47 protein-coding genes (2 of these 47 running past the window's edge) are annotated in these 57671 nt (G+C 65.3%); 27 read left to right on the forward strand and 20 right to left on the reverse strand.

Going from position 1 to position 57671, the window contains the following annotated elements:
* Positions 1-88, forward strand: partial view of a hypothetical protein gene (locus BLV45_RS27645; RefSeq protein ID WP_176954229.1) — the 3' portion only. The gene continues 53 nt to the left of window position 1, outside the view; 88 of the gene's 141 nt are visible here — the last part of the coding sequence; the start codon falls outside the window, past its left edge; it ends in the stop codon at positions 86-88.
* Positions 89-146: 58 nt separating this feature from the next.
* On the opposite strand, the gene BLV45_RS22435 is transcribed toward BLV45_RS27645, so the two are convergent.
* Entirely contained in the window at positions 147-323 is a 177-nt protein-coding gene (locus tag BLV45_RS22435; RefSeq protein WP_090536662.1) for a DUF3563 family protein, read from the reverse strand.
* A 108-nt stretch (positions 324-431) separates the two neighbouring features.
* Entirely contained in the window at positions 432-1598 is a 1167-nt protein-coding gene (locus BLV45_RS22440; RefSeq protein ID WP_090536663.1) for an extracellular catalytic domain type 1 short-chain-length polyhydroxyalkanoate depolymerase, read from the reverse strand.
* Between the two features lie 308 nt (positions 1599-1906).
* Between BLV45_RS22440 and BLV45_RS22445 the strand changes: the two genes are divergently transcribed.
* The 4 genes from BLV45_RS22445 (at position 1907) to BLV45_RS22460 (ending at position 4913) form a co-directional block, all read left to right on the forward strand.
* Positions 1907-2605 carry a phosphatase PAP2 family protein gene (locus tag BLV45_RS22445; protein WP_090536666.1) on the forward strand — a complete coding sequence of 233 codons (699 nt, stop codon included), beginning with the start codon at positions 1907-1909 and terminating at the stop codon, positions 2603-2605.
* A 127-nt stretch (positions 2606-2732) separates the two neighbouring features.
* Positions 2733-3509 carry a molybdate ABC transporter substrate-binding protein gene (gene modA, locus BLV45_RS22450; RefSeq protein WP_090536668.1) on the forward strand — a complete coding sequence of 259 codons (777 nt, stop codon included), beginning with the start codon at positions 2733-2735 and terminating at the stop codon, positions 3507-3509.
* A gap of 26 nt (positions 3510-3535) precedes the next feature.
* On the forward strand, positions 3536-4210 hold the full coding sequence (gene modB / locus BLV45_RS22455) for a molybdate ABC transporter permease subunit (RefSeq protein WP_090536671.1): 675 nt from the start codon (positions 3536-3538) through the stop codon (positions 4208-4210).
* Between the two features lies 1 nt (position 4211).
* A complete protein-coding gene (locus tag BLV45_RS22460; protein WP_090536673.1) occupies positions 4212-4913 on the forward strand; it encodes an ATP-binding cassette domain-containing protein in 702 nt (233 codons plus the stop codon).
* Between the two features lie 38 nt (positions 4914-4951).
* Here the strand turns inward: BLV45_RS22460 and BLV45_RS22465 are convergent, their stop codons facing one another.
* Positions 4952-5791: a TOBE domain-containing protein gene (locus BLV45_RS22465; RefSeq protein ID WP_090536675.1), complete on the reverse strand. Its 840-nt coding sequence runs from the start codon at positions 5789-5791 to the stop codon at positions 4952-4954.
* A gap of 186 nt (positions 5792-5977) precedes the next feature.
* Between BLV45_RS22465 and BLV45_RS22470 the strand changes: the two genes are divergently transcribed.
* The gene (locus BLV45_RS22470) at positions 5978-6637 is read left to right on the forward strand and encodes a transglycosylase SLT domain-containing protein (RefSeq protein ID WP_090536677.1); all 660 of its coding nucleotides are present in this window, start codon (positions 5978-5980) and stop codon (positions 6635-6637) included.
* Positions 6638-6657: 20 nt separating this feature from the next.
* Here BLV45_RS22470 and BLV45_RS22475 read toward each other — a convergent pair whose 3' ends face one another.
* The gene (locus BLV45_RS22475) at positions 6658-7041 is read right to left on the reverse strand and encodes a tautomerase family protein (RefSeq protein ID WP_090536678.1); all 384 of its coding nucleotides are present in this window, start codon (positions 7039-7041) and stop codon (positions 6658-6660) included.
* A gap of 102 nt (positions 7042-7143) precedes the next feature.
* Between BLV45_RS22475 and BLV45_RS22480 the strand changes: the two genes are divergently transcribed.
* From BLV45_RS22480 to BLV45_RS22490, 3 genes are all read left to right on the forward strand, one after another.
* Positions 7144-7995, forward strand: coding sequence for a LysR family transcriptional regulator (locus BLV45_RS22480; RefSeq protein WP_090536680.1), 852 nt, complete (start codon positions 7144-7146; stop codon positions 7993-7995).
* Between the two features lie 74 nt (positions 7996-8069).
* The gene (locus BLV45_RS22485; RefSeq protein ID WP_407671050.1) at positions 8070-8507 is read left to right on the forward strand and encodes an MbcA/ParS/Xre antitoxin family protein; all 438 of its coding nucleotides are present in this window, start codon (positions 8070-8072) and stop codon (positions 8505-8507) included.
* A complete protein-coding gene (locus tag BLV45_RS22490; RefSeq protein ID WP_090536829.1) occupies positions 8504-9205 on the forward strand; it encodes an RES family NAD+ phosphorylase in 702 nt (233 codons plus the stop codon). Before BLV45_RS22485 ends, BLV45_RS22490 begins: the two co-directional genes overlap by 4 nt.
* Positions 9206-9250: 45 nt before the next feature.
* Here BLV45_RS22490 and BLV45_RS22495 read toward each other — a convergent pair whose 3' ends face one another.
* From BLV45_RS22495 to BLV45_RS22510, 4 genes are all read right to left on the reverse strand, one after another.
* On the reverse strand, positions 9251-9988 hold the full coding sequence (locus tag BLV45_RS22495) for a metallophosphoesterase (protein WP_090536682.1): 738 nt from the start codon (positions 9986-9988) through the stop codon (positions 9251-9253).
* A 132-nt stretch (positions 9989-10120) separates the two neighbouring features.
* Complete coding sequence (locus tag BLV45_RS22500; RefSeq protein ID WP_090536684.1) at positions 10121-11566, reverse strand: cytochrome c; 1446 nt, start codon at positions 11564-11566, stop codon at positions 10121-10123.
* A gap of 23 nt (positions 11567-11589) precedes the next feature.
* Positions 11590-13191 carry a GMC family oxidoreductase gene (locus BLV45_RS22505; RefSeq protein WP_090536686.1) on the reverse strand — a complete coding sequence of 534 codons (1602 nt, stop codon included), beginning with the start codon at positions 13189-13191 and terminating at the stop codon, positions 11590-11592.
* 157 nt (positions 13192-13348) lie between these two features.
* Positions 13349-13942, reverse strand: coding sequence for a sugar dehydrogenase complex small subunit (locus BLV45_RS22510; protein ID WP_090536688.1), 594 nt, complete (start codon positions 13940-13942; stop codon positions 13349-13351).
* A gap of 382 nt (positions 13943-14324) precedes the next feature.
* Here BLV45_RS22510 and BLV45_RS22515 point away from each other — a divergent pair, with 382 nt between their 5' ends.
* The 12 genes from BLV45_RS22515 to BLV45_RS22570 all read left to right on the forward strand — a co-directional run bounded on the left by BLV45_RS22515 (position 14325) and on the right by BLV45_RS22570 (position 36111).
* On the forward strand, positions 14325-14981 hold the full coding sequence (locus BLV45_RS22515; RefSeq protein ID WP_090536690.1) for a DUF1345 domain-containing protein: 657 nt from the start codon (positions 14325-14327) through the stop codon (positions 14979-14981).
* 391 nt (positions 14982-15372) lie between these two features.
* Positions 15373-18816 carry a maltotransferase domain-containing protein gene (locus tag BLV45_RS22520; RefSeq protein ID WP_090536692.1) on the forward strand — a complete coding sequence of 1148 codons (3444 nt, stop codon included), beginning with the start codon at positions 15373-15375 and terminating at the stop codon, positions 18814-18816.
* Entirely contained in the window at positions 18813-22271 is a 3459-nt protein-coding gene (gene treS / locus BLV45_RS22525) for a maltose alpha-D-glucosyltransferase (RefSeq protein ID WP_090536694.1), read from the forward strand. Before BLV45_RS22520 ends, treS begins: the two co-directional genes overlap by 4 nt.
* The gene (gene glgB, locus BLV45_RS22530; RefSeq protein WP_090536696.1) at positions 22264-24474 is read left to right on the forward strand and encodes a 1,4-alpha-glucan branching protein GlgB; all 2211 of its coding nucleotides are present in this window, start codon (positions 22264-22266) and stop codon (positions 24472-24474) included. The genes treS and glgB overlap by 8 nt, the downstream gene beginning before the upstream one ends.
* 96 nt (positions 24475-24570) lie before the next feature.
* The gene (gene glgX / locus BLV45_RS22535) at positions 24571-26772 is read left to right on the forward strand and encodes a glycogen debranching protein GlgX (RefSeq protein ID WP_090536697.1); all 2202 of its coding nucleotides are present in this window, start codon (positions 24571-24573) and stop codon (positions 26770-26772) included.
* A 90-nt stretch (positions 26773-26862) separates the two neighbouring features.
* Positions 26863-28791: a malto-oligosyltrehalose trehalohydrolase gene (gene treZ, locus BLV45_RS22540; protein WP_090536699.1), complete on the forward strand. Its 1929-nt coding sequence runs from the start codon at positions 26863-26865 to the stop codon at positions 28789-28791.
* On the forward strand, positions 28788-30980 hold the full coding sequence (gene malQ, locus BLV45_RS22545) for a 4-alpha-glucanotransferase (protein ID WP_090536701.1): 2193 nt from the start codon (positions 28788-28790) through the stop codon (positions 30978-30980). The genes treZ and malQ overlap by 4 nt, the downstream gene beginning before the upstream one ends.
* Positions 30977-33823 carry a malto-oligosyltrehalose synthase gene (treY, locus tag BLV45_RS22550; protein WP_090536703.1) on the forward strand — a complete coding sequence of 949 codons (2847 nt, stop codon included), beginning with the start codon at positions 30977-30979 and terminating at the stop codon, positions 33821-33823. Before malQ ends, treY begins: the two co-directional genes overlap by 4 nt.
* Before the next feature lie 86 nt (positions 33824-33909).
* The gene (locus tag BLV45_RS22555) at positions 33910-34338 is read left to right on the forward strand and encodes a TOBE domain-containing protein (RefSeq protein ID WP_090536705.1); all 429 of its coding nucleotides are present in this window, start codon (positions 33910-33912) and stop codon (positions 34336-34338) included.
* Positions 34339-34534: 196 nt separating this feature from the next.
* Positions 34535-35053 (forward strand): molybdopterin-dependent oxidoreductase, encoded by a 519-nt coding sequence (locus BLV45_RS22560; protein ID WP_407671051.1) that lies wholly within the window; start codon positions 34535-34537, stop codon positions 35051-35053.
* A 51-nt stretch (positions 35054-35104) separates the two neighbouring features.
* A complete protein-coding gene (locus tag BLV45_RS22565) occupies positions 35105-35686 on the forward strand; it encodes a nitrogen fixation protein NifQ (RefSeq protein ID WP_090536707.1) in 582 nt (193 codons plus the stop codon).
* A 101-nt stretch (positions 35687-35787) separates the two neighbouring features.
* The gene (locus tag BLV45_RS22570; protein ID WP_090536709.1) at positions 35788-36111 is read left to right on the forward strand and encodes a winged helix-turn-helix domain-containing protein; all 324 of its coding nucleotides are present in this window, start codon (positions 35788-35790) and stop codon (positions 36109-36111) included.
* Positions 36112-36146: 35 nt separating this feature from the next.
* On the opposite strand, the gene BLV45_RS22575 is transcribed toward BLV45_RS22570, so the two are convergent.
* Both BLV45_RS22575 and BLV45_RS22580 read right to left on the reverse strand, forming a co-directional pair.
* Positions 36147-37484, reverse strand: a complete 1338-nt coding sequence (locus tag BLV45_RS22575) for a DUF2325 domain-containing protein (protein ID WP_090536711.1) — start codon at positions 37482-37484, stop codon at positions 36147-36149.
* A 159-nt stretch (positions 37485-37643) separates the two neighbouring features.
* Positions 37644-38132 carry a hypothetical protein gene (locus BLV45_RS22580; protein WP_090536713.1) on the reverse strand — a complete coding sequence of 163 codons (489 nt, stop codon included), beginning with the start codon at positions 38130-38132 and terminating at the stop codon, positions 37644-37646.
* A 455-nt stretch (positions 38133-38587) separates the two neighbouring features.
* Between BLV45_RS22580 and BLV45_RS22585 the strand changes: the two genes are divergently transcribed.
* From BLV45_RS22585 to BLV45_RS22600, 4 genes are all read left to right on the forward strand, one after another.
* Positions 38588-40549 (forward strand): amylo-alpha-1,6-glucosidase, encoded by a 1962-nt coding sequence (locus BLV45_RS22585; protein WP_090536715.1) that lies wholly within the window; start codon positions 38588-38590, stop codon positions 40547-40549.
* Positions 40550-40616: 67 nt separating this feature from the next.
* Positions 40617-43361: an MGH1-like glycoside hydrolase domain-containing protein gene (locus tag BLV45_RS22590; RefSeq protein ID WP_090536717.1), complete on the forward strand. Its 2745-nt coding sequence runs from the start codon at positions 40617-40619 to the stop codon at positions 43359-43361.
* Between the two features lie 119 nt (positions 43362-43480).
* A complete protein-coding gene (zwf, locus tag BLV45_RS22595) occupies positions 43481-45115 on the forward strand; it encodes a glucose-6-phosphate dehydrogenase (RefSeq protein WP_090536718.1) in 1635 nt (544 codons plus the stop codon).
* A gap of 43 nt (positions 45116-45158) precedes the next feature.
* Positions 45159-45959 (forward strand): ROK family protein, encoded by an 801-nt coding sequence (locus tag BLV45_RS22600; RefSeq protein WP_090536721.1) that lies wholly within the window; start codon positions 45159-45161, stop codon positions 45957-45959.
* A gap of 33 nt (positions 45960-45992) precedes the next feature.
* On the opposite strand, the gene BLV45_RS22605 is transcribed toward BLV45_RS22600, so the two are convergent.
* Entirely contained in the window at positions 45993-47354 is a 1362-nt protein-coding gene (locus BLV45_RS22605) for a hemolysin family protein (RefSeq protein WP_090536723.1), read from the reverse strand.
* 88 nt (positions 47355-47442) lie between these two features.
* A complete protein-coding gene (locus BLV45_RS22610; RefSeq protein WP_090536725.1) occupies positions 47443-48222 on the reverse strand; it encodes a sensor histidine kinase in 780 nt (259 codons plus the stop codon).
* A gap of 182 nt (positions 48223-48404) precedes the next feature.
* Between BLV45_RS22610 and BLV45_RS22615 the strand changes: the two genes are divergently transcribed.
* Together BLV45_RS22615 and BLV45_RS22620 are read left to right on the forward strand one after the other, a co-directional pair.
* Positions 48405-48746, forward strand: coding sequence for an FKBP-type peptidyl-prolyl cis-trans isomerase (locus tag BLV45_RS22615; RefSeq protein WP_090536727.1), 342 nt, complete (start codon positions 48405-48407; stop codon positions 48744-48746).
* Between the two features lie 20 nt (positions 48747-48766).
* Entirely contained in the window at positions 48767-49567 is an 801-nt protein-coding gene (locus tag BLV45_RS22620) for a helix-turn-helix domain-containing protein (protein WP_090536729.1), read from the forward strand.
* A gap of 87 nt (positions 49568-49654) precedes the next feature.
* Here BLV45_RS22620 and BLV45_RS22625 read toward each other — a convergent pair whose 3' ends face one another.
* From BLV45_RS22625 to BLV45_RS22660, 8 genes are all read right to left on the reverse strand, one after another.
* Positions 49655-50845: an O-succinylhomoserine sulfhydrylase gene (locus BLV45_RS22625; protein WP_090536732.1), complete on the reverse strand. Its 1191-nt coding sequence runs from the start codon at positions 50843-50845 to the stop codon at positions 49655-49657.
* A 285-nt stretch (positions 50846-51130) separates the two neighbouring features.
* Entirely contained in the window at positions 51131-52678 is a 1548-nt protein-coding gene (purF, locus tag BLV45_RS22630; protein ID WP_090536734.1) for an amidophosphoribosyltransferase, read from the reverse strand.
* Between the two features lie 113 nt (positions 52679-52791).
* Entirely contained in the window at positions 52792-53286 is a 495-nt protein-coding gene (locus BLV45_RS22635; RefSeq protein WP_090536736.1) for a CvpA family protein, read from the reverse strand.
* 7 nt (positions 53287-53293) lie between these two features.
* Positions 53294-54193 (reverse strand): SPOR domain-containing protein, encoded by a 900-nt coding sequence (locus tag BLV45_RS22640; RefSeq protein WP_090536738.1) that lies wholly within the window; start codon positions 54191-54193, stop codon positions 53294-53296.
* A 28-nt stretch (positions 54194-54221) separates the two neighbouring features.
* Complete coding sequence (gene folC, locus BLV45_RS22645) at positions 54222-55532, reverse strand: bifunctional tetrahydrofolate synthase/dihydrofolate synthase (protein WP_090536740.1); 1311 nt, start codon at positions 55530-55532, stop codon at positions 54222-54224.
* 148 nt (positions 55533-55680) lie between these two features.
* On the reverse strand, positions 55681-56553 hold the full coding sequence (gene accD / locus BLV45_RS22650) for an acetyl-CoA carboxylase, carboxyltransferase subunit beta (protein WP_090536742.1): 873 nt from the start codon (positions 56551-56553) through the stop codon (positions 55681-55683).
* 81 nt (positions 56554-56634) lie between these two features.
* Entirely contained in the window at positions 56635-57450 is an 816-nt protein-coding gene (gene trpA / locus BLV45_RS22655) for a tryptophan synthase subunit alpha (protein WP_090536746.1), read from the reverse strand.
* A gap of 71 nt (positions 57451-57521) precedes the next feature.
* Positions 57522-57671, reverse strand: partial view of a DNA-methyltransferase gene (locus tag BLV45_RS22660; RefSeq protein WP_090536748.1) — the final stretch only. Its footprint extends 786 nt past the window's final position; only the last 150 of its 936 coding nucleotides appear in the window; its start codon lies off the right edge, out of view; it ends in the stop codon at positions 57522-57524.

The following is a 57671-nucleotide window of genomic DNA, read 5'->3' on the forward strand; positions in this document are numbered from 1 at the left end:
GAGCGTGACGTTGGGGAAAAACGATTCGTCACTGGCGGTCGATCATGCCGAAGCGCGTCAGTCCACGCTGGCCCGCTTCGGAAAGTGACCTGATACTGCAGCAAAGCTCTACTACAAAGGCACGAAGCCTGGCACTGAAATAAAGCTTAGTGCTGGCTCATCCACGACGGCTGACGGCGAGCCGCTTCGCGATCCAGCTTGCGCATGCGGAATTCGAGGTCGTGCAGATCGGTGGCTTCGGAGAGGTATTGGTCGCCGTATTCCTTGGCGATCTGGTCGGGCGATTTCGTCAGGAACAGGAAAAGGCGGGTCAGCAGATACATGGTCAACTCCTAAAAATGATCAAGGGTTTTTACCTAGTGGATAACACCTATTATAGGGAAAACCCTGATCATCCGCCATGTTTACCTGATGCGACCGTTGGACGCGCGCTACGCCTGTCGTGCAGCCGCCGCGGGCAAGGGCGCGCGAGCCGGTGCGGCTTCGGCTACGCGGCGCTGATAGCGGAAGAATTCCCACAGCAACGCACACGCATTCGGCCCTTTTGACGAGTGGAACGGTACGGCGTCGTCACCGCCACTCCACGCGTGTCCGAGGTCCTGCACGCGACACAGGCGCACCACGCGCCGGCCACCCTTGATGTAGTCGCGCGTCATGACACCGTCTTTCCGCTCCTCACGCACCTCGCCGACGCGCAGTTCGCCGCTCGCGTCGAGCAAGTCGTTCAGGCGCGCGAATTGAACCGCGAGCTGCTCGGCATTTTCCGGCGCCACGACGTGATCGGAATCGCCGTGAACGATGATCGCCGGCATGCCAGGATAGGCTCCGACATCGACGGCGGCGTCGACGAGCATAACCGGATTCTGGCGGGCTCCGCGTCGCATCACATCCATCGCGATGATGCCCGAGCGCGCTTCGCCCATTGCCGGACCGGAGTGCAGACCGACCGCGGCGAAGCGCTCGGGATAAAGGAGCGCCAGCAGCGAGGCGAGCCCGGCGCCGGCCGACATACCCGCCACATACACACGCTCCCCATCGAACTGGTGGGTCGTCACCAGCGCATCCACGAGCGAGACCACCGCGCGGGCCTCCGCGCCGCCCGCCTGCTCGCTGGCGTCGTACCAGTGCCAGCAGCGATGGGCGTGAACATGCTTCGACTGCTCCGGATAGACGACCGCAAAGCCGAAGCGATCGGCAAGCAGGTTCATGCGCGTGCCTTCGGCGAATTCGTCGATCGACTGTTTGCAGCCGTGCAGCATCACGACGAGCGGCAGGCCCTCGAGCGCGCGACCCGGCGGAACATACAGGCCGTACGACAGATGATTGACGAGACGCCCCGGCGCCACCGGCGCGGAATGAAATGCGCGCGTCCAGTCGCCGCCCGCCCATGCGGCGGCGCGCGGCCGCACCCGCGATTCACGGGCGCCGGCGCGCGGCAGGTCGCGGGTTTTGGTGGTGCGCAGTTTCGCGGACGGTTTCGCGATCGGGCGCGCAGGTCTTGCTGCACTGCGTTTGAGCGATTCGCGGGTTTGCTTCGTTTGTGCGGCGATCAGCCGCTTGAGACCGCCCATCCAGAGTTTCGACAGACTTTTTGCCATCGGATCAACCTCGTAAAAAGGGACCGTTTCAGGCCAGAATGAGTGGGATGTTGTGCAACGCACAATAACACCAATCCCCGTAGCATGCTGAAAGATGCTGAGAGCCGGCCCACTCCGCCCTGGCCATCTGCCGGTTGCGAGCGTCGGTATGCCGCGACCACGTCACCCTCACTCACTTTATACTTGCAGCTGTCGGACCGCGCGCTTAAGGCCGTCCGGTGTCGCCCGTCTGTTCGGCAACACACGCTCCCCGCTTCTTCACGCTCACTTTTTGCCGGATTCGCTGCGCTCACCCCGCAGCAGTTGCCATGCCTGATCTGCCTCTTCGTCTGTGGTACTCGATTACCAGCCTCGGTGGCGCCGGCCTCACGCTGCCGCTCGCGATCGCCATCGCGCTGTGGCTGGCGGTCGGCTACACGTGGCGCCTGGCGGCGTTGTGGCTCGGGTTGCTCGGCGCGGCGATCGGCGTCGTCACGCTCACCAAGCTCGCGTTCCTCGGCTGGGGCGTCGGCGTGCGCGCGCTGGATTTCACCGGCGTCAGTGGACACGCCATGCTCTCGACGGCCGTCTATCCCGTCGCCCTCTTCCTGATGCTGCTGCCCGCGCGCGGATCGATCCGCCTCGCCGGCGTGCTGCTCGGGCTCGCCGCCGGCATCGCGGTCGGACTTTCCCGTGTGGTGCTCGTCGCGCATTCGCCTTCGGAGGCCATCACGGGCTGTCTCGTCGGCGCGGGTGCGGCGCTGCTGTTCGTGCGCGCCGCCTGGCACGCGCGCCCGGGTCAGCTATCAGCGGCCGCGGTGGCGCTCAGCCTCGTCGCGCTGACGGTCAGCCTGCATGACGTCCGCGTGCCGACACAGCGCTGGGTCACCCACATCGCGCTCAAGGTATCCGGTCATGAGCGGCCGTTCGTGCGCGCCCGCTGGAAGGCGGGCCACCACCACCCGCCCGCGCCGGTTTCGCGTACGCACGACACCTCGCTTTCTCCGCCAGCCGCAACCGACGCGTAATCCCCATCGACGTTCTGCGTGGCGTATGTGGCCGCCGATATCTTCAGCATCCACACCGTTATAGCCGTAGCTATATTACGATAGCGTTTTTCAACGCTCTTCCGGCTCGCACCGGACCTCTGAACCCATGTCGATTTCCCTTCGCCGTCTGCTGAAGCACGCGCTTGTCACCGCGAGCGCCGTTTCCATCGCGATCTGCGCCAACGCACGTGCCGACGAGCTGGTCGTCTCGGCGGCGGCCAGTTTGACGAACGCGTTCAAGGCCGTCGGCGAGGCGTTCGAGAAGCAGCATCCGGGCACGAAAGTGCTGATGAATTTCGGCGCGTCCGATGTGTTGATGCAGCAGATCGTGAAGGGCGCGCCCGCCGACGTGTTCGCCTCGGCGGACCAGAAAGCGATGGACAAGGCCGTCGAACAGAAGGTCGTGGTGCCGTCGACGCGCCAGGATTTCGCGGCGAATTCACTCGTGCTGATCCTGCCGTCGGACAGCAAATTCGCGCCCGCGAACCTGCGCGACCTCACGGCCGCCAACGTCAAACGCATCGCGTACGGCGATCCGGCTTCGGTGCCGGTCGGCCGCTATACCGAGGGCGCGCTGAAGTCCGCCGGTGTGTGGGACGCCATCAGCGCGAAGGGCGTGCTTGCCGCAAACGTGCGTCAGAGCCTCGATTACGTCGCGCGCGGCGAAGTCGACGCCGGCTTCGTATTCGGCACCGACGCCGCGATCATGCCCGATCGCGTCAAGGTAGCGCTGACCGTGCCGACGCAGACGCCCGTCACGTATCCGGTCGCGCTCGTCGAAGGCAGCCATCACGCGGCCGATGCGCGGGCGTTCATCGCGTACGTGCTGTCGCGGGATGGCCAGGCCGTGCTCGCGAAGTACGGCTTCAAGCCCGCCCACTGATCCAGACGCCGACGTTCACCCACGTCATGGAACAGGCCTGGATTCCGCTTCTGCTCTCGCTGAAAGTCGCGGGCTGGGCGACCGCGCTCAACCTCGTGTTCGGCGTCGCGGCCGGCCTCGCGCTGGCGCGCTGGCGCTCGGCCGCGCGCGACGTCGTCGATTCGCTGCTGACGCTGCCGCTCGTGCTGCCGCCCACCGTGCTCGGCTACTACCTGCTCGTCGTACTGGGCCGGCGCGGCACGATCGGCGGCTGGCTCGACAGCCTCGGCATCCGGCTCGTGTTCACGTGGCAAGGCGCGGTGATCGCGTCGATGATCGTCGCGTTTCCGCTCGTGCTGAAGTCGGCGCGCGCGGCGTTCGAATCGGTCGATCCGCAACTCGAACGCGCCGCGCGCACGCTCGGCGTGAGCGAAGCCGCGATCTTCTTTCGCGTGACGCTGCCGCTTGCCACGCGCGGCATTCTTGCCGGCACGCTGCTCGCGTTCGCCCGCGCGCTCGGCGAATTCGGCGCGACGCTGATGGTTGCGGGCAATCTGCCCGGCCGCACGCAGACGCTTTCCGTCGCTGTCTACTCAGCCGTGCAGGCTGGCGACGACAGCACCGCGAATTTTCTCGTGCTGGTGACATCGGTGACGTGCGTCGTGATCCTGCTGCTCGCGGGCCGGCTCGTGCCGCAGCACTCGCTTTTGACCTCGCGCTGACATGACGCTCTCAGTCGACATCCGCAAGACTTTCGTGACCGCCGAGCGCCGGTTCACGCTCGACGTCTCGTTCGCGACGACAAACCAGCGGGTCGTGCTGTTCGGCCCGTCGGGCGCGGGAAAGAGCCTCACGCTGCAGGCGATCGCGGGCCTTCAGCGTCCCGACGAAGGCGCGATCGTCCTCGACGGCGAGCCGCTTTTCGACGGCGCGCGCGGCGTCGACCTGAAGCCGCAGTCACGCAAGGTGGCCTATCTGTTTCAGGATTACGCGCTGTTCCCGCATCTGAACGTGCGCCAGAACATCGCGTTCGGGCTGCATTCCGGCTGGCTCAACCCGCGGGCGCGCGTCCATCATCCGGAAGTCGATTACTGGCTGAAGGCGCTCGATCTGACCGGCGTCGCGGGCAATCATCCGGTGCATCTTTCGGGCGGGCAGAAGCAGCGCGTCGCGCTGGCGCGCGCGCTGGTGTCGAACCCGCAACTGCTGCTGCTCGACGAGCCGTTTTCCGCGCTCGATTACGCGCTGCGCCAACGCATGCGCGCCGAACTGTCGGATCTGCAGACCCGCCTCGACATTCCGATGCTGCTGATCACGCACGATCCCGATGACGTCGCCGCGTTCGGCGACCAGGTCGTGCATGTGGTGGACGGCCGGATTCAACCGCACACGGCCTTCACCGGCTACGCCCGCACGGTTTATTGACTTGACGACGTGCCGGGTTCCGCACCGCGGCTCGCCGGCTAGTCGCTGACGCCGAGAATCACGCTCGAAGCCTTGAACGCCGCAATCGCCGGCGCGCCTTCGACGAGACCTAGCGCGTCGGCGCTCCCGTTCGTGATCACCGCCGTCACGACGACGCCGCCCTGCAGTGCCAGCGACACTTCCGCGTTGACCGCGCCGCGCTTCACCGCCGTGACCGTGCCGCGCAACTGGTTGCGCGCCGAGATTGGCACAGGATCGTCGCCACCCTCGTCGACGATCAGCATGACCCACGAGGCCTTGATCAGCGCGAACGCGGCCGCGCCGACGTCAAGCCCGAGCGTCTCGGTGCTTTCATGCGTGAGAATCGCGACGACCGTCTGGCCGCCGGGCAGCACGAGCGACACCTCGTCGTTCACCGCGCCGCGCACGATCGCCGAAACGGTGCCGTACAGCTGGTTGCGCGCGCTCGTTTTCATGCCGATCCGGCCGATCAGCGACCAGTCGCTGGCGAAGTGTTCGATCGCCGCGCCTGCAAGTTCCAGAAACCGCCGGTGCTCGCTTTCGACGGCGCGAAACGTCTCGATCAGACGCAGCGCGCGCGGCGTAAGCGTCGTACCGCCTCCGCCCTTGCCGCCCGTCGCGCGCACGACGAGCGGCTCGCCGGCCAGGTTGTTCATCGTGTCGATGGCGTCCCACGCGGCCTTGTAGCTCATGCCGACGGCACGCGCGGCGCCCGTGATCGAACCGGTCTCGCGGATCGCCGCAAGCAGTGCGATCCGCGATGCGCCGCCGAGCGTCTGTTCGCCCGCCTGAAACCACACCGACCCGCCGAGTTCGAGCGGCCCGGGACGGGCACCGGATGGGTTTTTTTCAGTCATGGCTGGTTGCGGATAAGGAAAGTAACGCGCCGTGAAACGCGGATGTCCGATGGTACACGGCCATGCACCGCCTGCAACACGGCACCGGGACACAGCCATGCGGAGCGCTGGCGGCTTTCATCTGATCAATCTGGTACTTTTTGCCCTCGCCGCTATAATTCAGCCTTTCACGTCTTCCCCCGAAGCATGCGACGTCTCCTGCTCCTGATCCTCCTCTCAATCGGCCTCTTGCCCAGCGCGATGGCCGGGGAGAACGAACAGGCCGCCCAGATTTCCGCGTACCTCACGCAGAAGTTCGGTGTCGCGAGAGAAAAGGCCGAGCAGATTTCGGCTGCCGTCACATCCGCCGCATCGAAATACTCGCTGCCGCCCGCCCTGCTGCTCGCGATCATTTCGATCGAATCACGCTTCAAGGAAAAGGCAAAAGGCGCGAACGGCGCGACGGGCCTGATGCAGGTCGTGCCGGGCGCCCACAGGCGTCTGCTGAAAAACGTACACGATCTGACCGAGCCGACCACCAACATCGAGGTGGGTTCGGCCATCCTTTACGGATACATGCGGTCGGCTGGTGGCGACCTGGACGCCGCGCTGAAAAGCTACGGCGGCTCGAAGGCTTACGCGGAAAAGGTAAGCCTGCGCGCGAACGCGTTCGAGCAGGTCGTCGCGCGGCCCGACGACACGCAGGCGGACGTCGCCGGCGTCAGCGCATGCAACCTGCGCTGGACAAGCAACGGCCCGACACCCGTCGCCGGTTCCATGCCCTTCGCGGCGACCGCGGACAGCTGCGCTGCCGCCATCGCGCCGGCAAGGACAAGCCTCCTCAACGGCCTGATCCCCTCGCCCTGACGCCGGCACGCCGCGCGCCGTCAAAGCGCGTATTGCGCGACGCCGTTCCCAAACGACCAGTTCTCCTTCACCACTTCGACGAGATTGATGAACACGTCCTCTCGCCGCACGCCGGGCGACTCCGCCAGGTTATCGACGACCTGCCTGTAGAACGCCTTCTTCTGCTCGATCGTTCGGGTGTTGTTGAACGTGATCTGGACGATGACCAGATCGTCGCTGCGCTCGACGCCCAGATAGTGCCGGTCGAACACGAAATTGCCTTCGTCGTGTTCGGTGATCAGCATGAAGATGTCGTCCGGCGGCACCTTGCAATGTTCGATCAGCGCGCGCTGGATGCCCTCGGTGAGCGCCTTGCGATATTCGACGGGCTTGCCGGCGCGAAGCGAGATTCGGGTAAGCGGCATGATGGACTCCCACAAGAAAATGAAAAGTTCGAGTAGCCATCTTGCGCCGGCCGTCACATAATGAATAGATATCACTGAAGATATCAGTCATTTTCAATTGAAATGAAAGTACTCGACCTCGATGCAGTCCGGGCGTTCGTGCTGGTCGCCGATCTCGCCAGTTTCACGCGCGCCGCCGTTGCGCTCGATACCACCCAGTCGGCCGTCAGTCTCAAGCTGAAGCGACTGGAGGCGCACCTTGGCCGCCAGTTGCTGGACCGCACGCCGCGGCTCGTGCGGCTTTCCGGCGAGGGCAAGGCGTTTCTCGACGCCGCGCGCGCTCTGCTGCAGGCGCACGAGCGCGCGCTCGGCGCGCTTTCCGTCGAGCATCGCAAGCTCGCGATCGGTTTGAGCGAGCACGTCGCGGGCGCGAATCTGCCGGCGTTGCTTGGCCGGCTGAAGGCGCACGATCCGGGGCTCGTCGTCGAGCTGCATCTGGGCATGTCGGCGGCGCTGCTGGAGCAGTTCGACGAGCGGCGGTTCGACGCCGTCATCGTCCGCTACGAACCGGACGAAACGCCGCGCGAGGACGGCGAGCCGCTTTTCACCGAACCGGTCGTCTGGCTGGCGACGCCGGACTGGCTGCCGCGCATGCACGAGCCGCTGCCGCTCGCGCTGCTCGCGGCGCCCTGCGGCGTGCGCGCCGCGGCGTTACGCGCGCTCGACGACGCAGGCGTCGCGTGGCATGAGGCGTTTATCGGCGGCGGCGTGGCGGCCGTCGGCGCGGCGGCGGCGGCGGGCATCGCGGTGTCGCCGCTCGCGCGGCGCGTCGCCCCGCGCGGGCTCGTCGACGTCGGCTCGCGCCTCGGTCTGCCCGAACTGCCCGAGTCGCGGGTGACGCTGCATTCGCGGGTTCGCGACCCGCGCACGCTCGACACCGTGAGGCTGCTGGCAGGCGGCCTCGCGAGCGGGTAATCCGGCACGGGGTCTTGCATTAATCCATAAATGGACTATTATCAACTTATAGTTTATTTAAGGACTACATCATCATGCCCAGCGCCGTCCGTGCATCCTCTGTCGAGCAGCCCATTGCGCGCGCCGCCGGCGCGCCGTCGGTCACCGAAATGTCGGCGGCCGGCCTGCGTGCGTTTTTCAATATCGCCCGCGACTGGGACCTGAGCGCCGACGAGCAGATCGTCCTGCTGGGCTCGCCCGGCCGTTCGACGTTCTTCAAATGGAAGCAGGCGCCGCAAACGGCCAGGCTTGGCCGCGACACGCTCGAGCGGTTGTCGCTGCTGCTCGGCATTTACAAGGGCTTGCAGATCCTGTTGCCCCAGCCAGCCGCCGCCGACACCTGGATCCGGCGCCCGAACAGCGCGCCGCCGTTCGGCGGCGGGCGCGCGCTCGACCGCATGCTGGCCGGCAATATCAGCGACCTCGTCGCGGTGCGGCAGTATCTCGATGCAATGCGGGGCGGATGGGCGTGACTTCTCCGCACTGGCAGGACCGCTGGCGTGCGACGCCGCTCGACTGGTCGCCCGCATACCGGGTGATTCCCACGCGCTTTCCGGCGGTGAACCTGTTCGACCGCGTTGCGTCGCCGGACGATTTCGACGCGCTCTACGCGCTCGAAGCGATGACCAACGACCGCCTGCGCACCGAAGTCGGCGAACTCGATCTCGTGCCGCGCGAGGAACGGCGTTTCGGGCCGGGCTGGGGGCCGATCATGGCGGCGTTCACCCATCTGAATCCGCTCGGCAGCCGTTTTTCCGATGGCACGTACGGCGTGTTCTATTGCGCACGCTCGCGCGCCACGGCAATCGCGGAAACGCGCTATCACACCGGCAATTTCCTCGCGGCCACGAACGAGCCGCCGTTGCGGCAGCAGATGCGTCTCTACACGGTGATCGCGCACGGCAAAGTCGTCGATCTGCGCGGCGATTCAGCGCTGGACCCGGGCGTCCTGTCGCCCAGCGACTACTTCGCGGGGCAGGCGCTCGGACGCGCCGTGCGCGCCGCGGGTGCGTCGGGCATCGTGTATCCGTCGGTGCGGGATGCCGATGGCGAATGTCTCGCCGCGTTCAGAACGACGCTGCTGCGCGACTGCCATCACGCCGCGTATCTGGAATACAACTGGAATGGCAGCGCCGTGGATATGGTGTTCGAACTGAACCAGATCGGCTGACCGGTATCGTCGCCGCATCGGCGATGCCACGGCGTTGCAGAGCGCTCAGGGCAACGCCATCTCTGCCGCGCCCTGGGCGCGCGCCACGTCCACCGTCACGGACCAGCGCCGCGAGCGCCGCGCCTCGACGATCGACAGCTTGCCGCCGGGCCCGAACGCGCCGGTATCGACAAACACCTGCGAGCCGATCTGCTGCAACTCGCGCATCGGCGTGTGACCGCAATACGTGAGCGAAAGCCCGCGCTGACGCAGCGGGTCGCCGGTGCCCATCGCGAGTTCACGGCCCCACAGCAGTTTCTGGCGGACGTCCTCGGAGAAATCGCCGGCATCGAGGTCGTCATCGGTGCCGAAGAACTCGGCGTGCAGGATATTGAAACGCTCGGCGCCGCTGCCGATCACGCGCACGAGCGGCAAGGTCCGGAGCCGTTCCGCGTAGTGGCGCAGCTTCTCGTCGGGAAGCGCCGCGGCCCACGATCCGCCGATGCCATACCACCAGTGACGCCGCAGGCGCCCTTCGGCGACGGCGCACAACGTGTCTTCGTGATTGCCGAGCACGGCATGGAACCACGGTCTGTCGAGGAGCGCGAGCGCCTCTTCCGACTGCGCGCCGCGATCAACCAGATCGCCGACCGAAAACAGCCGGTCACACGCCGGATCGAACGCGATTTCGCGAAGCAGATAACGTAGCGCATCCACGCATCCGTGCAGGTCACCCACGATGAAATCGCGGCCTTTACGGTTGACGGGATGGTGCCAGACGTCGTTAAAGAGTACGGGGTCCATATCCCCATGATAGCGCCGCGCAAAAATAGCGTATGCGGGGTGTCTATCGTTTCCTGCGCGTACGTTGGCGAGGACCGTTGGCGCTTGCCGCGACGTCCGGTAAAGCCTGCCGGACGCCGCGGCAGGAAGCGGTCATTGTTGCGTCGCGCGCAGCTTCGCGACCTGATCGATCGACAGCGTCGACTGCGGATTGCCGAACTGCTTCGTCACATAGTTCGTAATCGCCGCAACCTGTTCGTCGGAGAGTTGCGAGGCGAACTCAGGCATCAACACGTCGGCGTCTTTGGTCTTACGCTCGACGCCGTGCAGGATCACCATCGCCAGATTGTTCGCGGGGCTCGCACCCACCGCGCTGTTGTGGATCAGCGCGGGATACGCACCGGGCGCGCTCGCGCCGACGCCCTGTCCGGTCCAGTTGTGACACGACGCGCAGTTCGCGACGAAAAGCTGCGCACCGTTCACGCCGCTGATCTTCGTGCCGCGCAGCGCCACGACGTCGTTCGCGGGCGCGCCCCACGCGTCGCGCGGCCGTGCGTCGCCACCGTTGATGGGCGGCACCGAGCGCAGGTAGATCGCGATCGAGCGCAGGTCTTCGGGCGTCAGATATTGCGTGCTGTCCGCCACCACTTCCGCCATCGGTCCGGCCGCGTTCGCGCGGCCATGCACGGCACCCGTCGACAGATAGCGCGCAATGTCCTCGTCGCTCCAGTTGCCGATGCCGCTGGTCTTGTGCGGTGTGATGTTGAACGCGTGCCAGCCGGCCTGCGTCGCGCCGGCAAAACGTTCACTCGTCTTCAGTCCCTGCGTGAAGTTGCGCGGCGTGTGGCATTCCTCGCAATGCGCGAGCCCTTCGACGAGATACGCGCCGCGGTTCCACTCCGGGCTCTGCTTCGGATCGGGAACGAAGCGCCCCTCGGTGAAGTTGAACATGTTCCAGAACACCATCAGCCAGCGCTGGTTGAACGGAAACTTCACGTCGTTGGCGGGCGGCGTGTAGTGAATCGGCGTGAGCGTATTCAGATACGCGCGTATGGCGAGCACGTCGCGTTCGGTGACCTTCGTGTATTCGGCGTACGGGAACGTCGGATAAAGCCGCTCGCCGCCCTTGCCAATGCCTTCCTGCATCGCCCTCAGAAAGTCGGCATCCGTCCAGCTGCCGATGCCGGTGTCTGGATCGGGCGTGATGTTCGGCGTGTAGAACGTGCCGAACGGCGTCGCGATCGGCAGGCCGCCCGCGAACGGACGGCTCTTGTCCGCCGTGTGACAGGCCACGCAGTCGCCCGCGCGCGCGAGGTACTCGCCGCGCTTCACGAGATCCGGCGCCGCGCTGCCCGCGCTGTTGCCCGTGCTGCTGTCCGCACTGTTGCCCCCGGCGTCCTGCGCGAACGCCGCGCTGATCGGCGACTCATCTTCGTGACGCACGTCCGGAGTATGCGACGCGTGCCACGCAAGATAGAGCGCGAAGAGCGAAAACGCGGCGGCCAGCGTCGCCATATACCGGCGGCGCCGGCGCTCGACGTGAATGTGCGACTGCGCGCCCGGCCCGGCCGGCTGCACGCTCGACGTTTTTTTCGTCATGGTGGCTCTCCGTCAGGTTGGGGTCAGAGTTCGCGCTTGAGCTTGTCGGCGATCCGCAGCGACAGCGCGGCGATCGTCAGCGTGCAGTTCACCGATGCCGCCGTCGGCATCACGCCGCTGCCCGCGATGAAGAGATTCGGATGATCATGCGTGCGGCAGTCAGCGTCGACGACCGAATCAGACGGATCGTGACCCATGATCGTCGTGCCCATGATGTGATTGTTCGGCGCGAAGGTGTCGTCGAAACTCACTTCCGTGCCGCCCAGAAGGCTCGCGATCTGCGCGTAAAGCTCGTGGGTATTCGCGGCGCTCTTTTTCACGTAATCGTTGATCGAGTAGTAGATTTCAGGCTGCGGAATGCCGAGCGAATCCTTGTGATCCGCCGAAGGCACGATGCGGTTCCGCGACTCGGCCAGATGTTCGTGGAAGCTGTTGATGTTCAGCGTGCGCGCTGCACGGTCGCGTATCTGGCGATCGAGTTCGGCGCCGGTCAGGCCTTTCCTGAGCAGATCGGCAGCCACGCTCATCGTCGCGACGCCGTTCGACAGATGCAGCTTTTTTGCCGCGTATTCCGAGCGAAACGCGCCGTCGCGGAAGTTGACGATCGACGTCATCTCCATCGGCCCTCGCCCCGGCCATAGCGGCTCGTTCGCGAGGAACGTGACGCCCGTGCCCGGATGGTCCATCAGGTTGCGGCCCACCTGGTCGGAGCTGTTGCCGACGCCCTTCGGGAACCGGCTGGAGGTCGACATCAGCATCAGCTTGGGCGTTTCGATGCCGTTCGCCGCGAGCACGAAGAGCTTGCCGGTCACGCGCGTGCTGTTGCCGTTGGGGTCCTTGTAATGCACCGCCGTGACAAGCCCCTTGTCGTCCGATTCGACCTTGTAGACGACCGCCTGCGGGATCAGCTTCGCGCCCGCCTGTTCGGCCTTGTCCGCGTGTACGACGCCGTTGTACATCGCCGCGATCGGACAGATCGGCATGCAGTTGTTGTTGCCGCAACAGGTTGGGCGTGCGTCGTACGGGCGGCTGTTGCGCGCCACCGGTTCGGGCACGACCTTGAAGCCCTGCGGATTCAGCAGGTCGGAAAAACGCTGGTCCATGTACGAGAGCGGCAACTGGCTCATCGGATAGGGCTTCGAGCGCGGCGACCCCAGATCGACCGAAGCGTCCGGACCGGACACGCCCAGTTGCACCTCGGCCGCGAGGTACCACGGCTCCAGCGCTTCGTACGGAACCGGCCAGTCGCGCCCGACGCCATACAACGTCTTCAACCTGAAGTCCGACGGCAGCAGACGCCAGGCCGCCGCCGCCCAGTGCCACGTCGTGCCGCCGACAAGCCGCAGATACTGCGAGTTATACGGATACTCGCCCTTCTGGATCAGATAGCCGTTCTCGGGGGAATACTCGGGATGCGGTGAATAGGGCGTCGAAGGATACGGCGTCGCGAAATCGGCCTTTGCCGGCGAGTTGCGGAAATTCTCGACGATCTGCCAGCGCGGAATGCGCGGCCCGGCTTCGAGCAGGATCACGGACGCGCCGGCCAGCGCCAGCTGATGCGCGACCAGACCACCCGCGACCCCCGAGCCGACCACGACCACGTCGGCGGAATGTGAATTTGCCATTGTTGCCCTCTTTGTCGTCCGGCGTTCGCATGTCGGCCGGCGTTGGCGCTTCAGCTGTCGATCAGGACGGCTCCCGAAAGCATCAGGCGCGCATCGCGCCGCCTGTGTGCCCTCTCTGTGACGCCAGCCGCGCTACGCCTCGCAGCCGGCGCGCCGCTCAGACATGCTCCGGTTTTTGTGTCCAGTAAAACGGTGCATCGAGGCAATACGACGGGATTGTGAGAACGTCCTTCACAGGATCGAACATCAGCGCGCGCTCGTATGCGACGACCTGCACATGCGGCGCATCGCCGACAAGACCGAGATACCACGCGCGCATGATCGCGCCGACGGCCTTCGCAAGCGGCGGCTGGTCCGCCTGCAGCGCCTGCGTGACCGTATCGGAGGGCACACCGCCGTGGCCCTGCAGCCATGTGTTGAGCGCGGCGACGTTCTGGGTGAACGCACTGTCCGACTTCTGCAGCGTGTCGTAGACACGACGTCCCAGCACCGGGTCGAAGCTCGACCGGCCGGTGAGACGCTGCGACAGGGCAAGGAAGGCATCGAGACCGCCGCCTTGAGGGGCATCGGGGGTATCAGCGAATGCGGGAGAAATGGCGGAGAGGCCGTATGGCGCGCCGGGACGGCCCGCCGTCGTGAAAGCGAGCGCGGCCGCGCCGGCGAACGCGCAGAGAACCAGTGCCCGGCGGCGAGCGGACTGCGGCGCCGTCACGTGCCGGGCGGATGTGTCGTTCTCGCGAACATCTGTCATGGGGGCTCCAGATGATGTTATTGGATCAGCCTGCAGGCCAGCGGCAACGCGATACGCACGTTGCGTACGCCACATACGTGACGTACGTGACATGCGTCACGTTAAGGCCGGCATGCGGGCTGTCTGCCCCAAACCTGGTCATCGCCGCTCGTGCGGTCTCTTGATGCGAAGGTGATGCCGGTAAAACACGCGCCTGCGGGCCTGACATCAGCCTTTCATCTGCAAAGGTACGGTGGGAAACCTGTGTTCGTTGCGACAGACTATAGCCAAAGTGCGCGCATTCGACAAATGCGGGCCAGACATCCCGGTAGAATCGGCGAGACTGTCCGAACCTGCGCACGCCCGGTCTGGCGAACGACGAGAACGCTTCTTCCACATAATCATGAATCCCTATCCGCAAGTGCTTCGCAACCGGCCGCGCATGGTCATCGCACTCGTCATCGGCGTGGTGGCCGCGCTGCTGCTGCCAGGCGCCATGCGTCCGATGGTGCGTGTGCTGTTCGGATGGGACGTCACCGTGTGGGCGTATCTCGCGTTTCTGTGGTTCCACATGGCGACCACGCAGCAGGCTCAGGTGCGCGAGTTCGCGGTGCGCGACGACGAGAATGCGGGCGTCGTGCTTTTCCTCGTCTGCCTCGCGACGGTCGCGAGCATCGCTGCCATCGTGCTCGAACTGGCCACGGTCAAGAGCTTCAAGGGCAGCACGGGCGCGCTGCACTCCGCGATCACCGGCGCGACGCTGATGGGCGCCTGGTTTCTGATCCCGACGATCTTCACGCTGCATTACACGCGCCTCTACTACGGCGACGACCAGAAAGAAACCCCGCTGGCGTTTCCCGATCACAGTCTCAAGCCCGACTACTGGGACTTCCTGTACTTCTCGTTCACGATCGCCGTCGCCTCGCAGACGGCCGACATCGCGCTGCGTTCGCGCCCGATGCGGCGCGCGGTGCTTGCGCAGTCGGTGCTGTCGTTCTACTTCAACGTCGCGGTACTCGGGTTGTGCGTGAACATCGCCGCCAGCCTGCTCGGTTCCTGATTCGCGAAGATTTCCCCGTGGCCGTGTAAAAGCCACGCGTCGACCGACCGATTTACACGCACGCCGCACGCCGCACGCCGCACGCTGCCCTGCCGCGCGGCAGACGTGCGACTGCCCGAGGCAGGCGGATTGTCCATGCACCCTGTCTGGCACAGCGCTTGCTGTACCCGTTCGGTCGATCCGGCCTGGCGCCGTTGTGTGTACCTTTGCGGCCCGGCTTCGCGATTCCATGCGGCGGCATGTCGATCTTTGCACTACATTGACCAGTACGCGCACGTGTCCCAGGCATCCGTCGGGCATCGCGCGGCATCCGGCTCTGGAAGCCCAACGAGCGATGTGATCGCACCGTACGTGCATCCACATCGCGGCAGGACCAAACTGGACACGACTGATGGAACCTCCTCACGCTTACGCGCCGCGGATCTATTTCCTTCATCCCCTCCTCGTCGGACCACTCGGGGCCTGGGCCGCACAGTTTGAACATGCAGCGTCGCTCGGCTTCGATCATGTGCTGATCGGCGCGCCGTTCCAGCCTGGCCGTGCGAACCACGGCCAGATCGTGGCCGACCACGACCGGCTGCACCCCGCATTCGACGCCCATCAGCCCGCCACCGTCGCGCTGCACGCGCTCGCCACCGCGGCGCGCGAGCACGGGCTGACGCTCCTGCTCGACATCGTGCCCGACCGCGTTGCCGCCGATGGCGCGCTGTTTCGCGATCACGCCGGCTGGTTTCATCCGTTCGAGCCCGAGGAGGCGCGACTCGATCCGCGCCACGGGCTGCGCGAAGACCACGTGGCATACGCGAATTTCACGAACCCCGAAGCATCGGGCCATCTGCTCGACTGGTGGACGCAGACGCTCTCGGCGCTCGCCGCGGCGGGCGTTGGCGGATTTCGCTTCGACTCCCCGCAGCATCTGCCTGCCGACGCGTGGCGACGGCTCGGCGAAGGCGTGCGCGCGCGCCATCCGCACGCGCGGTTTCTCGCCGCCACGCCCGGCCTCATCCGTGACGACATGATGAAACTGGCCGGCGCGGGCTTTGACAGTGTGTTCTCGTCGGTGCGCTGGTGGGATTTCCGCGCCCCGTGGCTCACCGAAGAACACACGACGCTCACGCGCGTCGCGCCGCCCATCGCGTTTCCCGAGGCGCCGTACGGCACGCGCCTCGTCGCCGACCTGCCCGACGTGCATGATGCAGGCGCCATCGAGCGCGCGTACCGGCGCGCGCTGAACGTGGCGGCGGCCGTCGGCACCGGCTGGCTCGTGCCGATGGGTTTCGAATACGGCATGGCGCTGCCGATGTCCCACACCCGCGGCAACGGAGCCGATTACGCGGCCGCGCGCCAGTCGGCACGCTTTGACCTGACGAAAGCGGTCACCCACGCGAACGCGCTCCAGCGCGATCTGAACACGCTCGGCACGTGTGGCGAACTGCGTGCGCTGAGCGGACCCGGCACGCCGGCGACGGTGCTGTTGCGCGGCAACCGCGCCGATCTGCGCGACGCGGACGAAGCGGTGCTCATCGTCGTCAATCCCGATCGCGACGTGCCGGTATGGGTCGATCCCGCGCGCTTCCTCGACGGCGTGCCGGGCGGCTTCACGCGTTTCGCGGCGCTCGACAGCGAATCCCCGGAAACCCCAGTGCACCCGCTGTCGTCCTTCACGCTGGCCCCTGGCGCATGCCGGCTCTTCAGCGCGCTCGCAGGCAAGCCCGTGGTCCTCGCGCCGCCCGTCGACAAGGCAAACAGCAGGCACAGCGGCCACAAGACAGTGATGGACGCCATCGCCGCGGCGCGCGTGGCGATCGAAAGCGTGACGCCTTCGATCGATGGCGGACGTTTCCCGGTCAAGCGCATCGTGGGCGAGCGCGTGGAAGTGCGCGCCGCCATCTTCGCCGAGGGTCACGACAGGATCGCCGCGGCCGTCATCTGGCGCGCCGCCGACGAAACCGTCTGGCACGAGGCGCCGATGTTTCCCGCGCAGCCTGCCGGCAACGATCTGTGGTCCGCGCACATTCCGCTCGACCGGATTGGCCGTCATGAATTCACGGTGACCGCATGGCGCGACGACTTCGCATCGCTGACCGAGCACATCCAGAAAAAGCTGAAGGCCGGCCAGACCGTCGAGCTCGAAATCGACGAAGCGAGCCATCTCTTCGCGCTCATCCTCGCCGAAGTGGAAACCGTTGAAGGCGCGGTTACCGAACCGCTCACGCACATCGTCCGCGCATTCGCGAAAGCCGACACAGCGGGCCGCCTCGCATTGCTGCTCGCGCCGGCCACCGCGAAAGCCGTCGCCACCGCGCGCCACCGGCCGTTCCTCACGCGCGACCCGGTGATCTACCGGATCGAGTCGGAACGTGCCGCCGCGCGCTTTGCAAGCTGGTACGAGATCTTCCCCCGCTCGATGAGCGACGACGTGAACCGCCACGGCACGTTCGCCGACGTCATCACGAAGCTGCCGCGCATGCGCGACATGGGCTTCAACGTGCTGTACTTCCCGCCGATCCATCCGATCGGCGTCACGAACCGCAAGGGGCGCAACAACACGCTGAACGCGCTCGAAGGCGACGTCGGCAGTCCGTATGCGATTGGCGGCAAGGAAGGCGGCCATACGGCCGTGCATCCCGAACTCGGCACGCTCGACGACTTCAAGTCCATGCTGGCCGCCGCGCGCGATCACGGCCTCGAAGTCGCACTCGACTTCGCGATTCAATGTTCGCCCGATCATCCGTGGCTGAAGGACCATCCGACGTGGTTCGCCTGGCGTCCCGACGGCACGCTGCGTTACGCGGAAAATCCGCCGAAGAAGTATCAGGACATCGTGAATCCGGACTTCTATGCGCACGACGCGAAGCCCGATCTGTGGATCGCGTTGCGCGACGTGATCCTGTTCTGGATCGACGCGGGCGTGCATATCTTTCGCGTCGACAACCCGCATACCAAGCCGCTGCCGTTCTGGGAATGGATGATCGCCGACGTGCGCGCGCGTCACCCCGACACGATCTTTCTCTCCGAAGCCTTCACGCGGCCGCGCATGATGAACCGCCTCGCGAAGGTCGGCTACTCGCAGTCGTACACGTATTTCACGTGGCGCGAGTCGAAGCGCGATTTCATCGAGTATCTGACCGAACTCACGCAGAGCAGCGCGCGAGAAGTCTACCGGCCGAATTTCTTCGTCAACACGCCGGACATCAATCCGCGCCATCTGCAGTCGCAGGGGCGCGCGGGCTTCGTGATCCGCGCGGCGCTGGCCGCGACGCTCTCGGGGCTGTGGGGCGTCTATAGCGGCTTCGAACTGTGCGAGGCCGCCGCGCTGCCGAACAGCGAGGAATATCTCGACTCCGAGAAGTATCAGCTGCGCGCATGGGACTGGAACCGGCCTGGAAACATCGTCGCCGAAATCACCGCGCTCAACCGCATCCGCCGGGCGAATCCCGCGCTGCACACGCATCTGGGCATCACGTTCCTGCCCGCGCACAACGAGCACATCCTGTTCTTCGAGAAAGCAACCGCGGCGCGCGACAACGTGATCGTCGTCGCGATCAATCTCGATCCGTTCAACGAACAGGGCGCGGATATCGAGCTTTCGTGGGCGACGTTCGCGCACTGGCACCTGAACGACCAGGCGGCCATTGAAGTCATCGACCAGATGACGGGCCAGCACTTCGAATGGTACGGAAGATGGCAACACGTGCGGCTCGATCCCGGCACGCGACCGTTCGCGATCTGGCGCATCGCACCCGCTGACGGATTGCCCCGCGACATCCCTGACAACCACGGCGAGCCCGGCGCGGACTTCGACGTCGACTCACCGAACGAAGGTTCGATATGAAACGCGACGACACACCCGAAAGCGCGGCACATGCGCGCACGACAGGCGGGACGACCAGCGTGGCGGCACCGGCCGGTCACCCCGGAGCGCACAAGGCCGGCGCGCGGCGCGGCAAGCCCTCGGCGTTGAGCGACGATCCGCTCTGGTACAAGGACGCGATCATCTACCAGGTACACATCAAGTCGTTCTTCGATGCGAACAACGACGGCGTCGGCGATTTTCCCGGGCTGATCGCGAAGCTCGACTACATCGCGGAACTCGGCGTGGATGCGATCTGGCTGCTGCCGTTCTACCCATCGCCGCGGCGCGACGACGGCTACGATATCGCCGATTACCGCAACGTCCATCCGGATTACGGCAATCTTTCCGACGTCAAACACTTCATCCAGGAAGCGCATGCGCGCGGTATCCGCGTGATCACCGAACTGGTGATCAACCACACGTCGGACCAGCATCCGTGGTTCCAGCGCGCGCGTCGTGCGAAGCCCGGCTCGAATCATCGCAACTACTACGTGTGGTCCGATACCGACCAGAAGTACGCGGGAACGCGCATCATCTTCATCGATTCCGAGCCGTCGAACTGGACGCACGATCCGGTTGCGGGCGCGTACTACTGGCATCGTTTCTACTCGCACCAGCCCGACCTGAACTTCGACAATCCCGCGGTGCTGCGGGAAGTGCTGCAGGTGATGCGGTTCTGGCTCGACATGGGCATCGACGGCCTGCGGCTCGACGCGGTGCCATATCTCGTCGAACGCGAAGGCACGAACAATGAAAACCTGCCGGAAACCCATGCGGTGTTGAAGAAGATTCGCGCGACGATCGACGCCGAATATCCGAACCGGATGCTGCTCGCCGAAGCGAACCAGTGGCCGGAAGACGTGAAAGAGTATTTCGGCGACGAAGACGAATGCCACATGGCGTTCCACTTCCCGCTGATGCCGCGCATCTACATGTCGATTGCGAGCGAGGACCGCTTTCCGATCACCGACATCATGCGGCAGACGCCGGATATCGGCGAGACCAACCAGTGGGCGATTTTCCTGCGCAATCACGACGAACTCACGCTGGAGATGGTCACCGATTCCGAGCGCGACTACCTGTGGAACACCTACGCGAGCGACAGGCGCGCACGCCTGAATCTCGGCATTCGCCGCCGTCTTGCGCCGCTGATGGAGCGCGACCGCCGGCGCATCGAGCTGATCAATTCGCTGCTGCTCTCGATGCCGGGCACCCCGGTCATCTATTACGGCGACGAACTCGGCATGGGCGACAACATTCACCTCGGCGATCGCGACGGCGTGCGCACGCCGATGCAATGGTCGTCCGACCGCAACGGCGGCTTTTCGCGCGCCGATCCCGAACAGCTCGTGCTGCCGCCCGTGATGGGATCGCTCTATGGCTACGACGCGGTCAACGTCGAATCGCAGAGCCGCGATCCCCATTCGCTGCTGAACTGGACGCGCCGCATGCTCGCCACCCGGCGCGCGAAACGCGCGTTCGGCCGCGGCACGATCCGCTTCCTGAAGCCCGACAATCGCAAGATTCTCGCGTATCTGCGCGAAGTGCCCGATGAACCAACGATTCTCTGCGTCGCCAATCTCTCGCGCGCGCCGCAGGCGGTCGAGCTGGACCTGTCCGAATTCGCCGGCACGGTGCCGATCGAAATGACCGCCGATTCCGTCTTCCCGGCGATCGGGCAACTGACGTATCTGCTGACGTTCCCGCCGTACGGCTTTCTGTGGTTCCTGCTGTGCCCGGGCGGACAGCGTCCGACGTGGAGCCAGGCGCATTCCGAGCCGCTGCCCGAATTCGTCACGATCGTGATCCGCGAAGGCCAGGTCGGCCCGACGCCGGAGAACGTGCGCCTGCTCGAATCGGAAGTGCTGCCTTCGTGGCTCACGCGCCGGCGCTGGTTTGCGTCGAAAGACCAGAAACTGAAGACCGTGCGCCTCGCCGCGCTGACGACGATTCCCGACACGGGCTTTGCGTTCACCGAAATCGAAGCGGACGTCCGCGGCCACACGGAACGCTACGTCGTGCCGCTCGCGATCACGTGGGGCAGCGACACGACCACGCCGCTCTTCATGCAGCTCGCGCTTGCGCGCGTGCGGCGCGTGCGCAACATCGGGCACCTGACGGACGCGTTCTCGCTGCCGCAATTCGCGCACGGCGTGCTGCGCAAGCTGCGCGAGCGCACGGTCGTCCCGACCGTGCAGAAGAGCGAGATCTGCTTCATTCCAACCAGCCGGTTCGACGAACTCGATCTGGGCGACCGGCCCGAAATCCGCTGGCTCGCGGCCGAGCAGAGCAACAGCTCGCTCGTGATCGCCGACGCGATCGTGCTGAAGCTCGTGCGACGGCTCGTCGACGGCATTCATCCGGAAGCGGAAATGAGCCGCTATCTGACGAAGATCGGCTACCCGAACACCGCGCCGCTGTTCGGCGAAGTCGTGCGCGTCGATCCTGCCGGCGTGCCGCACACGCTCGCGATCCTGCAGGGCTTCGTCGACAATCAGGGCGACGCGTGGAACTGGGCGCTCGACTACCTGCGCCGCGTGGTCGACGACCTCGCGTTCACCACCGACGGCATCGAACCGTCGCCCGACCGCACCAACGAAGAAGAAGCGATCGACGGCTACCGTTCATTCGCGGGCGTCATCGGCAGGCGGCTGGGCGAGTTGCACGTCGCGCTCGCGGCGCCATCGGACGACGACGCGTTCGCGCCCGAAACGGCGTCGCCGGAGCAGATACAGGCGTGGATCGACGGCACGCAGTCGCTACTCGCGGCCTCGCTCGACCTGCTCGCGGAGCGCGTTGACCCGCTCGTCGACGACACGCGCGACCTCGCGAAGAGCCTGCTCGACCGGCGCGCGGCGCTCACCGAAGCCGTGTCGAAACTCGTGCCGGCCGACGCGAAGGCGCTGCGTATCCGCATTCACGGCGACTTCCACCTGGGTCAGGTGCTGATCGCGCAGGGCGACGCGTTCCTGATCGACTTCGAAGGCGAACCGGCGCGCACGCTCGCGGAGCGGCGCATGAAGTCGAGTCCGCTGCGCGACGTCGCGGGGCTGATGCGATCGCTGTCGTATGCGAGCGCGGCCGCGCAATCGACGATGGAAAACGCCCCGCAGCAAACCGCCGACCGCAAGCGCGCCCTCTTCGACCGCTTCCGCGGGTTTGCCACGCAGGCGTTCCTCGACGAATATCGCAACGCCATCAAGGCGGCGCCGCAACCGCTCGTCGAACCGGCGTTCGAGGAAGCGCTGCTCGACCTGTTCCTGATCGAGAAGGCCGCCTACGAGATCCGCTACGAGGCTGCCAACCGCCCAACGTGGCTCGGCCTGCCGGTGCGCGGACTCGCGGCGCTCACGAGCCGCATGCTCGGCGATACCGGCACGCCGCCACACGATCCCGCTGCACCGGATCCGGAAGGCGGGGGCGACCATGAATGACCGCGACCTCACCAGCGGACTGAGTCCGCTCGATATCGACGCGCTGGTCGAGGCGCGCCACCCGGATCCGTTCTCGCAGCTCGGGCTGCATCAGACGGACGCCGGCCCGCTCGTGCGCGTGCTGCTGCCCAACGCGGCGGGCGTCACGATCATCGCGCGCGACGACGGGCGCACGCTCGGCGCGCTCACGCACATCCGTCATGGGCTCTTTATCGGGCACGTCAAGGAAGCGGTGCCCTATCGTTTGCGCATCGACTGGCACGGCACGCAGCAGGAGATCGAAGATACGTACGCGTTCGGCAACGTACTGTCCGACGAAGCGTTGACGCGTCTCTCGCATGGCGATCCGTACGCGGTGCTCGAATGTCTCGGCTCGCGCCCCATGACGATCGACGGCGTACCCGGCGTGCGTTTCGCCGTGTGGGCACCGAACGCGCGACGCGTGTCCGTGGTCGGCGATTTCAACGCGTGGGACGGACGCCGTCATCCGATGCGCCTGCGTCATCAGGCCGGCGTGTGGGAGCTGTTCGTTCCGCGCGTGGCCGCCGGTGCGCGCTACAAGTATGAAATGCTGACGCGCGACGGCCATCCGTTGCCGCTCAAGGCAGACCCGTGCGCGATGCAGACCGAGCGGCCGCCCGCGACGGGTTCGGTCGTCGCGCACGTCGACGCGCTCGAGCAGTTTGCGTGGACCGACCACGCGTGGATGCAGTCGCGCGGCGGCAGGCAGACCGCGAAGTCGCCGGTCTCGATCTACGAGGTCCACGCTGAATCGTGGCTGCGCATCGCCGAGGAAGGTCATCGCAACCTGACGTGGCTGGAGATGGGCGAGCGCCTGATTCCGTACGCGAAGGGCATGGGCTTCACGCACCTCGAGTTCATGCCGGTGGCGGAGCATCCGTTCGGCGGCTCGTGGGGATATCAGCCGCTTGCGCAGTTCGCGCCGTCCGCGCGCTTTGGCAAGCCGGAGGAATTCGCCGCGTTCGTGGACCGCGCGCACGAGGCGGGTCTCGGGATCATTCTCGACTGGGTGCCCGCGCATTTTCCGAACGACGCGCATGGCCTGATCGACTTCGACGGCACGCCGCTCTACGAGCACGCCGATCCGCGCGAAGGCTATCACCAGGACTGGAACACGATGATCTACAACCTCGGCCGCAACGAGGTGAGCGCGTTCCTCGTGGCGTCCGGGCTCGCGTGGCTCAAGCGCTATCACGTCGACGGCCTGCGCGTGGACGCGGTTGCATCGATGCTCTATCGCGATTATTCGCGCGCGGCCGGCGAATGGGTGCCGAACATCCACGGCGGGCGCGAAAATCTCGAATCGATCGCGTTCCTGAAGCGGCTGAATCACGAAGTCAAACACATGCCCGACATACACGGCGCGATCACGATCGCCGAGGAATCGACGGCATGGCCGGGCGTCACGGCGCCGCTCGACCAGGGCGGCCTCGGCTTCGACTTCAAGTGGAACATGGGCTGGATGCACGACACGCTGCACTACATGCACGAAGACCCGGTGCATCGCCGCTATCACCATCACAAAATGACGTTCGGGATGGTCTACGCGTATTCCGAACGCTTCGTGTTGCCGCTTTCGCACGATGAAGTGGTACACGGCAAGGGCTCGCTGCTCGGCAAGATGCCCGGCGACCGCTGGCAGAAATTCGCGAACCTGCGCGCGTACCTCGCGTTCATGTGGACCCATCCGGGCAAGAAGCTGCTCTTCATGGGCGGCGAATTCGGGCAGCTCGCGGAGTTCAATCACGACCAGTCGCCGCACTGGCATCTGCTCGACGATCCGTTGCATCACGGCACGCAGATGCTCGTGCGCGACCTGAACCACCTGTATGACAGCGAGCCCGCGTTACACGTGCTCGACAGCGAGCCGGGCGGCTTCGAGTGGCTCATCGGCGACGACAGCGAGAACAGCGTGTTCGCGTTCAGGCGCGTGGACGGCGCCGGCGGCGAAGTCGTCGCCGTGTGCAACTTCACGCCGGTGCCGCGCCCCGGCTACCGCATCGGCATGCCGCGCGGCGGCCGCTGGCGCGAAGTGCTCAACACGGATGCAGGCGTGTATGGCGGCTCGAACGTCGGCAACGCCGGGCAGATCCACACCGAAGACGTGGCGAGTCATGGCAAACCGCAATCGGCATTGCTCGTGCTGCCGCCGCTTGCGACCCTTGTCCTGCGCGCGGACTGAACGCGTTGTGAGAGAACCGGGTACATACACAGATGCGCGCCTGGCTGGAGGGTGTAGTTCCCGATAGCGCACAAATCAGAACAAGGAACGGGAATCATGTCGCATGCGTTACCCGACCGGCTGTCGCCGGGTTCTTCCTGGCCGCTCGGGGCCAGTTGGGATGGCCTCGGTGTGAACTTCGCCGTGTTCTCCGCGAACGCGCAGCGCATGCAGTTGTGCCTGTTCGACCCGACCGGCCGCAAGGAGCTGACGCGCTTCGACATGCCCGAATGCACCGACGAGGTCTGGCACGGCTATCTGCCAGGCGCGCATCCGGGCACCGTCTACGGCTTTCGCGCCGACGGCCCCTATCAGCCGCAGGACGGCCATCGCTTCAATCCGCACAAGCTGCTGCTCGATCCTTACGCGCGCAAGCTCGTCGGGCAGTTCCGCTGGTCCGACGCGCTCTTCGGCTATCGCGTGCATTCGAACCGGCTCGATCTGTCGATCGACCGCCGCGATTCGGCGCCGGCGATGCCGAAGTGCGTCGTGGTCGACGAGATGTTCGACCCGTCGCACGACGTGCGCCCGAACGTGCCGTGGGGCGAGACGGTGATGTACGAAACGCATCTGCGCGGCGTGTCGATGATGCGGCCCGACCTGCGCCGGCACGAACGCGGCACGTTTGCCGCTCTCACTTCGCCCGACTTCATCGACCATCTGCTCAGGCTCGGCGTGACCGCGGTGGAATTGCTGCCGGTGCATGCGCTTCTGCACGACCGGTTTCTGGTGAGCCGCGGCCTGCACAACTACTGGGGCTACAACACCGCGGCGTTCTTCGCGCCGGAGCCGTCGTATCTGTCGACGCACCGCCTCGACGAAATGCGCATCGCCGTGCGCCAGTTGCACGCGGCCGGGATCGAAGTCATTCTCGACGTGGTCTACAACCACACGTGCGAAGGCAACGAACAGGGGCCGACCGTTTCGTGGCGCGGCCTCGACAACGCGAGCTACTACCGGCTGATTCCCGGCGACGAGCGGCATCACATCAACGACACCGGCTGCGGCAACACGCTGAACATCCAGCATCCGCGCGTGCTGCAGATGGTGATGGATTCGCTGCGCTACTGGTCGACCGCGTTCAACATCGACGGCTTCCGTTTCGATCTCGGCGTGACGCTCGGGCGCGAGTATTCCGGATTCGATCCCGGCTCGGGCTTCTTCGATGCGATCCGTCAGGACCCCGTGCTCTCGCAGCGCAAGCTCATTTCCGAGCCGTGGGATATCGGCCCGGGCGGCTATCAGCTCGGCAACCATCCGCCCGGATTCAGCGAATGGAACGACCGCTTCCGCGATACCGTGCGCCGGTTCTGGCGCGGCGACGCCGGACTTCGCCCCGATCTGGCCGCGCGTCTGACAGGATCGGCCGACCTCTTCAACCGGCGCGGCAGGAAACCGTGGGCATCGGTGAACTTCGTGGCCTCGCACGACGGCTTCACGCTCGCCGATCTCACCGCCTACGAGCAGAAACACAACGAGGCGAATACCGAAGACAACAACGACGGCCACAACGAGAACTGCAGCCGGAACTGGGGCGTCGAAGGCCCCACCGACGACCCGGCGATCCTCGAAACGCGCGCGCGCGTGGCGCGCTCGATGGTCGCGACGCTCTTCGTGGCGCTTGGCACGCCGCTCTTTCTGGCCGGTGACGAGTTCGGCCGCACGCAGGAGGGCAACAACAACGCATACTGTCAGGATAACGAGATTTCCTGGCTCGACTGGGAACGTGCCGCATTGCCGACCGGCGCGCGGATGACAGAATTCGTCTCACGCGTGACCGCGCTGCGCAAGGCGCATCCGCTCCTGCGCGAAACGCGTTTCCTGTTCGGCGGCCACGAAGTGCTGCCCGGACTTTACGATGTTGGCTGGTTCGATGAACGCGGCGAGCCCTTGACGATCGAAGCATGGCAGGACCCCGAAGGACGCGCGCTGACCTTGCGTCGCGCCGGACCGGATATCAATGGTCAAACGGAAGTATTGTTGATGATGTTGAACGCGTCGTCGGAGGCGCTGATGTTTGCGCCGCCTCCGCCTCATCTGGAATGGAATGTGCTGCTCGATACGGCCCGTCCCGAAGCGCCGCCGCATCCGCTTGCCACCCCCACGCTCGAAGTCGCGGCGCACGCGCTCGTCGTGGTTGGCGCGCTGCCGGTCGGCGACGCGGACTGGCAGGCCGGCTGGCGTGCGGGCGCACAGTACGGACCGCGCCTTTTGACCGCGTTGCCGCCCGATCCGGGCGGCGCGCCGGATCACGAATGAGCCGCGCCGCATGCGTCGCGCGCTGTTCCGGCTGTCCCGCTGGCGGGGGCATCCGGAAGCGGCGGCGTCAAAACTGAATGGTGACGAATCATGTCTGAAAGTCCGATTGATCCGCACAGGCACCATCACGCGCACTGCCTGCCGTTCGGCGCGCAACTGCGCGGCGCGCAGAGCGCCGCGCCGCGCACGCGCTTTCGCTTCTGGGCGCCTTCGTGCAAAGCGGTGAGCGTCGAGATCGAGGGCGGTGCGCCGACAGCGTCGGTCGCGATGACGCCCACCGGCAACGGCTGGTTCGAGGCGGAAGTCGCGTGCGGTGCGGGTACGCTCTATCGCTATCGTCTCGACGGCGGGCTGACGGTTCCCGACCCCGCATCGCGCTTCCAGCCTCAGGACGTGTACGGACCGAGCGAGGTGATCGATCCGCGGGCGTACACGTGGCAGCACACGAACTGGCACGGCCGGCCGTGGGAAGAGACCGTGCTGTACGAACTGCACGTCGGCGCGCTCGGCGGCTACCGCGGCGTGATGGCGCGTTTGCCCGCTCTCGTCGACCTTGGCGTGACCGCGATCGAACTGATGCCGCTCAACGACTTCCCCGGCGCGCGCAACTGGGGTTACGACGGCGTGCTGCCCTACGCGCCCGATTCCAGTTACGGCCGCCCGGAAGACCTGAAGGCGCTCATCGATCACGCGCATGGTCTCGGGCTCCAGGTGTTCCTCGACGTGGTGTACAACCACTTCGGTCCTGACGGCAACTATCTGCATCAATACGCGAAGCCGTTCTTTCGCGAGAACACGCACACGCCGTGGGGTCCGGCGATCGATTTCGGGCGCATCGAAGTGAACGAGTTCTTCTGCGACAACGCGCGCTACTGGATCGACGAATATCGCTTCGACGGCCTGCGTCTCGACGCGGTTCACGCGATCGACAACGACGCCTGGCTGCGCGAATTCTCGGATCACGTTCGCTCGCACGTTCAACACGGAAGACACGTCCATCTCGTGCTGGAAAACGAGCGCAACACGGCCACGCTTCTTGGCACGCATTTCGATGCGCAGTGGAACGACGACGCGCACAACACGCTGCACGTGCTGCTGACAGGCGAGCACGAAGGCTACTATCAGGCGTACGTCGACCAGCCGGTCCGGCGTCTTGCGCGGATACTCGGCGAAGGCTTCGACTATCAGGGCGAGCCCTCGCCGATACACGGGAACCGGCCGCGCGGCGAACCGAGCGGGCATCTGCCGCCCACGTCGTTCGTCATGTTCCTGCAAAACCACGATCAGGTCGGCAATCGCGCGATGGGCGAGCGTCTGCGTTCACTGTGCGCGCCCGACGCACTGCGCGCGGCAACCGGGCTGTTGCTGCTGTCGCCACAGATTCCCCTGCTCTTCATGGATGAAGAAACCGGCTCCGAACAGCCGTTTTTCTTCTTCACCGACTACACCGGCGATCTCGCGGATGCCGTGCGCGAAGGACGCCGCCGCGAATTCGCACGATTCTCCGGATTCAGCGATGAAACGCGTCGCGCGCGGATTCCCGACCCGAACGACACGCATACGTTTGCATCGTCGTCACCGCCGCCCTTGCCATCCACATCGGCATCCGCATCGCACGAAGCGGGTGGCGACGGGCGGCTCGACTGGATGCACTTCTATAAATCGGCGCTGACCGTGCGCGCGAAACTCATCACGCCACGGCTGCGTCACGCAAAGGCGCGCGGCGCGCGCGTGCTGCGCGCACCGAACGGCGACGATGCGAACGCGCTCGTGGCGAGCTGGAAGCTCGGCGACGGCGAGACGTTGTCCATCGCGCTCAATCTCTCGGGCGAAGCAGTACCGTTCGCGGACGTCCCCGCGGGCAAGGTGATTCTCGAAACGCCGGCGCGCGTGCGGGACGCGGTCGCGCAGAACGTCCTGCCGTCGTTTTCTTGCGTCGCGTGGTTGACGGGCGACGTCTGCCATTACGCCGTCGGCCATGACGCACGCAAGGTTGCGGAACCGGAGCCGCACGCGTGAACACTCCCCGACGCGCCACCGAAACCCTCGAAAGCCTCGCCGCGCGCGCAGGTTTTGAAGTCGAATGGAACAATGCCCACGGCGAGATGCAGCGCGTGCCCGACAGCACGCTCGCCGTGCTGCTGGAACGCATGGGCCTGCCCTGCGGCAACGCTTCGCAACTCAGACAAAGCGCTGCCACGCTCGACGCCGAAACGGCAGGACGCAAGCTGCCGCCCCTGATGACCGCCGAATGCGAACGCGGCATCGCGCTGCCCGCCGCTGCCGTGAAATCCGGCAGCCGCTATCGCGTCGAACTTGAAAGCGGCGCGATCATCGATGGCCGCTTCACGGCGCCCAAAGGCGAAGCCGCGCTGCTTTCGCCGATCGGCGAAGTGGGCTATCACACGCTCGTGATCAACGAGCAGCGCATGACGCTCGCCGTCGCGCCCTCGCGCTGCTACACCATCGCCGACGCGTGGCGCACGCTGCACGACGATGCGTCGGGCACGCCGCCGCTGTGGGGCGTGGCCGCGCAGCTATACGGGCTGCGCCGTGCTGGCGACGGCGGCATCGGCGACTATTCGGCGCTCGCCGCGCTCGCCACCGAAAGCGCGAAACACGGCGCGCACGCGCTCGCGGTCAGCCCGACGCACGCGATGTTCAGCGCCGAGCCGGAACGGTTCAGTCCGTATTCGCCGTCGTCGCGCCTGTGGCTGAACGTGCTGCATATCGATCCCGCCGCGGTGTTCGGCGCGGAAGCGGCACGCGCGGCGCTCACGCAGATCGACGCCGGCGACGCGTGGGCGCAGCTCGAAGCGTTGCCGTTGATCAACTGGCCGGCCGCAGCCATGCTGAAGCTCAAGGTGTTGCGCGCGCTCTTCGAGCAGTTCTGCGTGCATGAGCGTGCGCAGGACGCGCCGCGCGCGCTCGAATTCCACGGCTTCTGCGTACGCGGCGGCCGCGCGCTCGAAGATCACGCGCGCTTCGAGGCGTTGCAGGCCGCGCAGCTGGCCGCGCCGGGCGGCAACGGCCACTGGCGCGACTGGCCGGAAAACCTGCGCGATCCGCGCAGTGAAGACGTCGAAGCGTTCGCGCAGGCGCATCGTCACGAAGTCGAGTTTCATCTGTTCCTGCAATGGCTCGCCGCGAAGGGGCTTTCGCACGCGCAGCACGCCGCCCGCGACGCCGGCATGGCCGTGGGCTTGATCGCGGATCTCGCGGTTGGGTGCGACAGCGCGGGCAGCCATGCGTGGTCGTATCGCGACGAAATGCTGACGGGCGTGTCGGTCGGTGCGCCGCCCGACCTGTTCAACCAGGCGGGCCAGGCGTGGGGGCTCACCACGTTTTCACCGCGCGCGATGCGCACGCAGGGCTTCGCCGCGTTCATCGACATGCTGCGCGCCGCGTTCGCGCACGCGGGCGGCGTGCGCATCGATCACATCCTCGGCCTGCGGCGGCTATGGCTCGTGCCCGATGGCGAGAAAGCGGCGAACGGCGCGTATCTGCGCTATCCGCTCGACGACATGCTGCGGCTCATCGCACTCGAATCGTGGCGTCATCGTTCGATTGTGATTGGCGAGGACCTCGGCACCGTGCCGCCGGGATTTCGTGAGCGCCTCACGGAACACGGGCTGTCGGGCATCCGCGTGCTGTGGTTCGAACACGCTGGCTGGGGCCAGGGTTTCAAGGCGCCGCAACACTGGGACCGCGACGCGGTGTCCACCACCACCACGCACGACCTGCCGACGGTGGCCGGCTGGTGGCTCGGCGCGGACATCGACTGGCGCAACCGCATCGGCCAGACCTCCGTGCGTGCCGACGGCCGCGATCCGGTCGCGCTTGCACATGAGGAACGCGCGGGCGATCGCGCGGCGTTGTGGCGCGCCTTTCAGGCTGCGGGCCTCGCGTCACACGACGCGCCCGCGCCGCCGCTCGACCGTCCGCCTGTCGACGAGGCGCTGGCTTTCGTCGCGATGACGCCCGCGATGCTCGTCACGTGTCCGCTCGAGGACCTGCTTGCGCTTGCGGATCAGCCCAACCTGCCCGGCTCGATCGACGAACATCCGAACTGGCGTCGACGTCTCGCGCTGCCGGTCGATGAACTGTTCAGCGACGCGGCGTTCCGCGACCGGGTGCGCGCGGTCGCTGCGAGACGCGCCTGCGCGCCGGCTCCTTCTTCTGCTTCTTCACCGTCTGACACGCCATGACTGTTCCACGCTCCACGCTCAGACTGCAGTTCCATCGCGACTTCACGTTCGACGATGCGCTCGCGCACGTCGAATACTTCGCTGCCCTGGGTGTCAGCCATCTGTACGCTTCACCGGTCACCACCGCCGAGCCAGGCTCGATGCACGGCTACGACACGATCGACTACACGCAGGTCAACGCGGAACTCGGCGGCGAAGCCGCGCTCAGGCGTCTCGTCGACAAGCTGCACGCGCACGGCATGGGGCTCATCGTCGACGTCGTGGCGAATCACATGGGCGTCGGCGGCTCGGGCAACGCGTGGTGGCAGGACATTCTCGAATGGGGACGGCACAGCGCGTACGCGCGGCACTTCGACATCGACTGGCATTCGCCCGATCCCGCGTTGCGCGGCAAGGTGCTGTTGCCGCGCCTCGGCGCCCCGTACGGGGACGAACTCGCGGCGGGTCACATCGCGCTGCGCTTCGCCGCCGATACCGGCCGCTTTTACGTTGCGTATCGCGACCACGTGTTCCCGGTTTGCCCGATCGAATACGCGGGCATCCTGAAGGCCGCCGACCGCGCCGATCTGGGCGCACTTGCGGAGCGCTTCAACGGCGTCACCACGCAGCCCGCCGACCAGCCTCGCGCCGCCGATGGCATCGAAGCATTGCGCACGTACGTCGCGCAAAACGGGCTGGCGGCGATCGAAGCCGCGCTCGGGACCTTCGATGCGTGCGCACCGGTCACGCGCGAGCGGCTGCACCGGCTGCTCGAACGGCAGCACTATCGGCTCGCGTGGTGGCGCACCGCGGCCGACGAAGTCAACTGGCGGCGCTTTTTCGACATCGGCACGCTCGCGGGCGTGCGCGTCGAGCGCCCCGAGGTGTTCGACGCGGTGCATGCGCTGATTTTCCGGCTGTACGCGGAAGGTGTCGTGGATGGCGTGCGGATCGATCATGTCGACGGGCTCGCCGAGCCGCGCGAGTATTGTCAGCGGCTGCGCCAGCGGCTCAACGAACTGCGTGAGGGCAATCCGTATTTCGTCGTCGAAAAGATTCTCGCGCGTGGCGAGCCGCTGCGCGACGACTGGCCCGTCGACGGCACGACCGGTTACGACTTCATGAATGACGTTGGCGCGTTGCTGCACGATCCGCAAGGTGCCGCGCCGCTCGCCACCCTGTGGACGGAACTCACGGGCCGCAGCGCATCGTTCGCGGACGAGGCATTGCTCGCGCGTCGCCAGACACTGACCGGGAATCTCGCGGCGGAGCTGGATCGCGCGGCGCGCGCGCTGCATCGTATCGCACGCGACCAGCTGTCGACGCGCGACTTCACGTTCACCGCGATCCGTCGCGCGCTGACTGAACTCGTCGCGCATTTTTCGGTGTATCGCATCTATCCGCAAAACAACGTGCGCGGCGAGATCGACAACCGCTACTTCAATCAGGCGTTCGATGCGGCGAAGCAGACGCTCGCGCGTGGCGATCACGACGTGCTGGAGCGCATCGGCGAATGGCTCGGCGGCGCGCAGCAAGGCGACGACGCGAGCGGCAATGGGTCCAGTCATTCGGGATCGTCACGACGCACCGCGCAAACGGTTTTTTCGCAGCTCACCGCGCCGGTCGCGGCCAAGGCAATCGAAGATACCGCGTGCTACCGCTACGGACGCCTGTTGTCGCGCAACGAAGTGGGCGCCGATCCGGGCGAATTCGCGCTGACGGTCGAGCAGTTTCACGCGGCCAGTCTGGAACGCGCGCGACGCTTTCCGCACGCGATGCTGGCCACCGCGACGCACGATCACAAACGCGGCGAGGACATGCGCGCACGCGTTGCCGTGCTGAGCGAAATTCCGCAGGAATGGGGCGCGACGTTGCGCGGCTGGTCGACCTTGAACGCGCCGCATCGTCGTGAAGCGGACAGTCGCGATCCCGTTGCGCGCGACACGCCGGACGCCATCGAGGCAGCGGCCAGCCCACATCACTGGGCGCCGGGCCCCGACGCGGAGGCGATGCTGTATCAGACGCTCGTCGGCTGCTGGCCAACCGGGCTGGAACCCGACGACGAAGCGGGCGTCAAGGCGCTGGCCGAACGTGTGGCGCAATGGCAGTTGAAGGCATTGCGCGAAGCGAAGCTGCGCACGAACTGGCTCGCGCCCGATGAAGCATACGAAAACGCCTGTCGCGACTTTCTCTTCGACGTGCTCGCGCCGCAGCGACGCGACGGCTTTTTGCGCGAGCTGCATGCTTTCGTCGAGCGGATCAACGCGGCGGGCGCGATCAACAGCCTGCAGCAGACGGTGCTGCGTCTCGCATCGCCTGGCGTGCCGGATCTGTATCAGGGCACGGAATTGTGGGACTTCAGTCTTGTCGATCCCGACAACCGGCGGCCCGTCGATTTCGCGCAGCGGCACGCGTGGCTCGTCGAGACGCCGCCGTCCGTGCAGCTCGCAAACTGGCGCGACGGCCGCGTGAAGCTGGGTGTCGTACACCGGATGCTCACGTTGCGCGCGCATCTACCGGCGCTGCCCGATCAGGGCGTGTATCTGCCACTGCGGATTCGCGGCAGCCAGGCGGCGCACGTCATCGCGTTCGCGCGGCGCTATGGCAGCGCGTACGGTGTCGTCATTGCCACGCGTCTCGCCGCGACGCTGCTCGATCCAGGCACGGACATGCCGCTCGTCGCGCCCGAACGATGGGGCGACACGGCGATCGAGATGCCGGAGGCGCTCGCCTCGCGCGCGCTCTTCGACTGGTTGAGCCCGGGCGCGCCCAAGGTCGATGAATCCGGCCTGCTGTACCTGCGCGACGCGCTCGCGGCGATGCCCGTTGCGGTGCTGGTCGAGGAAGGCGTGCCAGCGGTTTGAGCCGGAACGCTTCCGGTACACTTGATCAGCTTTCCCAATCCATCCTCCGCCGATTGCTTCGACGGGAATCTCACACGGAGACAAACATGCGAACGAGTGCCCGTAATCATTTTTCTGGTCAGATCACGAGCGTCAAGGCCGGCGCCGTCAACGACGAAATCGCGCTGCGCACGCAGGATGGCCTCGACATCGTCGCCGTCATCACGCACGGCAGCGCAGCGGCACTGGGGCTTGCGGCGGGCAAACCGGCGTTCGCGCTGGTGAAGGCGTCGTCGGTGCTCGTGATGGTCGATGTCGACAGCAGCAAGGTGTCGGCACGCAACGTCGTCGCGGGCACGGTTTCGGCCGTACACAAGGGTGCGGTCAATGCCGAGGTCATCATCGCCGCAACCGGCGGCGCGCAGATCGCGGCGATCATCACCAACGACAGCGTCGAGCGTCTCGGGCTCGCCAGCGGCAAGGCTGCCGCCGCGATCTTCAAGGCATCGAGCGTGATCGTGGGCGTCGACCAGTAACCGTCCTGTTTCATGCACCGGCCGTCGCAATGGCGGCCGGTTTTGCGTTTCGCTTCAGCGCAAAGATCAGAATATGCCAGCCGATATGATGCCTGGCGCGCGATCTGGCGTGCAATCGCGCCCGATCGCAGCGTAATATACCCACGGACATAGCGATGAACAGGCTGGCATGGCCAGCGGAGGATCGAAGATGGGTATGGCAGACACCGCGGCAAAACTTGAGCAGGTCATGACGTCGACCGCGTCGGCGATTGCGGAGCCTGCAACGCCTGGCGTGATTTCGCTGACCGGCGACGTAGTGCGCCCCATGTCGTTTTCCATGGATGACCTGAGGACGCGTGCCAGCGCGCTCGCCGATACGTTCGACCTGCGGTGCTTCACGACCGACCGGTTCATTCGCACGGTCGATCGTTATCGTGGTGTCCTGCTCAGGGAACTCATCAATCTTGCTGGCCTGCGCTGCGATTCGCCGGGCGATTTCAAGCGGATGGTGATGATCGCGAGCGCTCACGACGGATACGCGGTCACGTTTTCGTGGCACGAACTGTTCAATACGCCTGTGGGCGAACAGGTACTCGTTGCGTGTGAATGCGGCGGCCAGCCGCTGGACGCGGAGCATGGCGCGCCAGTGCTCTTTTCCGGCGCGGATATTCATTCCGCGCCGCGCCATGTGAAGCGGCTCGCGCGAATTGAAACGCGGGTGCTCAGGCCTTAAACCAATCGTCAGGCCTTTATGAGCGAGCACTCGCCCCGCGTAAATCCGCCGATGTCGTCGAACCTGGACGAAGCCTCCGCTGCGCGCGTACACGAACTGCTAGCCGCGGCGGATGAGCCACCCACGCCGGACGCACGATTGTTTGCGCGGCTGATCGCGGCGCGCGAAGTGCGTGGAGAAATCGCACTGCTCGGCATTACGCAAAATGCGCTCGACGCGCTCGTTAAACGACATTTCCGGAACGTAGCCAGGCCACCCCGCATTCCGGCATTGCCGGCGATGCTTCCCGCTTCAGCACACGCGGATTTTTTGAGCGCGCTTGCCGCATTGCTTCAAACGCACGCAAACCCGTCGACAAACGAAGACGACACGCGCTGCATCGCGGCGATCATCGCGCATGCGTGTCTGCGGCCGGACCATCTGTGGCGCGATCTCGGCTTGAGTGGCCGCGACGACGTGACCTCGATGCTCGAGCGTTATTTCCCGACGCTGTTCATCCGCAATACCGCCAGCCTTCGATGGAAGAAATTTCTCGCGCGTGAACTCGCGCTCGCTCGTGGAACGGAACCTGGACCGGCGCCGGGTTGCCCGGGATGCGAAGACTTCGGTTACTGCTTTCCGCACGGACATTGACGCGCCCGCGCGCGTCGCCATCGTGTATGCTTTCGCGCATGGCTAAACCCGCAAACGACACGAAGAGTCTGGCAAAAGCCCGGCCGGAGGTGCGCTTTCGCATGCGCATCCAGCAGGCGGGCACGATCGCGCTCGGGCCCGGCAAGGTCTCGCTGCTCGAAGCCGTGCGGGAGCACGGTTCAATTTCAGCGGCTGCACGCAGCCTCAACATGTCGTACCGGCGCGCGTGGTTGCTGATGGACGAACTGAACCGCTCGCTCAAGTCGCCCGCCACCGTCTCGGAACATGGTGGCCAGAGCGGCGGTGGCAGCGTTCTCACACCTGTTGGCGAAGAAATCATCCGCCTCTACCGTGACATCGAAGAACAGGCCGCCGCTGCATGTGCGGCCCAGATCACCGCGCTCACCAGACTCGTCAAACGCTGAGCGGATCGACTACGCGTCGCGGCGCTCTCTTGTCGTCAACCGTGACGCAGGCAAAACCGCGAGGCGCGCGGCGCACCTGCCGCAAGAGACGTCGCATGCGCGCGCGTCACCCGTTCCACGAAGCTCGCGATGCTCGCGGTACGCAACGGGTAATACGTGACCTGATGGCGCTCGCACACGCGCTTGAGCATGTTCATCGAATCGTGGTCCACGCAGTCGACCGGAAAAACCACCATGTCCGCACGCGGCAACGCCGCCGCCAGCAGGCCTTTTCTGTCTTCAACGCCGCCGTCGTGCAGTGTCAACTCTCCGCCCGCCGATTCGACGATCCGCCTGAGCGCCGCGTTCGAGCCCGGCCGGCCGCCCACGTAGACGATCCGCTTGCCGCCCAGCGCGTCGAGCAGCGCCTGATGGGCGTCGGGCGCTTCCGCGGAAAGCTGCATCGTTCGCTCCATGGCACCAGCCTCGGCCTGCACGACGTCGAGCAGCGCGAGCGCCTCGTCGAGACTCTCGCGTAGCGCCTGCGCGTATTCCTGCTCTTTTGCCGCGCGCTGTTCAGCGGCCTCGCGCCGGCTCGTGTGGAGCGCAAGGCGCGCATCGCGGGTCGCGAGCGCATCGCGCAGCGTCGACACCTCGGCCTCGAGGCCCGCTTCATTGCCCACGCTCTTGCGCTCCAGTTGCGCCGTCAACTGCGCGATCTGCGCCGAGCGTTCGCAAATCGATGCGTCCCGCTGGATGCTCATTTCGTGCAACCGCTTCTGCTGGCGCTCGACCCTGTCGCGCAGCGTCGCGTTCTCCGCTTCCAGCGCGACAAGGCGACGGATATCCGCGCGGTTCGCCGCGCCCACCAGATGCGACAGCATATGCAGCGCGCCAAACGCGACCTGCCGCTCGTGGATCGTGGCTTGCGGATGCGTCATCAGCGCCCAGTACGCGGGCGGAATGTCACCGTTCCCGAGCGCTTCGTCCCACATCGCGAGCAGCGCTTCGGCGTCGCCCGCCTTGTCGAAACGACGTATGGCGCCCGCGTAGCGCTCATCCAGCGCCTTGTGCAACGCCTTGCCGCCCGCGCCGCCTTCCATCGCCAGCTCGACTGCCGCGTGGTGAATCTCAAGGTCGCTCGCACGTTCCCGGTCCACGTTGGCGAACTTCGACACGATCTTGCGCAGTTCGTGTGTCGTCAGGCAGGTGCCGATCACCGAGCAGTGCAGATGCGGGTCGAGCTCAGCGAGGCGCACGCGGCGCCTGAAGCTGGATAGCTGCGGCCGCGCGGGCTGACAGCAAGCGTCGCCTGCATGCGGGTAAGTTCCAGCCTCTTTTTCGGGCTGAACGATGCCCGGCGTGCGAGCGAGACGAAACGGCGGAGTGTGCATGACGACCTCGAATCCTGTTCCGGTTTTTACGGCCGGGTTCACGCTATCGACAGCGCTTCTCCACCGTACGACTCGATTTCAGCGAAATATACTAGCGTATACAGCGAATCGAATTCCGAACTTGACATCGCGCCGACGTCCGGGGTTATCCGATGTTTGCTACGTGGACGAAACGCGCTCAAGCAGACGCTGGGGAAAGTGCCGGTTGAGCACATGCTCGACGCACAGACCCACGAACGTCGCGTCGAGCCGTTCGAATTCGTTGACGACCTTGTTCATTGCCTCGGCGTTCAGGCTCAGCGACGCCGAAAAAATGACGTCGCGGCTTTGTCCTGCCGAGCGCGCATGCCTGATCGCCACGCGCAGTTCACGCAGACGCCCGAAGCCTGCCGCTTCGGCCTGGCGGGCCAGAATCGAAAGCAGTTCGTGTAACGCGAGCGCATCCGCACCGCTGGCCAGTTCCGCGTCGCCATCTTCCGCGAACATCTGGACAAAGCGCAGCACGCTGTTCTGCAGGCGCCGGAAAGCATCCACGACGTCGCGGATCAACTCGGCACGTTCGAGGTCCGATGTGGGTTTCAGAGCTGTAATCGTCGACACGAAATCGCCCGCAAGCTCACCGGGCCAGATCGATCGATCAGCAACCATGCGTCGACTGCGGGACAACCTGCACCTCCCCGTGATGTTCACCGCCTGCTGCCCTTTCAGGGGCCATTCAACAGACGCATCGTTGTATTCTATCGGATATAACGAAAATGGTGAAACCGATCGGAACACGGGGCGCCACTGGACAGGCATCCTTGTTGCAGGCAACCTGTTGAACCGATGCCTGGCGCGCGGCGTCATTCCGCGTCATCACATGTCGCACGGGCTCGCGGCATGCTGCGTTTGCACATCAAAAGACTGAGGAACGAAGAATCAATCGATCCACGCCTTCCGCACACATGGGAACATGTACGCCCGCAAGCCGATAAACCCCTCCATCGCAAGCCCATGACTTCGACGAACAACGACGTACCCATGATCCAGGCGCTGATGCGCACGCCGCGCGCCATCGGGCAGCAATGCGCAACCGTCGATGATTTCGTGCGGTTCGTGAACCGATGACCCGCATCGCCGCGCCCATCGAAGCCGCACGACTCGAAGACGAATGGCTCGAAGCCGACGCCTTCGGCGGCTTTGCATCGGGCACGGTGGGCACGATGCGCACGCGCCGTTATCACGCGCTGCTGCTCACTGCGTCGAAGGCGGGTCGTGTCGTGCTGGTCAACGGCATCGAAGCGTGGCTCGAAGGCAACGGCGAACGTTATCCGCTAACGATGCAGCGCTACGCGCCCGACCTCATCTATCCCGACATCGCGGCGCGGATCCTGAGCTTCGACACCGCACCGTGGCCCACGTGGCGCGTGCGGATCGATACGGGCACGACATTGAACGTCGAGCTGTTCGTCGCGAAGGCGACCGGCGACACCGTGCTGCGCTGGCGGTGCGAACGAAGCGGCGCGCTTGCGGACAACCTGATCCTGAAGGTCCGGCCGCTGCTTTCCGGCCGCGACTATCACGCGCTGCATCACGAGAATCCCGCGTTCAACTTCAACGCGCAGCAGGACCAGTCGCGCGTCAGCTGGCAGCCTTACGGCGACTTGCCGGCCATTCACGCATCGACAAATGGCACGTATGCGCACGCGCCCGACTGGTATCGCAACTTCTGCTACCTCCGCGAGCGCGAACGCGGGCTCGATTTCACCGAAGACCTCGCCACGCCCGGCGTGTTTTCCTTCGATCTCGTGAGCGGCGAAGCGCTCATGATCCTGAGCGCCGATACACAGGGCACGCCAGAAACGCAAAGCCCGCAGCGCGCACAAGCCGCAAGCGATCCCGCACAACGCGCGGTAGAACTGGCCGACATCGAACAGCAGCGCCGCGCCGCGTTCAGTTCACGTCTGCGGCGCTCCGCCGATGCGTATGTCGTGTCGCGCAACACGGGCCATACGATCATCGCGGGGTTTCCGTGGTTCACCGACTGGGGTCGCGACACGTTCATCGCGATGCGGGGGCTCCTCATCACATCGGGCCGGCTCGCCGAAGCGGAATCCATTCTGCTCGAATGGACCAGCATGCTCTCCGAAGGCATGCTGCCCAACCGCTTCCCCGACTACGGCAACGCACCCGAATACAACTCCGTCGATGCGTCGCTATGGTTTGCGGTTGCCGTGCATGACTACCTCGCGACGGATCACGCGAGCCCCGCAACCCGCACCCGCCTTCAGCAGACAGTCGACGCGATTCTCACGGGCTATTCGCAGGGCACGCGCTTCGGTATCGCGGCGGATGGCGACGGCCTGCTGCGCGCCGGCGTACCCGGCACGCAGCTGACATGGATGGACGCGCGAGCCGGCGACTGGGTCGTCACGCCGCGCATCGGCAAGCCCGTTGAAATCCAGGCGCTGTGGATCAACGCGTTGCGCATTGCGTCAGCATGGAACGCGCAATGGCAGGAACGCGCGACACGTGCGTCGCAGGCATTCAATGCACGCTTTATCGATGCGTCGACGGGCGCGCTCTTCGACGTGATCGACGTCGATCACGTCGCGGGACAGGTCGATCGGGCGCTGCGGCCCAACCAGATCTTTGCCGTCGGCGGCCTGCCGTTCGCGCTCCTCGAAGGCGCGGCCGCGCGCGCCGTCGTCGAACAGGTGCAAACGCATCTGCTGACCCCTGTCGGTCTGCGCACGCTCGCGCCGTCAGATCGCGGCTATTGCGCTCACTATCGCGGCGGCCCGCTCGAACGCGACGGCGCGTACCACCAGGGCACCGTGTGGCCGTGGCTGCTCGGCCCGTTCGTCGAAGCATGGCTGCGCGTGCATGGGATGAATGGCGTGAGTCGCGCCGAAGCCGAAGCCGGCTTTCTGGCGCCGCTTCATGAGCATCTCGATCACGCGGGCCTCGATCACGTTTCCGAGGTGGCGGACGGCGATGCGCCGCACACGCCTGGCGGCACACCGTTCCAGGCGTGGTCGCTGGGCGAGCTGCTGCGAATGGAGTGTCTGCTGGCACGCATCTGACCCGGGGCAGCCAAACCGCGCTACGATGTGCGTCTGACCGCCTGGGCCAAAGCTAAAGGACACGTCTATGTCACCGCTGCGCGCCGTCAACATCCTCGAGACCATCGAAGGCCGCCGTCTGCATTCCAGCGAATGCGCCCGCTGGCAGCGCTGGGGCCCGTATCTCAGCGAACGCCAGTGGGGCACGGTGCGCGAGGATTACAGCGAAAACGGCACCGCGTGGGACTATTTCCCGCACGACCATGCGCGCAGCCGCGCCTATCGCTGGGGCGAAGACGGCATCGCCGGTTTCGGCGACGACACGCTCAGCTGGTGCGTCTCGCTCGCGCTCTGGAACGGCCGCGACGCGATCCTCAAGGAACGCCTGTTCGGTCTCACGAACGAACAGGGCAATCACGGCGAGGACGTGAAAGAGCTGTACTTCTATCTCGACGGCACGCCGACGCATTCGTACATGCGCATGCTCTACAAATACCCGCATGTGGCGTATCCGTACGACGACCTGATCCAGGAAAACGCGCGACGCGGCGCCGACATGCCCGAGTACGAAATCCTCGACACCGGTGTGTTCGACGACAACGGCTACTTCGACGTCGACGTCGAATACGCAAAGCACGCTGCGGACGACATCGTGATGCGCGTGAGCGTCGAGAACCGCGCCGACAAAGCGGCTTCGCTCGACGTGCTGCCGCAGATCTGGGCGCGCAACAAGTGGGCGTGGAAGGGCCTCAAGGACAAGCCGTCGCTGACAAGAAGCCCTGATTCGCACGCCGCGCCGCATCTGGTCGGGCGCATGCAGGGACACGATCCGCTCATCGTCACGGCGTGGGTCCAGCCGTCGAACGATACGACGATTACGCCGGCAGTGACGTGGCTCTTTTGCGAGAACGAAACGAACGTCCGGCGGCTTTACAACACGGACAGCAAAGGTCCGTTCAAGGACGGCTTCAACGATTACCTCGTCCACGGCGACGCCGAGGCGGTGCGCCACGACGCCGGCACGAAGGCGGGTGCGCATGTGCATCTCGAACTGGGACCGCACGCCCGCGCGGTCGTGTTCCTGCGCTGGCGACGCGAGTCGGGGCCGGATGACGTGCCGCTCGATGTCGACGCGCTCTTCGCGCGCCGCATTGCCGAAGCCAACGAGTTTTATGCGGCCCTGCAGCACGAAATGGACGACCCCGACAAACGGCTCGTTCAACGTCAGGCGCTCGCCGGCATGCTCTGGTCCAAGCAGTACTACCAGTTCGACGTCCAGCGCTGGATGGACGGCGACCAGGCGCAGCCCGCACCCGCCGCGCGCCGCCGGCACGGACGCAACGCCGACTGGCGGCATCTGTGCAACGCGGACATCGTGTCGATGCCGGACAAATGGGAATACCCGTGGTACGCCTCGTGGGATCTCGCGTTTCATGCGGCCGCCTTCGCGCTGATCGACCCCGCGTTCGCCAAACGGCAGTTGCTGCTGCTCGTGAAGGACCGCTACCAGCATCCGAACGGTCAGCTGCCCGCGTACGAATGGGCATTCAGCGACGCCAATCCGCCCGTGCATGCGTGGGCCACGTGGCGCGTCTACGAGATCGACCGTGCGATTACCGGCACCGCCGATCGCGACTTCCTCGAACTGGTGTTCCACAAGTTACTGCTCAATTTCTCGTGGTGGGTGAACCGCAAGGACGCCGACGGTCACAACATTTTTCAGGGCGGCTTTCTCGGCCTCGACAACGTCGGCATTTTCGATCGTTCCTCGCCGCTGCCGACGGGTGGCCACATCGACCAGGCCGATGGCACCGCCTGGATGGCGGCGTATGCGCTCGACCTGATGCGCATCGCGCTGGAACTCGCGTACGAGAATCACGTGTTCGTCGATATCGGCGTGAAGTTCTTCGAGCACTTCCTGTACATCGCGGAAGCCGTCAGTTGCGAGGACGGTTGCGACACCGGCCTGTGGGATTCGGAGGACCAGTTCTTCTACGACAAGCTGCGACTGCCCGACGGCACGATGGTGCCGCTGCGCATCCGCTCGATCGTCGGGCTGATTCCGCTCTTCGCCGTACACGTGCTCGAACAGCGCCTGCACGGCGACCTGCCCGGCCTGCGTGACCGGCTCGTCTGGTTCCTCGAACATCGCCCCGATCTTGCGCGGCTCGTGTCGCGCTGGAACGAACCCGGCAAGGGCAACAGCCTCCTGCTGTCGCTGCTGCGCGGACATCGCATGAAAGCACTGCTGCGCCGTGTGCTCGACGAATCCGAGTTTCTCTCCGATCACGGCGTGCGGGCGCTTTCGCGCGTGCATCGCGACCACCCGTTCGTGTATGAGCACAACGGCAACAGCTTTGGCATCAAGTATCTGCCGGCGGAATCGGATTCACGCGTGTTCGGCGGCAATTCGAACTGGCGCGGGCCGGTATGGATGCCGGTCAACTATCTGCTGATCGAATCGCTCTACGAATTTCACCGGTATTACGGCGATGATTTTCGCGTCGAGTATCCGACGGGTTCCGGCCAGTGCTTTTCGCTAAACGAGATCGCGGACGAACTCGCGCGGCGCGTCACCACGCTGTTCCTGAAAGACCGCGACGGGCATCGTCCGGTGATGGGTGCGTATCCGCTGCTGGAGGCCGATCCGCGTTCAAGCGACCTCGTGCTGTTCCATGAATACTTTCACGGCGATAACGGCCGTGGCGTCGGCGCGTCGCATCAAACGGGCTGGAGCGGGCTCGTCGCGCTGCTGCTGCAACCGCGCGAAATGGGCCAGTCAGGCAACGTGCCGGTCGCGGGAGAAACCGAAGAAGCGCTCGTCACGAAGTAAGGCGCTCCGCTGCAAAGATTTGACCGGATGCCTGCGCTGCGTGAAATTCCGCGTGTTTTTTGAACTGTGCGGCTTCGACTGCGGTCTTTTCTATATCGTCCAGTGTATGGCCTAACGGAATGAGCCCCATGTCAAACGAAACGAATGCAGCACAGCCGGTGAATACCGCGTCCAATGCCGGTGTCACCGCGCGAGCCGCTTCGGGGCCCGCGGGCGCCGCGCCCTCGTCCGCGGGCAGGCATCCCGCGCCGCCGTGTACGCTGGTGATCTTCGGCGCGGGTGGCGACCTCACGAAACGCCTGCTGATGCCGGCGCTTTACAACCTGTCGACGGATGGCCTGCTCGATTCGGGCATGAAGATCATCGGCGTGAATCACGGCGAACGCGAGACCGCCGAGTGGCGTGACGACCTCAAGAAGTCGCTGCAGCAATTCGCCGCCGACAAGGCGAGCACCTTCCATACCACGCAATTCGACGAAGACGCGTGGGACTGGGTCGCGCAGCGGCTGCAATACGTGGCCGGCGAATTCGAATCCGACGACACGTTCTCGAACCTGAAGCAGCTGATCAGCGCCGCGGCGGGCAGCAACGTGATCTTTTATCTCGCGGTCACGTCGCGCTTCTTCAAGCCGATCGTCGAACATCTCGGCCGTGCGGGATTGCTGAAGGAAGACGACGGCGGCTTCCGGCGTCTCGTCATCGAAAAGCCGTTTGGCACCGATCTCGCATCCGCACGCGATCTGAACGCGCACATCCTGGGCTATGCGAAGGAATCGCAGGTCTATCGTATCGACCATTTTCTCGGCAAGGACACGGTGCAGAGCATTCTCGCCGTGCGCTTCGCGAATGCGATCTTCGAGCCGATCTGGCGACGCGAATATATCGATCACCTGCAGATCACGGCGGCGGAGACGATCGGCGTCGAAGGGCGTGGCAAGTTCTACGAACAGACCGGCGCGTTTCGCGACATGCTGCCCAATCACCTGTTCCAGCTGCTCGGCATGGTGGCCATGGAGCCGCCCAATTCCTTCGATGCCGAAGCGGTGCGCGACAAGAAGGCCGACATCTTCGACGCGATCCAGCCGCTCCACGCGCGCGACGTCGTGCTCGGCCAGTATGAGAAAGGCCCGGCCGGCCCAGGTTATCGCGAGGAACCCGACGTCGCGGCGGACAGCCATACGGAGACATACGCCGCGGCGCGCGTGTTCGTCGAAAACTGGCGCTGGGCGGGCGTGCCGTTTTATCTGCGCACCGGCAAGCGTCTCGCCTCGCGCCGCACGGAGATCGCGGTGCACCTCAAAACGGTGCCGTTCCGGCTGTTTCGCGACACACCCGTCGACACGTTGACGCCCAACGTGCTGACGCTGCGCATCGACCCGGCGCACGGCACGCGCTTCGATTTCAACGTGAAGGTGCCCGGCCCCGCGATGCAGATCGGCCCGGTGCAATCGGCGTTCGACTATGCCGACTTCTTCGCGGAGCGCGCGAACGTCGGCTATGAGACGCTGCTGTACGACTGCATGCTGGGCGACGCCACGCTGTTCCAGCGCGCCGATGGCATCGAGACGAGCTGGGCCGCCGTGGAAGACGTGCTGCATCCGCAAAACGGCCCGTTGCCCGTGGCAGGTTATCCTGCGGGTAGTGCGGGGCCCGCGCAAAGCGACGCGCTACTCGCGCGCGACGGACGCGCGTGGCGGCCGCTCGCGCCGGATGACGCCGCGAGCGATGCGAACACCGCTGCCCAGAAGAAGTAATGCGGCTCACACCACACGAAGCACATCAGGAGAGGAGAAAAACATGGTGACATCACGCAAGCCGAAAACCAGAAGCGCAGCGGAGCAGATCCTGGCCATCGACGTCGGCGGCACCGGCCTGAAAGCAGCGATCATCGACTCAAGCGGACACATGTTGAGCGAGCGCGTGCGCGTGGCGACGCCGCATCCGTGTACGCCGGACCAGCTCGTCGATGCGCTGGTCACGCTGGTTGCGCCGCTCGTCGCGCAATATCCGCCGACGCAGATCTCGATCGGCTTTCCCGGCTTCGTGCGCAATAACCGCATCCTGACGGCGCCGCACTTCGGCGTGACCGGCTGGCACGACATTCCGCTCGCGGACAATCTCGCGGCACGGCTGGGTGGCCTGCCGGTGCGCATGATCAACGACGCCGAAATGCAGGGCTTCGCCGCGATCGAAGGTAAAGGTATCGAGTTCGTGCTGACGCTCGGCACCGGCGCCGGCACGGCCCTCTTTCGCGACGGCGAACTGATGCCGCATCTGGAACTGGCGCACCACCCGGTGAGCAAGGGCCGCGCCTACGACGAGTACATCGGCGACGCCGCGCGCAAGAAAGCCGGCGACAAGCGATGGAACCGCCGCGTGGAAAAGATCGTCGGCATCCTCGCTTCGCTCGTGAACTACGACAAGCTGTGGATTGGCGGCGGCAACGCCGCGCGGCTGAAGTTCGACTTGCCGGCGAACGTGGCGATCGTGTCGAACGACGCCGGCATCGAAGGCGGCGCGAAGCTGTGGCATCCGCGTTCGGTGCGCGAGACGCGCCAGCTGCCGGACGCGAACGCGCGCAAAGGCGCGTTCAAATAGCGGTGACGGCGGCTGTCAGCCGCCGGTCGCACGTCAGCCGCCTTCGTCCTCGAATTCTTTCGGATAGACGCGCACGAGCACGATGCGCGGCCCGCGCATCTTTTTGACGACGACGTCGAAACGGTCGAACGACACGCGCTGTCCTTCGACCGGCAGATCATTGAGCGCCTGAATGACGAGGCCGCCGACCGATTCGGCACGCCCTTCGTCGATATCGATACCGAGCGCGCGTTCCAGCGACACCACGGGCAGGCTGCCCTTGCCCATCAGCGTGCCGTCATCCATCCGCGTCCAGTCGGCGTCGCCCTGACGGAACTCGTCGTGAATCTGTCCGACCAGCGCGCCGAGCAGGTTGTCGAGCGTGAGAAAGCCGATGGGCTTTTCACCCTTGTGCCCGACGAGCGCCAGATGCGGCGCGCCCTTGCGAAAACGGCGAAACAGTTCCAGCGCCGGCATGTTCGGCTGCACGTACTGCACGGGCCGTGCATAGGGCGAGAGGTCTTCCAGCACGCTGCCCGCCTGACGCGCCAGCAGCAGGTCCTTCAGGTGAATCATGCCGGCGACGCGCTCGCCTGTAGCATCTTCGAATAGCGGATACCGGCTGAACCGGTGACGCGCGACGACCTGCATGTTGTCGCGCAACGGCAGGTCGCGGCGCAACCCGACCATCTCGTGCGCCGGGCGCATCAGGTCGGAAACCGTCAGCCGCGAAAAATCGAGCGAATGGGCAAACGTGTTCCACTCGTCCTGGCTATATGCAGCTGACGCGGCCGAGGCCACCGACGCAGCCGCGATGCCGCCCGCCGCGCCTTCGCGGCGCCCACGCAGGATCAGCTTGAGTTCCTCGTTCGAATAATGCGTGTCGCCACCGTGATCGGCCGTCAGGCCGGCGATGCGCAGCACCGTGTTCGCGCTGGTATTGAGCACCCAGATCGCCGGATACATCGCCCAGTAAAAGCCGTACAGCGGCATGGCGACCCACAGCGCGATCTTCTCGGCCTGACGGATAGCCAGCGACTTGGGCGCCAGTTCGCCGACCACGATATGCAGGAACGAGATGCACGAAAACGCGAAGAAGAGCGAGATGCCGTGAATCAGTTTCTCCGATTCGACACCCAGGAGCCCGAAGAGCGGATGCAGCAGTTCGGCAAACGCGGGTTCGCCGATCCAGCCAAGACCGAGTGACGCCAGCGTGATGCCGAGCTGGCACGCGGAGAGATACGCATCGAGACGGCCATGCACCCTGGCGAGCAGCTTGCCGCGCACGCCGTGCTTTTGCGCGAGCGTCTGCACGCGCGTTTGCCGCAACTTCACCAGCCCGAATTCGGCAGCGACAAAAAAACCGTTGAGTGCCACCAGCAACAGCGCACCCAGAATGGCGACGACCTGAATCAAGGCAGAAGGCTCCAGAAACAAAAGTCGCCAGTATAGAGGTTGAAAGATCGTTGAAAACCGATCCCTCGACTAAAGCGCGCGAATCCGGTCATGCGGCGGCGAGCGGAATGCGCAGCACGAGCGTCTCATCGTGCTGCTCGAACTTGCCGCCGTGAGCCTCGGCGACGCGTTTGCACAACGCCAGGATCCACGCGATGCGCCCCGCTTCGCGCGGTTCCTGCGCCTGACGGCGCGCGAACGCTTCGAGCAGATGCGGGAGCGCCGGGTCGTCGAGCGCGGCCGGCGCCGGTGTACAGGTGACCGTTGCCTGCCACAGAGTGCCTTCGAGCGTGCTTTCGAGCGCGACGCCGGTTTCGCGGGCGCTGGATTCGACGGCGAACGTCAGCATCAGCCACAGGGCCTGCGCGAGACGTTCTGCATCGCCGTCGAGCGTCTCGCCCGTGAGTGCCGAACCGGACGTGACCGTGACCGCGCGCGCCTGGGCAAACGGTGTGCGGACCGCGTCGAGCGTCGCGTCGATCATGGCGGCCAGTGCAAACGGCGCGCGGTCAAGCGCCAGCGATTTCGTTTCGGCACGTGTCGCGTCGACGAGCGACTCCAGCAGCTTGACCTGCTGCTCGACGCCGCCACGGATGCCCGTGATGGCGCGCTGCGCCGTGGCGTCGCCGGCATCGAGCTTGCGCTCGAGCACATAGGCCCAGCTGTGAATCGCGTTCAGCGGACTACGCAGATCGTGCGACACGAGGGACAACACGTGATCGCGCATGAAAAGCGCGGCCTCGGCGCAAAGATGCGCGGTACGTTCACTGCCCGGCGAGGCTGACTGTGCGGTGGCGGGTTGCTGGGTCCCGCTGGAAAACGTTGTCACGATCGAAATCCTGGTGTGCAAGGGGGTGCGCGAAAGCAATGCCGCATTATAGGCACGGGCAGCGCCACACCCGCCGCGAAACGCCCCCGGCCGGATGGCATAGTCCGGATGGCTGGCTGGCGGCCGCAGGGGCAACACGCCTACAATGTCGGTTTTGAACGATCTGTCTCGAGGAGTTCCCCATGTCGATTGTCACGACCGAATCCGGCCTGAAATACGAAGACCTGACCGAAGGCACCGGTACTGAAGCACAGGCTGGCAAGACCGTCAGCGTCCATTACACCGGCTGGCTCACGGACGGCCAGAAATTCGATTCGAGCAAGGACCGTAACGATCCGTTCGCCTTCGTGCTCGGCGGCGGCATGGTCATCAAGGGCTGGGACGAAGGCGTGCAGGGCATGAAAGTCGGTGGCGTGCGCCGCCTGACCATTCCGCCGCAACTCGGCTACGGCGTGCGCGGCGCGGGCGGCGTGATTCCGCCGAATGCAACGCTCGTGTTCGAAGTCGAACTGCTGGACGTCTGACCGCTTTCGCGTTCTGAAAGATGGATCACCACGCCGCCGTCGTCAGGCCCACCGTTTCATTGCGCCGCTTTGGCGCGATCGAAGCGACCGATGTACACGACTTTCATCAGGTCGTACTCGGGCTCGACGGCGCGATGGTGATGGCCGTGAACGGCGTAGGTCAGGAGATCGACAGCCGTTCAGCCTGGCTGATTCCCGCCGGTGCGCGTCACGATTACGCCGGCATCGGCGAGAACCGGCAACTAGTACTCGATCTGCCGGCTTCGTCGCTGGCCGTGCCGCAACGGCTGTTCGACCGCGCACGCGCTGTCGGGATCGACGGCTCGCTGACCGAGCTCGTACGCACCGTCGCTGCCAGCGCCACGGGCACGGCGCATGCCGGCGACGAAGCGCGGGTACGCCAGTTCAACTGGAATGCCGCTGTGCGGCTCTGCGCGGCGATTCTGTCCGATTCGGGCGCCACGGGTTCAACGGCATCGGGCGCCGGTGCGCCGCCCGCCTTTGGGCTCGATTTCGTTCGCATCGACCGCTGGCTGCGCGCACGTCTGTCGGAGCCGTTGCGCATCGCCGATCTCGCCGCGCATTGCGGCTTTGGAATGCGGCGCTTTCATCAGCTTTTCATCGAGGCGTTTGGCGAAACGCCCCATCGTTATCTGCAACGGTTGCGGCTCGATACGTCGCTTACGCTGCTGGCCGACCCACGGCACACGCTGTCGGACATCGCGCTCGACATCGGCTTCGGCGACCAGAGCGCGTTCACGCATGCGTTTACGCGGCGTTTCGGGCTTGCGCCCGGCCAGTGGCGCGCGCTTCAGCACTAAACACCAGAAGCACGCACCCGGCCAAAGCGAACAGGCGCCAGCGCGTGAGCAAAGCCCACGAAGCGCCAACGCTCCGTTTCATACAATTTAAACAGCCAGCCCGCGCGCCAGATCCGCTCGAATGTCGTCCGGGCTTTCGAGGCCGACAGCGAGGCGGATCAGTCCTTCCGTGATGCCCGCCGCCGCCCGCGCTTCCGGCGTCACGCGGCCATGCGTGGTCGTCGCCGGATGCGTGATCGTGGTGCGCGTATCGCCGAGGTTGCCGGTGATCGAGCAGATCTTCGTGTTGTCGATTACACGCCAGGCATTCGCCTGCATCGCTTCGGGGGAATCGCCCTTCAGCTCGAACGACACAATCGCGCCGCCCGCCTTCTGCTGGCGTTTCGCGATCGCATATTGCGGGTGCGATTCGAGGCCCGGATAGAACACGCGGTTCACCGCCGGATGCGCCTCGAGCCAGCGTGCGATTTCAAGCGCGTTCGCCGACTGCTTTTCCACCCGCAGCGACAGCGTTTCCATGCCCTTCAGCAGCACCCAGGCGTTGAACGCCGACAGCGTCGGGCCCGTGCTGCGCACGAACGGAAACACCTTTTCCATGATGAACTGCTTCGAGCCGACGAGCGCGCCGCCCAGCACCCGCCCCTGACCATCGAGGAACTTGGTCGCCGAATGCATGACAACGTCGGCGCCCAGCTTCAGCGGCTGCTGCAACGCCGGGCTGCAGAAACAGTTGTCGACCACGAACAGCGCGTTCACCGATTTCGCGATCTTGCTGATCGCTTCGATATCGGCAACCTCCGTGAGCGGATTCGACGGCGTTTCGAGGAAGAACATCTTTGTCTCGGGACGCACTGCGTTTTTCCACGCGTCGAGATCGTTCGGATCGACGAAGGTCGTCGTGATGCCGAACTTGCTGAAGATCTGCGAGAACATGCCGAGCGTCGAGCCGAACAGGCTCTGCGAACTGACAAGGTGATCGCCCGCCTGCAACGCCGACATCACCACCGACATGATCGCGCTCATGCCCGATGCGGTGGCCATGCATGCCTCGCCGCCTTCGAGCGCGGCCAGACGGTCCTGGAACATCGACACAGTCGGGTTCGTGAAGCGCGAGTACGTGTAATAGTCTTCGGAATGCTTGAAGCGGTCGGCGGCTTCGGCGGCGCTCGAAAAGCAGAAGCTCGACGTGAGGAAGATCGCTTCCGAATGTTCGTTGAATTCGCTGCGCACGGAGCCCGAGCGCACGGCGAGGGTGTCGAAGTTGAGGGAGTTGTCCATGTTCTTTCTGTTTCCGTTTTCCTGAGCTGGTGTCCGTACACGCACGAAACCGGTCACGCGTGTGCGGACGGCAGCGACAAAAAAGCCCGCTTTGCGTCGGCATAAGCGGGCTTCATGTGCGGGGGAAAGCTGGAGCGTCGATGGCGTAGTGCTGTTTCACCACCGTTCGCTTTAGCTGTTTTGGGTTGCCCCGCGTCCGCAAGCTGAGTTCAAATCGACGCAAGCCGCCATCCTAACACGCGCGGCGCGTACCGTGCATCCGGCAATCGCGCCACGCATGCAGCCTTACTCGACCGACAGTTGCAGGTGCAATTGCGAACGCGCAGTGCCGCCGTCGATCGCTTCGCTCGCCGCATCCCGGTCCGATTGCGCGGAAGGCGCAAGACGGGCCATCTCGATGCGATCGAGGTACTCGGTCGTGACATCGCCGGTGATGTAGTTGCCGTCGAAGCACGACGCCTCGAACTCCTTCAGCGCCGGGTTGATATCGCGAACCGCCTGCTTCAGCGCGTCAACGTCCTGATAAACGAGATGGTCAGCGCCGATCATGCGCGCCACTTCTTCATCGGTGCGGCCATGGGCGACGAGCTCGCCGCGCGTCGGCATATCGATGCCGTACACGTTCGGGAACTTCACTGGCGGCGCCGCCGAAGCGAAGATCACCTTGTTCGCGCCCGCATCGCGCGCCATCTGCACGATTTCGTGCGACGTCGTGCCACGCACGATCGAATCGTCGACGATCAGCACGTTCTTGCCCTTGAACTCGATACCCATCGCGTTCAGCTTCTGGCGCACCGACTTCTTGCGCACCGCCTGGCCTGGCATGATGAACGTACGGCCAACGTAACGGTTCTTGAAGAACCCTTCGCGATATTCGACGCCCAGCTTCTTCGCGACCTGCATCGCCGCCGGGCGCGACGAATCGGGAATCGGCATCACGACGTCGATGGGAACGTCAGGCAGTTCGCGCCGGATCTTCTCGGCGAGGTAATCGCCCATGCGCAGACGCACGTTGTACACCGGCACGCCGTCGAGCACGGAGTCCGGACGCGCCAGATACACCAGTTCGAAAATGCACGGGTTCAGGCTCGGGGCCGTCGCGCATTGCTGCGCGTGGAAGTTGCCTTCGAGGTCGATGAAGACCGCTTCGCCCGGCTCGATGTCGCGCACGAATTCGAAGCCGATACCCTCGATCGCCACCGATTCCGACGCGAGGATCCAGTCGACGCCTTCCGGCGTTTCCTGCTTGCCGAGACACAGCGGACGGATGCCGAACGGGTCGCGGAACGCGAGCAGGCCGTAACCGGCGATCAGCGAAACAATCGCATACGACCCGCGCACCCGGCGATGCACGCCCGACACCGCCTTGAAGAGCGCGGCCGGATCGAGTTGCAGGCCCGAGCTCGACAGCTGAAGCTCGTGCGCGAGCACGTTCAGCATCACTTCGGTGTCGGAATTGGTGTTGATGTGGCGGCGATCGACGCGGAACATCTCGTCTTTCAGCTGCTGCCAGTTGGTCAGATTGCCGTTGTGGGCAAGGATGATGCCGAACGGTGCGTTCACGTAGAACGGCTGGGCTTCCTCTTCGCTCGACGCCGAACCGGCCGTCGGGTAACGCACCTGGCCGATGCCGGTGGTGCCCGGCAGGCTGCGCATGTTGCGCGTGCGGAACACGTCGCGCACCATGCCGTTGGCCTTGTGCATGTGGAAGTTGCTGCCGTTCGCCGTCGCGATGCCGGCGGCGTCCTGACCGCGATGCTGCAGGAGCAGCAGGCTGTCATAGATCAGCTGGTTGACCGGGGATTGAGAAACTACGCCTACGATGCCGCACATGGCATGTCCTTCAAAGGTACAAAATTCGTAACGGCCGGGACCGGTGCCGCGAGGGCAGCCGGACCATGCCGGGGTGCTGCAGGCTTTCCGTGACGCCTGCCCTGCGTTGAACGTCACACACGGACGTAGGCAGCGAGTGTCTCGGGAAGCAGCGGTTTCAGTTCCTGCACACCTTTCTCGGCGTAGGGCCGCAGCAAGGCGTGTTGCCAGAATTCCTGCCGGGGCAGTTCGGTCAGTCCCGCGAGCGCGACCAGAATCAGCACCAGAACGACCCCGCGCACGAGGCCGAACATCAAACCCAGCGACCGGTCGACGCCGGAAAGGCCAGTCGCCTGCACCAGCCGGGTGAGCAGCGCGTTCGCGACGCCTGCCACCAGCACCACACCGATCACGATCACCGCGAAGGCGATCAGCCACTGGGTCAGCGGGCCGCCCGGCCACGTAGCCGGGACATACGGCACGACATAGCCGACGAAGCGGCAAGCAACCAGAAACGCGGCAATCCAGCCAATCAGCCCGAATACTTCGGACAAAAACCCGCGCCACGTACCGCGTAGCGCCGACAGGCCGATGACCGCCATTACAGCGTAGTCGAAGGCGGTGAACATTGGCGGCTTACTGTGCAGCGCCGTTGTTCGCGCCCGACGTCAGGCCCGCTTCACGCACCTTCGCGATCGCCGCCGATGCCGCCGTCCGGTCCGCGAACGGGCCGGCGCGCAGCAACGTGCGCATCGAACCGTCGGATTGCTTCCGACGCTCGGTATATGCGGGTACACCCGCCGCTTTCAACTTCGTTGCCCAGCTGTGTGCGCTCGCGTCGTCCGGAAACGAGCCGAGCTGCACGGCGAAACGATTGCCTGGCGGCGCGGCCGGCGTGCCCGAATCGGCGTCTGCCGCAGCGGCGGTCACCGTGGTCTGCGCAGGTTTCGTCGAGGGTTTTGTCTGAGGCGCCGGGTTTGCCGCGACAGCCGGTGCCTGCGGCTTTACCGGCTTCGCTGCGGCGATTGTGTTCGGGTTCGCGGAGTTTGCGGGGTTTGCGTTCGCACCTGGCGTGGCGGCCTGTTTTGTGGCCGGTGTGGCCGGCGCCTTCGCAGCGGTATCCGTTTTCGGTTCGGCCAGGGCCGTGCCCGAGGCGGCGAGCGCCGTATCAACCGATGGGTTGTCCGGCGCGACACCTGCCTGCGTGTCTTCGGTGCTCGCGTGGGTCTTCGACGCAGGGCGGGCGGGAATGTCGATCGAAATGTCGTCGGTGACGGGCTTCGGGTGCGAATCGAGCACCATCGGCAACACGACGACGGCGGCCACCACCAGCGCGATCGCGCCTACCAGCCGGCGCCGGGCACGCTGTTTCTCGGGAAGTGTAGGGTCGAGCAGCATCGCATCCGCGTCGCTGGAGCGCTCCGTGCGGCGGGTCCGCCGCTCCACCCGCTCGCCACGGGTGGCCCTGCTTGAACTGGAGTTTGCGCCACGCCGGGTGGGCGCGTCGTCTTTCTTACCGAACGAGAAAATTCCCATGAATGGCCTGGTTCGAGGCTGCGCGCGTTCAGTGTTGCTGCGATTTACGGTAGGCCATCACACCCGCCACCGTATAGAAGCTGCCGAAAACCACGATTCTACCATTGTCAGGCACGCGTTTTAGTGCGTCCTGAAAAGCTTCCGCGGGCGATCCGAAGCGTTGCACGCTGCTGTCCGGCCCGTCTGCGACACCCGCTTCGCGCAATGCCGCCTCCAGCTGGACGGCGGTGGCGCCGCGCGGCGTCGGCAGGTCGGTCACGCACCAGTGGTCGATCTCGCCCTTCAGGTGCTGCAGGATGCCGGCGATGTCCTTGTCGCGCATCGAGCCAAATACCGCGTAGGTGTACGGAAAATAGCCCATATTGCCGATATTTTGCGCCAGCACCGCCGCCGCATGCGGATTGTGGCCCACGTCCAGCACGACCGCCGGCAGCCCCGGCAGCACCTGAAAACGGCCCGGCAGTTCGACGTTGGCGAGCCCGAGGCGGATGTCCTGCGCGGAAACTGGCAGACGGTCGCGTAGCGCTTCGAGCCCGGCGAGCGCCGCCGACGTGTTGATCAGCTGGTTCGCGCCACGCAGCGCCGGATACGCAAGCGCCGAGCGCCGCATCGTCCGGCCGACGTAGCTCCACTGCTGGCGCTCGCTGCCCGCCTGCCCTTCGTAGCGGAAGTCACGGCCAAAGAGCCACAGGTCGGCGCCGATTTTTTCGGCGTGATCGATCAGCGTTTGCGGCGGGACCGGATCGGCGCAGATCGCAGGCTTGCCCGCGCGGAAGATGCCGGCCTTCTCGAACGCGATCTTTTCGCGCGTATCGCCGAGGTAATCGGTGTGATCGATGTCGATACTCGTGATGATCGCGCAATCGGTATCGAGAATATTGACCGCGTCCAGCCGGCCGCCCAGGCCGACTTCGAAGATCACCACGTCCAGCCCGCGCGACGCGAACAGATGCATGATCGCCAGCGTCGTGAATTCGAAGTAGGTCAGCGAGACGGGCTCGGGCAAGCTCCTGCGCGCCTGCTCCACGGCGTGGAAGTGCGGCAGCAGTTCGGCATCGGTGGCGTCCTGGCCGTTCACGCGCGCGCGTTCGTTGAACGTCAGCAGATGCGGCGACGTGTGGCAACCGACGCTATACCCCGCGCGCAGCAGGATCGACTCGAGGATCGCGCACGTCGAGCCCTTGCCGTTGGTGCCACCGACGGTGATCACCGGACAGGCGAACGAGAGTTGCAGCGCGTCGCGCACCTGGTTGATGCGGGCGAGACCCATGTCGATGCCGACAGGATGCGCGGATTCAAGATGCGTGAGCCACGCGTCCAGGGTCGAAAATGAGGTCATCGGTTGCAACCGGGCAAGACAGGTTAACCAGCGAGGCCAACATTATCCCGGAAACGACAGCGCGCCGCTCGATTGCTCTCGCGGCGCGCTTCTTTTTTACATTTGCCGCGCATCGCCGCTATCGGGCGGGAGGCGCGTCGTGGCCGGATCAGGCGACGGCGTCAGCCGGCTGGCGCGTGAGCAGCGCCATCAGCTGCGCGATTTCCTCGCGCAGCTTGCGACGGTCGATGATCATGTCGACCGCGCCCTTCGTCAGCAGGAATTCGGCGCGCTGGAAGCCTTCCGGCAGCTTTTCGCGCACGGTCTGCTCGATCACGCGCGGGCCGGCGAAGCCGATCAGCGCCTTCGGTTCGGCGATCACGACGTCGCCAAGGAACGCGAAGCTCGCCGACACGCCACCCATCGTCGGGTCGGTCAGCACGGAGATGAACGGGAGCCGGGCGTCGGACAGCTTCGTGAGCATGGCCGTGGTTTTGGCCATCTGCATCAGCGAAAGCAGGCTTTCCTGCATCCGCGCGCCGCCCGAGGCGGTGAAGCAGATGAACGGCACCTGCTGCTCGAGCGCGTTCTGTGCGCCGCGCGCGAAGCGCTCGCCGACCACCGAGCCCATCGAGCCGCCCATGAACGAGAACTCGAAGCACGCGACCACGACCGGCAGCGTATGGATCGCGCCGCCCATGACGACCATCGCATCGGTTTCGTCGGTGTCTTCCATCGCCTCTTTCAGGCGGTCCGGGTATTTGCGGCTGTCCTTGAACTTGAGCGCATCGACCGGCAGGATTTCCTGGCCAATTTCGTAACGGCCTTCCGGATCGAGCAAACCGTCGAGCCGCTCGCGCGCGCCGATGCGCATGTGATGGTCGCACTTCGGGCAAACGTGCAGATTCGCCTCGACGTCGTTGCGATACAGCACTGCTTCGCACGACGGGCACTTGATCCACAGTCCTTCCGGAATCCCCTTGCGGCTTTTCGGATCGGTTTGCTTGATTTTCGGCGGCAGCAGCTTGTCGAGCCAGCTCATGTTGTATCCCTCAAAGGTCTTCTTCTATGGGCGAAGCGGCGGGACGAACCCGCCGCCTTGCCAGAGACGACAAAATTAGTGTTATCGCGCGGCCGTGCCAATGCTGTCGATCGCCTGGCGCACTTCCGCGATGAAACGCGTCAGCGTGCCGGCGGCGGCTTCAGGCGAGGCCTGCTGTAGCAACTGGACGATCCGGCTGCCGATCACGACGGCATCGGAGACTTCGGCCACGGCACGGGCCGTATCGGCGTCCCGGATGCCAAAACCGACGCCCACCGGCAGGGGAACGCGCGACTTGATGGCCGGGATTTTACCCGCGATGCTGGAAACGTCCAGATTTGCCGCTCCGGTGACCCCTTTGAGCGACACATAATAGACGTAGCCGCTCGCGATCTTGCCGACTTCCGCGATGCGCTCGTCGGTCGACGTCGGTGCCAGCAGAAAGATCGGATCGACGCCTGCAGCACGCATTTTTCCGGCGAACGCCACCGATTCTTCCGGCGGGTAATCGACGACCAGCACGCCATCGACGCCCGCTTCTTTCGCGGCGGCCGCGAAGGCGTCGGCGCCCATGCGCTCGATCGGATTCGCATAGCCCATCAGCACGACGGGCGTCCTGTCGTCTTTCTCACGGAAGCGTTTGACGTCGGCGAGCACCGTGCGCAGCGAAACGCCTTTGGCCAGCGCGCGCTCCGACGAAGCCTGGATCACCGGGCCATCGGCCATCGGATCGGAAAACGGCACGCCAAGCTCGATGACGTCCGCGCCGCCGGCGGCAAGCGCATGCATGAATTCGACGGTGCGGGCGGGGTCGGGATCGCCTGCCGTCATGAACGGAATCAGGCCTTTCTTGCCCTGTTCGGCCAGTGCCGCGAATGTGTTCTTGATACGGGACATGGAAATTTTCTCGGAAAATCGTTAACTGCGCGCCAATAACGCGTGATGTGTACGCGGATCGCGTGGCCGTTTCAGTTCGACCCGGCCGCGGCGGCGGACACAGCGGGCGCGTCAGGCGCACGCATCGCCACCGGCGAGACCGCGCTGACGCGTTCACGCGCTATCGCGCAGTAACTTTCATTGATCTCATAGCCGACGAATTCGCGCCGCTGACGGGCGCA

This window comes from Paraburkholderia sartisoli (assembly GCF_900107685.1).
Lineage (GTDB): Bacteria > Pseudomonadota > Gammaproteobacteria > Burkholderiales > Burkholderiaceae > Paraburkholderia > Paraburkholderia sartisoli.

Bases quoted from the DNA above. Each gene is read 5' to 3' on its own strand.
- BLV45_RS22435 (WP_090536662.1), bottom strand. From the start codon at position 323: ATGTATCTGCTGACCCGCCTTTTCCTGTTCCTGACGAAATCGCCCGAC.
- BLV45_RS22440 (WP_090536663.1), bottom strand. From the start codon at position 1,598: ATGGCAAAAAGTCTGTCGAAACTCTGGATGGGCGGTCTCAAGCGGCTG.
- BLV45_RS22445 (WP_090536666.1), top strand. From the start codon at position 1,907: ATGCCTGATCTGCCTCTTCGTCTGTGGTACTCGATTACCAGCCTCGGT.
- modA (WP_090536668.1), top strand. From the start codon at position 2,733: ATGTCGATTTCCCTTCGCCGTCTGCTGAAGCACGCGCTTGTCACCGCG.
- modB (WP_090536671.1), top strand. From the start codon at position 3,536: ATGGAACAGGCCTGGATTCCGCTTCTGCTCTCGCTGAAAGTCGCGGGC.
- BLV45_RS22460 (WP_090536673.1), top strand. From the start codon at position 4,212: ATGACGCTCTCAGTCGACATCCGCAAGACTTTCGTGACCGCCGAGCGC.
- BLV45_RS22465 (WP_090536675.1), bottom strand. From the start codon at position 5,791: ATGACTGAAAAAAACCCATCCGGTGCCCGTCCCGGGCCGCTCGAACTC.
- BLV45_RS22470 (WP_090536677.1), top strand. From the start codon at position 5,978: ATGCGACGTCTCCTGCTCCTGATCCTCCTCTCAATCGGCCTCTTGCCC.
- BLV45_RS22475 (WP_090536678.1), bottom strand. From the start codon at position 7,041: ATGCCGCTTACCCGAATCTCGCTTCGCGCCGGCAAGCCCGTCGAATAT.
- BLV45_RS22480 (WP_090536680.1), top strand. From the start codon at position 7,144: ATGAAAGTACTCGACCTCGATGCAGTCCGGGCGTTCGTGCTGGTCGCC.
- BLV45_RS22485 (WP_407671050.1), top strand. From the start codon at position 8,070: ATGCCCAGCGCCGTCCGTGCATCCTCTGTCGAGCAGCCCATTGCGCGC.
- BLV45_RS22495 (WP_090536682.1), bottom strand. From the start codon at position 9,988: ATGGACCCCGTACTCTTTAACGACGTCTGGCACCATCCCGTCAACCGT.
- BLV45_RS22500 (WP_090536684.1), bottom strand. From the start codon at position 11,566: ATGACGAAAAAAACGTCGAGCGTGCAGCCGGCCGGGCCGGGCGCGCAG.
- BLV45_RS22505 (WP_090536686.1), bottom strand. From the start codon at position 13,191: ATGGCAAATTCACATTCCGCCGACGTGGTCGTGGTCGGCTCGGGGGTC.
- BLV45_RS22510 (WP_090536688.1), bottom strand. From the start codon at position 13,942: ATGACAGATGTTCGCGAGAACGACACATCCGCCCGGCACGTGACGGCG.
- BLV45_RS22515 (WP_090536690.1), top strand. From the start codon at position 14,325: ATGAATCCCTATCCGCAAGTGCTTCGCAACCGGCCGCGCATGGTCATC.
- BLV45_RS22520 (WP_090536692.1), top strand. From the start codon at position 15,373: ATGGAACCTCCTCACGCTTACGCGCCGCGGATCTATTTCCTTCATCCC.
- treS (WP_090536694.1), top strand. From the start codon at position 18,813: ATGAAACGCGACGACACACCCGAAAGCGCGGCACATGCGCGCACGACA.
- glgB (WP_090536696.1), top strand. From the start codon at position 22,264: ATGAATGACCGCGACCTCACCAGCGGACTGAGTCCGCTCGATATCGAC.
- glgX (WP_090536697.1), top strand. From the start codon at position 24,571: ATGTCGCATGCGTTACCCGACCGGCTGTCGCCGGGTTCTTCCTGGCCG.
- treZ (WP_090536699.1), top strand. From the start codon at position 26,863: ATGTCTGAAAGTCCGATTGATCCGCACAGGCACCATCACGCGCACTGC.
- treY (WP_090536703.1), top strand. From the start codon at position 30,977: ATGACTGTTCCACGCTCCACGCTCAGACTGCAGTTCCATCGCGACTTC.
- BLV45_RS22555 (WP_090536705.1), top strand. From the start codon at position 33,910: ATGCGAACGAGTGCCCGTAATCATTTTTCTGGTCAGATCACGAGCGTC.
- BLV45_RS22560 (WP_407671051.1), top strand. From the start codon at position 34,535: ATGGCAGACACCGCGGCAAAACTTGAGCAGGTCATGACGTCGACCGCG.
- BLV45_RS22565 (WP_090536707.1), top strand. From the start codon at position 35,105: ATGTCGTCGAACCTGGACGAAGCCTCCGCTGCGCGCGTACACGAACTG.
- BLV45_RS22570 (WP_090536709.1), top strand. From the start codon at position 35,788: ATGCGCATCCAGCAGGCGGGCACGATCGCGCTCGGGCCCGGCAAGGTC.
- BLV45_RS22575 (WP_090536711.1), bottom strand. From the start codon at position 37,484: ATGCACACTCCGCCGTTTCGTCTCGCTCGCACGCCGGGCATCGTTCAG.
- BLV45_RS22580 (WP_090536713.1), bottom strand. From the start codon at position 38,132: ATGGTTGCTGATCGATCGATCTGGCCCGGTGAGCTTGCGGGCGATTTC.
- BLV45_RS22585 (WP_090536715.1), top strand. From the start codon at position 38,588: ATGACCCGCATCGCCGCGCCCATCGAAGCCGCACGACTCGAAGACGAA.
- BLV45_RS22590 (WP_090536717.1), top strand. From the start codon at position 40,617: ATGTCACCGCTGCGCGCCGTCAACATCCTCGAGACCATCGAAGGCCGC.
- zwf (WP_090536718.1), top strand. From the start codon at position 43,481: ATGAGCCCCATGTCAAACGAAACGAATGCAGCACAGCCGGTGAATACC.
- BLV45_RS22600 (WP_090536721.1), top strand. From the start codon at position 45,159: ATGGTGACATCACGCAAGCCGAAAACCAGAAGCGCAGCGGAGCAGATC.
- BLV45_RS22615 (WP_090536727.1), top strand. From the start codon at position 48,405: ATGTCGATTGTCACGACCGAATCCGGCCTGAAATACGAAGACCTGACC.
- BLV45_RS22620 (WP_090536729.1), top strand. From the start codon at position 48,767: ATGGATCACCACGCCGCCGTCGTCAGGCCCACCGTTTCATTGCGCCGC.
- BLV45_RS22625 (WP_090536732.1), bottom strand. From the start codon at position 50,845: ATGGACAACTCCCTCAACTTCGACACCCTCGCCGTGCGCTCGGGCTCC.
- purF (WP_090536734.1), bottom strand. From the start codon at position 52,678: ATGTGCGGCATCGTAGGCGTAGTTTCTCAATCCCCGGTCAACCAGCTG.
- BLV45_RS22635 (WP_090536736.1), bottom strand. From the start codon at position 53,286: ATGTTCACCGCCTTCGACTACGCTGTAATGGCGGTCATCGGCCTGTCG.
- BLV45_RS22640 (WP_090536738.1), bottom strand. From the start codon at position 54,193: ATGGGAATTTTCTCGTTCGGTAAGAAAGACGACGCGCCCACCCGGCGT.
- folC (WP_090536740.1), bottom strand. From the start codon at position 55,532: ATGACCTCATTTTCGACCCTGGACGCGTGGCTCACGCATCTTGAATCC.
- accD (WP_090536742.1), bottom strand. From the start codon at position 56,553: ATGAGCTGGCTCGACAAGCTGCTGCCGCCGAAAATCAAGCAAACCGAT.
- trpA (WP_090536746.1), bottom strand. From the start codon at position 57,450: ATGTCCCGTATCAAGAACACATTCGCGGCACTGGCCGAACAGGGCAAG.